This is a genomic window from Caulobacter sp. BK020, assembly GCF_004342605.1.
Lineage (GTDB): Bacteria > Pseudomonadota > Alphaproteobacteria > Caulobacterales > Caulobacteraceae > Caulobacter.
This window is the reverse complement of record NZ_SLZL01000023.1, coordinates 1-57,671: the sequence shown is the minus strand read 5'-3', so window position 1 is coordinate 57,671 and position 57,671 is coordinate 1. Positions and strand designations below refer to the sequence as shown.

The following is a 57,671-nucleotide window of genomic DNA, read 5'->3' as shown; positions in this document are numbered from 1 at the left end:
TCGACCTCGTAGTCGCCGACGGTCCAGGTGTAGGACACGTCGCCGCCATAGCTGAGCGGTGGGAAGCCGACCTTGGCCCCAGTGCGATCGATATAGACCGCCTTCCTGGCCGCGACGCTGGCCGGGATGTCGAGGTCGTTGGTGTACTTGTCGAACTTGCCGGTCTTGTAGCCCAGCGACTGGCCGATCCGCAGGGCCGGCGTCGGACGCCAGGTCAGCTCAAGTTCGCCACCATAGATGTGCGACTTCTGGGCGTTGACGATGGCCCCGATCGGGCCGTTGTTGATGTCGTAGATCGCCGACTGAACCTGCTGGTTCTTGTAGTCGTAATAGAAGACCGAGCCGTTCAGCTGGACGGTGTTGTCGGCGAAGGTCGACTTGAAGCCGGTCTCGTAGGCCCACAGGGTTTCAGGGCGGAAGCCGTCGACGGCGGAGGAGTCGCCGACATTGTAGGAGGTGAAGCCGCCCGACTTCGTGCCCTTGCTGGCGCTGGCGTAGATCAGCACGCCGTCGACCGGGCGATACTCGATCGCGAGCTTGCCGGTCAGGGTCTTGTTGTGCAGCGCCTTGTCCGCGGTCGGGCTGAAGTTGGTCGCTGGCGCGCCAGGAGCGAAGACGCCGGCGGTGACGAAGTCGTCCTGGTTACGCTTTTCGTTCTCGCCGCGCAGGCCGCCGATCAGCTTCACTTTGTCACTCAGTGCATATTCCAGCTGGCCGAACAGCGAGGCCGAGCGGACCTTCTGGCTGTAGGTCGTGCGGGTGTCGAACAGCAGCGACTGGTAGAAGTCGGAATAGAAGGCCTCGTCGATCGTTTCACGCGAATAGTAGCCGCCGACCAGCCATTGCAGCGGGCCTTCCGTCTTCGACGAGGCGCGAAGTTCCTGCGAGAACACCTTGGCGTCGGTGTCGAAATAGGTCCCGGCGTAAGCATAGGCCGAAGCGTCCCAGTCGTTGTACTCCTTGCGGTGCAGTGTCTCGTAGGACGTGATCGAAACGAGGTCGACGCTGTCGGTCTCGGTATGGGCGCGCAGCGAGACGCCGCCGCTCTTGGTGTCGTGGAACGGCTTGGCGTTGGTGGCGATGCCGGTCAGGCTGGCGAAGGCGGCCGAGCCGCCCCAGCCGGTGTTCTTGCGGCTGCCGTCGGCGGCGATGGTCGGCAGGCTGGCGTTGTAGCTCAGGGGATTGAACAGATAGAGGCCGGTCGGCTCGGACTTGTCGTAGCCGGCGTGGACGCTGAGCAGGATGTCGGTCTTGTCGGTCGGCGTCCAGGCCAGCTGTCCGCGCACCGAGGCGGTGTCCTTGTCGCCCAGCTTCTCGCCGGTCGTGCGGTTCTTCTGCCAGGCGCCGCCCTGGTCCGTGACGAAGGCCAGACGGCCGCTCAGGGTGTCGCTGATTGGGCCCGAGACGAAGCCCTCGGCCTTGAATTCCCCGTTGTTGTCATATTCGGCGGTGATCCCCGCCGACGGGGTGCTGGTCGGACGATGGGTGACGAAGTTGATCGCGCCGCCGGTGGTGTTGCGGCCGTAGAGCGTGCCTTGCGGGCCGCGCAGCACTTCCACGCGGGCGATATCGAACAGCAGGCCTTGGGTCTGGGCCTGAATCGGATAGGCCACCTCATCGACGCTGACGCCCACGGTCGAGGAGTTGTTCGAGGCGTAGTCGTCGAAACCGACGCCGCGCAGGCGGAAGCTGGGCTGGCCGCTGCCGAACTGCGGCGTGATCTCCAGGCTGGGCGTAGCGTACTGCAGTTGGTTGACCGTGGCCACGCCGCGTGCGGCCAGCTGGTCGCCCGAGATCACCGACAAGGCCACGCCCACGTCCTGAGCCGACTGCTCGCGACGCTGAGCGGTGACGATCACCTGCTCCACGGCGGTGTCCCCGGGCGCTTCCGGCGCTGCGCCGGCGAAGGCTGCGCCGGCGAAGGCCGCGCCGATTGCGCCGGCGGCCGTTCCGATGAGAAGACGCTTGATCACGACAAATCCCCGCTTGTCGGCGTCGCGCGTCCTGCCGCGAAACGCCGGTTTCGTTCGCGGCATAATTCCTATTGAAGTGGTGGAGATTGAAACCGAGATTTCCTCCGACGAGGCCAAGCTTCTCTAATCAGTGTTCACGCAGGCGGAAAAACTGGTCGGAGGGGCAGTTCTATCCGCACCGGGCAGGGATTGCGCGCCCGCGGCTGGGCGGTGCGGTTCGGGCCGCAGCGCCCCGACACCTCATGCGTCCGCCCGGATCGCTTTGATATCGGCCTTGGCCGCCCAGGCCAGGACGTCTTCTCGTTTCAGGGCCGCGGCCATCAGGTCGGGAAACTGATCGGGGGTGCAGGCGAAGACCGGTATGCCCAGCGCCGCTACCCGGCCCGAGAGGCGCGGATCGTAGGCCGGACGACCCTCGTCGCTGAGCGCCAGCAGGGTGACGACATTGACGCCCGAGCCGACCAGCCGCGCCAATCGGGCGACCAGAGCCGCGCTGTCGCCGCCCTCGTAGAGGTCGGTGATCAGGATCAGGTGCGACTTGGCGGGGGTTTCGATTTGGCCTTCGCAGTAGGCGACGGCCTGGTTGATGTCGGTGCCGCCGCCAAGCTGGACGCCGAACAGGACCTCCACCGGATCGGCCAGGTCGTCCGTCAGGTCCAGGATGGCGGTGTCGAAGCAGACCAGCTTGGTCTTTACCGTCGGCAGCGAGGCCATCACCGCGGCGAAGATCGAGGCGTAGACCACCGACGGCGCCATCGAGCCGGACTGGTCGACGCAGAGCACGACCTCGTCCAGGTCCGCCAGCCGGCGCTGGCGGCGCATGAAGCCGACCAGCCGCTCGGGCACCACGGTGCGGTGCTCGGCCTGATAGTGGCGCAGATTGGCCTGGATGGTGCGCGGCCAATCGATGTCGGAAAAACGGGGACGGCCGGTGCGACGGCGGCGGTCGACCGCGCCGCGCACGGCCTCGGCGGTCTTCTTCTCCAGCCGCTCCATCAACGCGGCGACCACCTTGGCGATCACCTCGCGAGCAATCGCCTTGGTCTTGGCCGGCATGACGTTGCGCAGGCTGATCAACGTGGCGACGAGGTTCACGTCGGCCTCGATCGCCCCCAGCAACTCCGGCTCAAGCAACATCTGCTGCAGGCCAAGGCGATCCATGGCGTCCTTCTGCAACACCTGGACGACAGGCGTTGGGAAGAACTGGCGGATGTCGCCCAGCCAGCGGGCGACGCTCGGCGCCGATCGCCCCAGGCCGCCGCGTCCCTTGCCCCCCGCGCCGTCAGGACCGTCGCCTTCTCCGTAGAGCATGGTCAGGGCGCCGGAGAGCCGCTGGTCGTCGCTGGACGACAGGGCCTCGTCTTCACCGCCGACGGCCAGCCGCCAGCGCCGTTCGCGTTCCTCGTTCATGTGGCCGGCCTCGCGGTCAGGATGTCGGTCAAGCGCTGCAGATGGGCGGGCCAGACCGCCTCGGCGTCGGCGGCCAGGACGCGCCCCTGCAGACCTCCGCCGCCACGGCCGAATATGGCCTCGAGCAGCCGCCGCCGCTGCATGCGGTCCAGATTGCCCAACGCCCGACGAAATAGCGGCAGGAAGGCGGTGAAGTCGTCTTCCTCCAGCGCCAACATCCAGTGATCGACCGCCGCCCGCAGCCCCTCGTCGTAGATCAGTCGCTCGCCGGCGCTGTCGAAGAAACCCTCGAAGAACCCGGCGGCCTCCGCCAGGGTTCGGCCGGGCGATAGCATCCGGCCCAGCAAATCGGCAGCCGCCTCGGGCGCGATCTTGTCAGCCTCGTACAACAGCCGCGAGGCCACGCCGGCCAGCAGCGGCGTGGTCTGCTCGTCGTAAGCCACGGTCGACAGCGCCCCGCGCCAATCGGTCAACTCCGCCTCGGCCAGCACCGCCGCCGCGTCGGCCGCCAGCACGGCCGAGCGCAGGGCCTTGGCCGCCTCGGCGTCCAGCCCCCGGGCCGCGTAGGGCAGGGCGAGCGCCCCCTGGGATAGAATGCGGCCAAACAGGGTTTCCAGCTGAACGGCGTCGGTGCGCCGAGCCTGGCCGTAACGGACGATGTCGCCCAGCGGCGCCAGCGACGACAACAGCTCGCCGCAGTCGCTGGTCAGGGCCACCCGATGCTCGATCCGCTCAACCCCGTTATGGGCGGCGTCCGGCAACTGAGCCGTCAGGGCCGACAGGGTCAGGCTGCAGAGCGTCGGCAGATCCGTCGCCTCGGCGAAGCGCGCGGTCAGGCGGCCGGCCGCGGCCCGAGCCAGGGTCGGGCCATAGACCAGGTTCTCGACCAGGCGGACGGCGAACTCGGGCTCCCAGCGCAGTTGCCAGCGCTCGCGGAAGGTGCCCCGGCTGCGGCCGGCGTCGACCTGGCGTCCCCACGGAACGTCCAGGATCGACAGGCGGTGCAGCAGGGTGGAGCGATCCAGCCCGCTCTCGCTGCGCAGGTCGATGGCCAGTTCCCGTTCCAGCGCCTCGGGCTTGAGCCGGGTGCGCCGCTGTTCGCGCTGGAGGTCTTCGATCAACGGAGCCAGTGGCGCGTCCGGAGAAATCTCGCCGACGGCGTCACCCAGCAGCAGCTTGGCGGCGATCGTCTCCCAGACCAGCCGCTCGCCATCGCAGAGGCAGGCGATCGCAGCCTCGCGCAGTTCCTCGAAGCCGGGATGCGGCCGGTCGCGCATCGACGCCAGGGCGACAGCCAAGCGCTGCGCCTCGATCAAGGAGGCGGTCGAGGCGATGTGGCCGGCCTCGCGCAGCGCCCGGGCGATGCGGCCCAGCCAGCGAATGCTGACCTCCTGGCGCGGCGTCTCCCACAGATGGCCGCACCAGCCGGGCGCGGCGACCCCGGCGGCATAGCCGCTCTGGAACGCGAGCCGCGGCGAGGTCCAGGGCGCCCAGGTGGCGCTGATCTTCTGCCTGGGCGCGCCCTTGACCAGATCACGATCCTGCGACAGCGGAATCTTGGCTTTCAACGCGGGCTCGTGCCAGGCGCCGCAGACGACGGCCACCGCGCCTTCCGAATCCCTGGCCGCCTTGGCGATCTCAAGCCGCATGTGCGCCTCTCGCAGGGCTTCGCGTCCCATGGCGGCCGGCGCGGCGGAGCGCAGGGCCGCCATGGCGTCAGCGACGGCGGCGAAGACGGCCTCCGACGCCGGGCTCTCCTCGATGACGTCCCGCCACCAGCTTTCCCCGTCCTGGTAGCCGCCGGCTTCGGCCAGCAGTCCGATCGGGTCGCGTTCCAGGCGCGCCGCGATCTCGTCCAGCGGCGGAGGCGCGTTCGCCCCTTCGGTAGATTCGGTCTCCGGCGCGGAAGCCGGTTCGGCGGGCGGGGCCAGGTTCCAGGCGGCGGGAACGTCGATGAACCGCACGATCGCGCCGTTGCGCACCGCCCAACAGGCGGCCTGGTACTCCGGCGAATAGACGGCGAACGGCCAGAACGAGGCCCGGGCCGGATCGTCCGAGGCGTAGACCAGCAGCGCCACCGGAGGAACCATGGCCGGGTCGGCCAGCATTGGCAGCAGGTCCGACGCGTCGGACGGACCTTCGATCAGGACGGTCGTCGGGCGCAACGCCTCTAGGGCGTCGACGAGCCGCCGCGCCGACCCCGGCCCATGGTGCCGGATTCCGAAATAGTGGACGTCAGCGGCCACGTGATCAGACCAGGTCGACCAACGCGCGATAATAGCCGGCGTAGTCCGGACGCTTCTTCAGGACCGCCTCGAGGTATTCCTCAAGCACGACCTTGTCCTGCACCGGGTCTTTGACGATGGCGCCAAGCAGGCTGGGCGCCAGGCCCTCCGCGCTCAACTTGCCATTGTCGAAATAGGCGGCCTGGCTCAGCCCGCCAACGGTGACCGCGATCGCCTCGGCGGTTGACAGCGAACCTGAGGGCGTCTTCAGCGTCACCTTGCCGTCGAGGGTCGAGCCGCCGCGCAGCTCGCGGAAGATCGAGACGACGCGGGCGACTTCCTCGGTCACGTTCTTGGGCGCCGGCAGGTCGAGGCTCTGGGCCATCTCGCCGACGCGACGCGTCACGATGGAGATCTCCTCCTCCATGTCGTCCGGCAGCGGCAGCACCACGACGTTGAATCGCCGTTTCAGCGCCGACGACAGCTCGTTGACCCCCTTGTCGCGGTTGTTGGCCGTCGCGATCAGGTTGAAGCCGCGCCGCGCGTAGACGGCCTCGTTCAGCTCCGGAATCGGCATCATCTTTTCGGATAGCACGGTGATCAGCGTGTCCTGCACGTCCGAACCCATCCGCGTCAGCTCCTCCAGGCGGCACAGCTTGCCGCTGTCCATCGCCCGGTAGAGCGGCGTTGGCACCAGGGCCTCGCGCGAAGGACCGTTGGCCAGCAGTTGGGCGTAGTTCCAGCCATAGCGGATCTGGTTCTCGTCGGTGCCGGCGGTGCACTGGATGACCAGGCTGGAATCGCCGCAGATCGCGGCCGCCAGGTGCTCCGACACCCACGACTTGGCCGTGCCCGGCACGCCGAGCAGCAGCAGGGCCCGGTCGGTGGCCAGGGTCGCCACCGCCGTTTCGATCAGGCGGCGGTCGCCGACGTACTTGGCGGTGATCGGCGTGCCGTCCGCCGCCTTTCCTCCCATCAGGTAGGTGACCACGGCCTTGGGCGACATCGCCCAGCCGCGCGGGGGCGGGGCGTCGTCCTTGCGCTTCAGGGCGTCGAGCTCGGCGGCGTAGATCGTCTCCGCCGGCAATCGCAGAATATCGGTCAAGTCGGACGCTCCGGTTCGAGGGCGATGTTGAGATGCAGGTGGTCCAGCTGGGGATCGGCGGCTGAAAGTCCGCTGGCGACGCAGGCGTCGATGATTGCCTTGGCTGCGTTCGGGTCGACCAGCAGGCCGAGGTTCGCCAGGCCGACGGCCAGGATCGGCGATTGGGCGCGGCTTTCCGCCGATAGGCTCTCGGCCAGGAGCGCGAGCAGCGCCTTGTAGGCCGGGGACTGGACCACGGACTTGATACCCGCGACGCCCAGCATGTCGCCGGCCACGGCGAGACTGCCTTGGAAGGTCGCGGCGTCCTCTCGCGCAAGAACCATCTGCAAGGCGGCGCGCCGCTCGTCCGGCGAGGCCCGCCTGACCAGGATGGCGACCAGTTCGACCGATACGCCGGCGTCGCCCCGAACCAGGTCGAACAGCGTGCGCCAAGCACCCGGCGAAGCGGTGGCCTCGACCATGGCCATGAACCCGCTCATGACCCGAGGCTCGCCGACGGGGATGGTCTCCAGCAAGGTCTCCTCGTCCACGCCCAACGCCTTGGCCAGGTCAGCCAGGGTGACGGTTTCAAGCAGGGCGTATCGGCGGGCCTCCTGCGTGAGGTTCTTGAGGGGCTTCAGCTTCAGCTGGTTGCGGCGCTTGATCAGGCCGACTCGCGCTAGCTCCACCATGCTGGCCAGTTCCTGGGCGGACGCAACGTCGGCGTCGCCCCGCCCCAGTCGCGCCAGCAACCGCCGCACCAGCGCCCGGACACGGTCCGATCGATCGGCCGCGAAGCCCTCGAGCACCGGTGCGTCGTCCGGCGACAGCCCTTGCTCGAGGAGTTCCAGCAACTTCAGGCGGCGCTCGGCGGGCTCGTCGCCGGCCTTGGCGGCGACAAGCGTCCGCGCGGCGGCCGGATCGCTACGGCGAAGGGCGAGTAGGACCGCCCGTCGCTCGGCCCAGGGCCAATGATCCCAGTTTTCGGCGGTCAGCGCGTCCGAGGATGGTCTCGCGGTCTCCGAGGCCGCCCAGGCCATCCAGGGGCCATAGATGGCCGGCGCCCAGTCGTCCGTCGGGCGTGGCAGCCAATCGGCCGGATGCATCACGTAGCCGCGAGCGGCCAGGAACTGGACCAGCGACCTGATCCCGCCCTCTTCGGTCCGGCGCGCGGCGAGAAGTCGCCGGATGCGGGCGCGGGCCGTCTCAGGGGGCGTCGGCGCCGACAAGACCGGCAACAGCGCGCGGGTCGTCAGCGGCGGCGCGGCGGGCGGGAACAGCACCTGTAACGCCTGGCCGGCCAGTGCGACCAAGGCCGCTTCGGCGCCCGCGCCCACCCCCACGGCGTCGCGCCAGGCGGGCGGCGCATGATCCACCGCGCCCCGACCCGCCATCCAGGCGCCCCGGATCCGCGCGAGATGGTCCTCGAGTTCAAGCATCGAAGCCGACACGCCCCCAGTTCGTCCGTGCCGCCAACAGGGTCAGCCTCGCTCCGTTCCAGAGGCCTGCGGCGCCGTCCAGCCGTGCGCCCAGGGAGATGTCCGAGGTCGCGCCGTCGATGGGCAGCGCACCGGTTTCACCCCGCCACCAGGAGCGCCCCGCCGCGTCTTCGGCGATCCGTCCAGACGGCAAGGCCACCGGCGCGGCCAAGGTCCAGGGCGCAGCCAGCAGCACCTCGGCGTAGGGCGCCAGCGGATCTCCCGTTGCGGGATCGGGCCAGGCCTTGTCGCGCGTCTCCTGCGTATCGACCTCGGAACGCTCGATGATGAGCGCACGCAGCGGCGAACGCGCCGGGTAGAACACCAGCTCGGCCCGGAAACGGCCGCCGGCCGCGAACGCGCCGCTGCGTCGCCCGGCCGAAGCCGGGAAGTAGTCGAGCAACTGCGCGAAACGCGGCCCCTCGGCGTCGAGGTTCAGCAGCCAGGTCGAGACGCTGACCAGCCCGTCGCGACGGGTGGCGATCTGCTCTCCGAGCACTTCCCAGACCCCGGCGTGGCGCGGCGCGTCCGGGGCGGTCATCAGCTCCTCGCGGCTCTCGGTGGAAACCACCTCGCGCCGAAGTTCCGGATCAAGGGGCTCGGCGCGCCAGGCTCGCGCCAGCAAGGTCAGCTTGCCCAGTTCAATAATGGCCGCATCGATGCGCTCCTCCGTCGGCAGTTGCAGCAGGCGGGAGGGCGTCTCATCCAGCCGGCTGGCCAGGGCGCCGGCCTTGGCGTCGACAAGGCGGGCGGCGATCCGTCGGCAACGGTCGGCCGTCTCGGCCAGGAAGGCGCCCAACCCGGTGCGCAGTTGGTCGGAAATCCAGAGCTCCAGGTCGTCCAGCCCCGTCTCGACCTGTCGCCGGACGTCGCCGGCCCGCCTCTCGGCGGCGGCCTTGCGCTTGGCCTCGACGGCGGGATCCAGCGCCTCGACGACCACCTCCTCGGTGGCGGCGTCGAGGCTCTTGGAGCCGCCCTCCGGCTTGGCGGCCAAAGGCGCCGCGCCGCTGGACGACTTGCGCCGGCGCCCCATCCACTCGATGACCCAGTCGGGCGTCTCGGCGGGCGCGAAGCCGCCTGGTTCGTCGACGTGCAGCCACATCAGGGCGATGGCGTGCTTGCAGGGAAATTTGCGTGACGGGCAGGTGCACTTGCTGCCGATGTCGATGGTATCGGCCGCAACCCGATAGGGATTTGCTCCAGAGCCCTGGCATTCGCCCCAAATCAGGCCGCCAGAAACGCCTCGAGAAGACCATTTGGCCGGCTTCAGCAGCCCCGCGGCCGCTTTCAACGCGCTCTGGTCCGGCGCCATCGCCTCGATTTCGCTACGCGACAGCGCCACAACCACTCCCTCGACTCCGCCCGCACACTACTGAACGGCGCAGTAGGGGGACAAGCGCGATAACATGAGGATTTGCGCGTATCGCGATAGGCGCTGGAGAACCCAGAGGGGCGCCCGACCATTGACTGAGGCTTCCTTACCTTGAGAAATCGAGGCCATCTCGCCCTTGAGACGGCCTCTGAAGTCTTTCCGGGGACAACAGTGCGCTTTTAGGTCCGCCTGCTGAGCCGATCCCTGAGCCGATCCCAAGGTGCAGGATCGACGCTCATCCGGGCGTCCAACAGCTCACTCCGGCAACAGGGGGAGCGCGTGGCCAGCTAAGCCTCGGAAGCGAGAATATTGGCGAGGGCGGGGATCAGGGCGGCGGCGAGACCGAACGCGCTGGGATGTTCCTCTTTCAGCTTGGATCGCTGGAACAGCATCAGCTTGCGCCGGATGGCCGGTGACGTCAGCGGGATCAATCGGATCTTGTCAGTCTCATAGCCGCGCGCGTAGAGGCGGGGGATGACGCCCAGGGCCATGCCCGAGCCGACCAGCCCGAATAGCGACCCGACCTGATCGACCCGAAAACGCTGCGACGGCGAGAGATTGTTCTGGCGCATGGCCGCCGTACTCAACTCGCCGATGCTGCCGCCGGTGAAGTGGACGATCTCGTCGCCTTCCAGGGCGCTCCAGGGCAGTTCGGCGTGCGAGGCCAGGCGATGGCCCACCGGAGCGGCCAGCATCATCTCGTCCTCGGTGATCAGGCTGGCCTTGACGTCGTCCTCGATGCGGCCAAGGACGCCGACGACGATGTCCAGCCGCCCCGAGCGCAGGTCGGCCATCAGGCTGTCGTTCTTGCCGTCGCAGAGGTGAAAGCAAACGTCGGGGCGTTCCTGGCCCAGGCGTGCGATCGCCTCGGCCGCAGCGGGCACCACCGAAGGGATGACGCCGACCCGCACCACCGACTTGCCGCGCGTGGCCGCGTCGCTCATGTCGATGAAGGCGTTGTCGGCCGTGGTCAGCAGGCGGCGGGCATGGGGCAGAAAGGCCGCGCCAGCTTCGGTGAGGGCGACATGGTGGGTGCTACGATCGAACAGCCGCAGGCCCATATGCTCCTCGATCTGCCGGATCGCCGCGCTGAGCGCCGGTTGCGACACGGTCATGCGCTCGGCGGCGCGGCTGAAATTGGCCGATTCCGCCAGGGCCGTGAAGAACCTCAGCTGGCGGAGGGAAATGGCCTGGGTGCGGGCGGATGGGCGGGGGCGCGTGGCGGTCGAGAAGGTCTGCACGGGAGCTTCCAGAAAGACTGGATCGCGCGCTCTCAACGGCTATAAGCGCGATCTATAGCGAGATAATTACAAAGAATTTCCCTTTCTAAGAGGGCTCGCTAGCGTGCCTTCATCGCGCTTCCGCCCAACAGTATAAATAAAGTGCAGGGAGGGTCGAAGTTTCGCACAAAGCAGTGCGAATTTTGATCATCTCTACTTATTGGTGAACAACGATAAAGAGTGACGGCGGGGAGGGCTGTCGGCGAGGCGCGCCAACAAACCAAGGGGGTTCTTCGATGTCGTCCGTCGCCGGTTTCGCGCCTGATCCTGTTTTCGCCCGTCCTCGCTCCAAGGCCTCATGGCTGGGGATCGCCTCCATCGCGGTTCTGGCGGCCCTGGCCTGCGGCGGCGCGGCCGCCGCCCAGGAAGCGCCCGTCGACCAGGTCGAGGCGATCGTCGTCACCGGCTCGCGCATCAAGAGCCCCGACGCCACCAGCGTCAGCCCGGTCAGCACCGTTGGGGACAAGGAAATCTCGCGTCGCGGCGTCGTGCGGGTCGAGGATCTGATCAATACCCTGCCTCAGGCCTTCGCCGACCAGGGCAGCGGCAATCGCGGCGGCACCGTCGGCGCCAGCGGCACGGCGACCATCAACCTGCGCAACCTCGGCAACCAGCGGACTCTCGTGTTGATCGACGGCCGTCGCCTGATGCAGGGCGACCCGGCCCGCTCGGCGGCGCAGGCGGCGGACATCAACAACATCCCGGCGGCCCTGATCCAGCGCATCGACGTGGTCACGGGCGGCGCCTCCGCCGTCTACGGCTCAGACGCCCTGGCCGGGGTCGTCAACTTCATGCTCAAGCGCGACTTCGAAGGCGTGCAGCTGGATGTGCAGGGCGGCCTGTACATGCACAACAACCACAATTCGATCGCCTCGGTCGCGAAGGCGGCGGGCCAGGCGCCGGCGATCGGTCGCGAGCTGGACGGCGGTCAGCAGAGCTATTCGATCACCGCCGGCAAGAACTTCGCCGACGGCCGAGGCAACATCACCGGCTTCTTCAGCTACAAGAAGATCGACGGTGTCGGCACCAAGGATCGCGACTTCTCCACCTGCAACCTGTCGGCCACCGTAGCCGGCTATGCTTGCTCGCTGTCCAGCGCCACCTATCCGGTGCAGTTCCAGCTGACCAATCCGACCACGGGCGCGACCCGGGGCAGCTACGCCCTGGAAGGCAATACGCTGCGGACCTATCGCTCCACCGACGGCTTCAACAACGGCAAGACCTACGACCTCCAGTCGCCCGACAAGCGATACAACGCCGACCTGTTCGGCCGCTACCAGATCTCGGACAAGGCCGAGGCCTATGGCGAGCTGATGTACATGCACGACGAGGCCGACATCAAACTATCGCCCACCGCCGTGTTCACGGTCTCCGAGAAGATCAACTGCAACAACCCGCTGATGTCGGCCCAGGAAAAGAACCTGATCTGCACCTCGGTCGGCCTGACCGATGCGCAGAGCGCCAACGTCATCGTCTCGCAGCGCAACGCCCTGGGGGGCTCGCGCCACGACTCTACCGACCACATCTCGTATCGCGGCGTCGCGGGCCTGCGCGGCGACCTGAGTTCGCACTGGCGCTACGACGTCTATGCGCAATACGGCCGAACTGATTACAGCTCGCGGCTGACCGGCGACTATTCGCTGGCCAAGTTCGCCAAGGCCCTGCGCGCGGTGACCAACAGCAGCGGCCAGATCGTCTGCGAGTCGGCGGCCAACGGGACCGACCCGTCCTGCGTGCCCATCAACCTGTTCCAGGTCGACGGCATCACCCCCGCGGCGCTGAACTATGTCCAGAACATCGTCCGCCGGAGCGGCTACACCGAGGAGAGCATCCTCAGCGGCGCTCTGACCGGCGACCTTGGCCTGACCAGCCCGCTGGCCTCGTATCCGATCGGCGTGGCCATCGGCGCCGAATATCGCAAGGAGAAGATCAGCTTCCAGCCCGACAGCTATTACAGCAGCCGCGACGTGGCGGGGAATTCGGGCGGCGAATACCCGATCGCCGGCTCGTTCGACGTCAAGGAAGCCTACGGCGAAATCCGCGTGCCGCTGGTCGAGAACAAGCCGTTCTTCAAGAGCCTGTCGGTCGAGGGCGGCGTCCGCTACTCCGACTACAGCATCGCCGGCGACACCTGGGCCTACAAGGGCGGCGGCGAATGGACGCCGATCAGCGACATCCGCCTGCGCGCCAGCTACCAGCGCGCCGTGCGGGCGCCCAACCTGGTGGAGCTGTTCGGTCCCCAACGCGTGGTGACGGCGGCGATCAGCGACCCGTGTGAAGGGACGACACCGAAGGCGACGGCGGCCCAGTGCGCGCTGTCCGGCGTCACGGCGACCCAATACGGTTCGATCGCCCCGGCGGCCGGCCAGCAGTCCGGAGCCATGGTCGGCGGCAATCCGAACCTGGATCCCGAGACCTCGAACACCAAGTCGTTCGGCGTCCAGTTCATGCCGCGCTTCGTGCAAGGCCTGAGCGTCTCGATCGACTATTTCGACATCGACGTGAAGAAGCTGATCACCACGGTGCCGGCCAGCATCGAGCTGAACCAGTGCCTCAACGCCGGCATCGCCTGCGAGCTGATCAAGCGCAACGCCGCCACCGGCTCGCTGGTGACCAGCGGCTACGTGATCACCACCAGCGTCAACGCCGGCTATCTGAAAACCAAGGGCCTGGACTTCGCGGCCAGCTATTCGCATGACCTGCCCGCGCTGTTCGGCCGGGACATGGGCCGGTTGGGCTTGAACCTCGCGGGAACCCGGACCGATCGCTACGAGGTCCAGATCCTGCCGGGTCTGGCTCCGTATCGTTGCGACGGCTATTTCGGCGTCACCTGCGGCCAGCCGGTCCCCGAGTGGCGTCACCGCCTGGTCGCCGACTGGACTTCGCGCGGCGGCGTCAACCTGTCGGCCACCTGGCGCTATATCGGCGGGACCAAGAACGACAAGTCCAGCCGCTCGATCTACCTGACCGGGACCTACCAGCCCTATGATCTGAAGATGCCCAGCGTCAGCTATGTCGACTTCGCCGCCTCGGCCAACGTCACCGAGAAGGTCACCCTGCGCGTCGGGGTCAACAACGCCTTCGACAAGGATCCGCCGCTGACCGCCAGCACGGGCGGCCAGACCTCGAACGGCGCCTTCTTCGCGGGGATGTACGACTCGCTGGGGCGCTACATGTTCGTCGGCGCCACCGCGCGCTTCTGATCCAGACGAGGGAGGGGCGTAGGTCCTCCCGCGTCCAGGCCAAGGAATCCTTCCATGCTGCCCTGTCGCTTCCCCCCTTGTTTGCGCACCGCAGCCCTTGGCCTGGCGGCGCTGCTCGCGAGCCTGTCGCTCGCGGGCGGCGCATTCGCCCAGACGACCTCGCCGCCCCCAAAGGACGTCATCCCGAAGGGCAAGGTCGCAATCTTCTTCGACAACGACTTCCTGGGCCCCGGCCAGAGCAACATCCAGTCGCTGATCCCGCTGCTGCGCGACGACCGGGTCAAGCTGCTGGGGATCGGCGTCGTCACCGGCGACGCGTGGCTGAAGGAAGAGGCCGCCCACGCCCTGCGCTTCCTCGAGATCGCCAAGCGCCCCGGCGCGCCTGTCCATCTGGGCGCGCAGATGCCGCTGATCCGCACCCAGGCTGAGATGGCCAACTGGGAGGCGCGCTATGGCAAGGTGCCGTTCAAGGGCGCCTGGAGCACGCCCCGTCCGGGACGCACCTATCATCCGCAGGATCCCGACCTGATCCCGCCGATGCCGGAGGGCGCGCCAACCCTCGAGGCGTCCGACGAGGACGCCGTGCACGCCCTGATCCGCAACGTCCGCGCCCATCCGGGGGAGGTGACGGTGGTCAGCGCCGGCCCGCTGACCAATATCGCCCTGGCCCTGCGCATCGCGCCGGACATCGCGGGTCTGGCCAAGGAGATCGTCATCGAGCCTGGCAAGCTGGACACCGCCGTGGCGCGGGTCACCGGCAACACCGACTACGCCACCGACTTCAACTTCATCTTCGACCCCGAAGCCGCGCACATCGTGCTGACCGCCCCGTGGAGGAAGATCACGGTGATGGGCAATGTCACCGCCGCCGCCAGGGCGACGCAAGAGGTGGTCGATCGCATCGGCGCAGCCGGCACGCCGGTGGCGACCTACGTCAAGACCTACGCCCGTATCGGCCAGCCGCTGTGGGACGAGATCACCGTCTCCGTCGCCATCGACCGCTCGCTGGTCACGGAGGAGCTGGTGGCGCGCATGGACGTCGACACCTTCGCCGGGCCGTCGTACGGCCAGCCGGTGGTCTGGAAGGCGGACATGGCGCCCAACACCGGCGAGCGCGAGGTCCATATTGTGCGAGCGATCGATGTGCCCCGCTTTGTCGAAACCTTCGTCGCCCAGGCCTCCGAATGAGCCACGTCCACGCTATCCTCGACCGTCGCTTCGCCCTGACTGCGCGGGGGACCACGGCCGGCCGCGAGATGATGGCCGGCCTGACCAGCTTCCTGGCGGCGGCCTACCTGATCGTGGTCATCCCGTCGCTCCTGTCGACCGGCGGCATGGATCGCGGCGCCGCGACCACCGCCGCGATCCTGGTCATGGCTCTGGGCAGCATCGCCATGGGCCTCTACGCCAACCTGCCGTTCATCGTCGGGCCCGGCATCGGCGGCTCGGTGATCCTGGGTGTGACCCTAGCGCATAACGAGCACGTGCCGCTCGCCACCGGCCTGGCCATCGCCATGACGTCGGGCCTGCTGTTCATGGTCCTGACCCTGACCGGCGCGCGCGAGCTGGTGGTCAAGATGATCCCGCCGCAGATCAAGCTGGGGCTGGGGGCCTCGATTGGCCTGTTCATCGCCATGCTAGGCTGCCGCGACGCTGGCATGGTGGCGGTCAACGTCAAGACCATGGCCCTGAAGCTGGGCGACTTCTCCCAACCCGGCCCTGTGGTGGCTCTGATCGGCTTGGCCGTCGCCCTGGCCCTGCAGGCGCGCAAGATCCCTGGCGCGGTGTTGGCCGGCATCGCCGCCGCCGCCCTGGCGGGCGTTCCCCTTGGCCTGACCAAGCTGCCCGATGCGGTCTTCTCCGCACCGCACGTCCTGACGCCGGTGGCGCTGAAGGTCGACATGATGTCGGCCCTCACGATCGCCGCGCTGCCCTACGTCTTCGCCTTCTTCGCCGCCGAGTTCTTCTCGACCCTGGGCACCACCCTGGCCATCGGCGCCAAGGCGGGCCTAACGGACGGGGAGGGGAACCTGCCGGGCATCGAGCGGCCGTTCCTGGTCGACTCGTTCGCCGCGGCCCTGGGGCCGCTGATCGGCATCCCGGCCGGCACCGCCCTGGTGGAGTCGGCCGCCGGGGTCGAGGCAGGCGGCCGTACGGGCCTGACGCCCGTCACCGCCGCGGCGCTTTTCCTGGGCGCGCTGTGCCTGCTGCCGCTGGCCATGGCCATTCCGAAACAGGCCACGGCGCCGGCGCTGATCCTGATCGGCGTCTCGATGCTTGGCACCATCCGCCACCTGCGCAGCGAAGCCGTGACCGACCTGTTCCCAGCCATCGCCATGGTGCTGCTGACCTTAATCTCCAACAGCTTCGGCACGGGCATCGCCGGCGGCCTGCTGGTCCACGTGATCGTCCAGGTGCTGGCCGGCAAGGCGCGCGAGATCCCGATCGGACTTCTGATCCTGGCCGTTCCGCTCGGATACTACTTCTACACGGCCGCCACGCACTGATGACCGACATCGCCAAATCCATCGGAGCCGTTCCGGCGACCACGCTGGGGCGCCGGACGACCGACGCCCAACGCGCCGTGTTTCGCGCGATCCCCAAGGTCGAGCTGCATTGTCACCTGCTGGGCTCGGTGCGGCGCGAGACCTTCGCCGACCTCGTTCGCCGGCGTGGCGCGCCGATCAGCGAGGCCGAGATCGCCGTCTTTTACGAGCGGGGTTCCAAGCCGATCGGCGTGCTGCGCGTGCTGCGGGCGCTGGAGCGGTATCTGCTGCTTGAGCCCGACGATTTTCGCCGGATCGCCTACGAGTATCTAGAGGACGCGGCGGCCGAGGGCGTACGCCACGCCGAGTTCTTCTGGAACCCGACCGCCACCGTTCGCGATAGGGGCCTGACCTATCGTGAGGCGCAGGCCGGAATCCTGGCCGGTGTACGCGAGGCGCGGGCGGACCTTGGCGTCAGCGGCCTGTTGATCCCCAGCATCGACCGCGAGGCCGAGGCGTCCAGTGCGCTGGAGATGGTCGAACTGATGCTGGAGTGTCGCGATCCCGCCGTGCCGGGCATCGGCATCGACTATCGCGAGAACGACCGCCCGCCCGAGCTCTTCCACGAAGCCTACGCCCTGGCGCGGCGCCACGGCCTGAAGGCCACCGCCCACGCCGGCGAGTTCGGCATGCCCTGGACCAATGTCGAGACGGCTGTCGACCTGCTGAAGGTCGACCGCGTCGACCATGGCTACACCATAGTCGACAATCCGGATCTGGCGCAGCGCTATGCCGAGCGGGGCCTGGTGTTCACGATCGTGCCGACCAACTCCTACTATCTGCGCACGCTGGAACCCGAGCGGTGGGCCGTCGACCATCCGATCCGGCGGATGTCGCGCCTGGGTCTGAAGCTGCATCCCAATACCGATGATCCGACACTGCACAACGTCACGCCCGGCGGGGCCTGGGAGCTGATGCACAGCCATCTGGGCTACGACATGGCCGACCTGCGCGAGATGATGCTGAACGGCGTCGATGGCTCTTGGGCCGCTGATGACCAAAAGGCCGAGTGGCGCGCACGCTGGCCAGACGAATTCGACGCCCTGGTCGCCACCACGGCCTGGCCTGAACCGGCGGCCTTTCCCCGGTGAGGGCAGCTCTGGACGGCTCCGGCCTAGCGATCGGCGGAGCGCGGGGTCCGCGATGCAAGCGTCTTCAAGGTCCAGCTATCTTTAAGCCGCGCGTTCCCCAGGCCCACTGTTCGACGACAAGCTTGCCGCTGAGGGCGCTGCGTTGCCGGGGCGCAGAACCTAGGCGCTAGGGGCGCGGCTGTGCTTCGTGGCTCAGCGTCGGCCGGCGATCGACCGATATTTCTCGTGGGGCGTGTTGCCCGGGGAGGGAAGAGCTTCGAACCTTTCTCGTCGCCGGGGTTTGTCGCTGTCGAGGGCCCGTTGAAACAGAGTCGCGCTGAAATCGTCGCCTTCGTCGGCGGCCAGATCCTTCCGCACGAAGCCGACGTGCGCGCGTGGCTGCGCCGCTCCGGCAGCGCCGCGGCCGACATCGACGACGTGGTCCAGGAGACCTATTGCCGCCTGGCCGCTCTGGACAGCGTCGCCCACATCGCCAGCGGTCGCGCCTACTTCTTCCGGACCGCGCGCAACATCGCGATCGAGAAAATTCGCCGCGCGCGCATCATTCGCATCGACTGCGTCACGGAAATCGACGCCCTGAACGTCGTAGATGATGAGCCGTCTCCGGAACGCGTGGTCGCGGGCCGTCGCGAACTGGGCCGGATACGGCGGTTGATAGAGGAGCTACCCGAGCGATGTCGGCGGATCTTCACCCTTCGCCGGATCCACGGTCTTTCCCAGCGGGAGACCGCCCTGCGCCTGGGGGTGACGGAAAATGTCGTGGAGATGCAGTCGGCGCGGGGCTTGCGTTTAATCCTGCGGGCCTTATCGGAAACGGACGCACAAGATCATCCGGCAGGCGGCAAGGCTCATGAGCTCCACCCGGTCCGCAAGCGAGATTGACGACGAGGCGGCCGACTGGGCCGTCCGTGTCGATGCGCGTGGCCTGGACGTGGAGCGGGATCCCGAACTGCTGGCCTGGCTGGATGGCGACGCGCGCCGGGCCGGCGCGCTGCTGCGCGCCCAGGCGGCGATCAGTTTCCTGGATCGCGGTCGGGCCCTGGCTGGCGCGGCGCCATCGGTCGAGGCCGTCGCCGGTCGGCCGAACCGCCGCGCCCTGATCGCCGGGGCGGGGGGAATAGCCGCTGCGTTGATAGGCGGCGTCGGCCTGTGGGCCGCGCGGCCGCAACGGCTGGATACGCGCCTGGGCGAGATTCGGCGGGTGCCGCTGGCCGATGGGTCCCTGGTGGCCATCAACACCAAGACCGCGCTGGATGTGGCCATGAGGCCAAGGTCGCGCCGGATCGTGCTTCGCGAGGGCGAAGCCTGGTTCCAGGTCGCCAAGGACCCCGAGCGCCCGTTCATCGTGGCGGCCGGGACCGTGCGGGTTCGGGCCGTAGGCACCGCTTTCTCCGTACGACGCGGCGACGAGGCGGCCGCCGGCGTCGATGTGATGGTCACCGAGGGCGTGGTCGAGGCCTGGATCGAAGGCGACCCGGCCCCTCGCCGGCAGCTGTCGGCGGGCAGTCGCATCGTCCTGGCCAGCGCCGTGTCGCCGACCGTGGCGGAGTCGCCGTCCGAGATCGAGCGCAGCCTGGCCTGGCGCAACGGCGAGATCGCCCTGGATGGTGAAAATCTCGAACAGGCCGCGCGGCTGTTCAACCGCTACAACAACCGTCAAATCGTGATCGAGGATCCGGTCCTGGCGCGGGAACGCTTCGTTGGCCTGTTCCAGACCAACGAGCCAGAGAGTTTCGCCGCCGCGGTCGCGGCCACACTCGGCGCGGTCGTCAATGATGACGCGGGTTCCATCCGGATCAGTCGCGGCCGTACTTCCTGATCGTACTTCTGCTTTCTATATCACTGAATGGAATGTCGCCTATTCTATGTGGCGATATGAGTAAACCTGTGGATATCCGCAAGCATACTGACTCGGTGTAGACGAGTTCTGTTGTCCTACTCTCCCCCGATCTTTGCGGCGGAGCATCCATGAAAATTCAAGGCGGAGAAGGCGTCGGGAGCAAGACTTCCGCGCCGGGGGGCGGCGTTGTCGGCACGCATGCGAAACGGGCGCCCAGGGCCGAAGCTGGCGCGAAAGCGGGCGAGTTGGACCGTGATCGAACCAATCGCGTGAACGCCCACCGGAAATCTGCGTCCGATCCCTCGTCCTGTCAGGAGGCCGCGCATGGCGGACCTCGGAACGATGGGGGATTGTCGATGGGTGACTGGACGAACCGTTCCGCCAGGCGGCGGCTGCTCTGTGCGGCCTCGGCCATCTGGGCGCTGAGCGCCGGCGCCGCCCTGGCCCAGGCCATGCCGTTCCGGATCGACGCCCAACCGGCGGCGGCGGGCATCCGCCAGTTCGCGCGTCAGGCTGGCGTGCAGATCCTGGTCCAGTCCGAGGCCGCCGAAGGCAAGCGCACCGCGCCCGTGAAGGGCGCCTGGCCGGTCGACCGCGCGCTGGAGCAACTTCTGTCCGGCACCGGGCTGGCGGTGGTCTCCAACGACGGCAAGACGATCGTCCTGGCGCCGCCGCGCACCGGCCTGATCCGGACGGGCTGGTCGGGCGCCGCTGGCGCGGTTTCGCCGCCCGCCGCCGAACCCGTTCCCCCACCCAAGCCAGAAGAACCCAGCATCATCGAGGCGGTGATCGTCACCGGCACCCGCTCGACCTCCCGCACGGTGACCGAGAGCATGGCGCCGATCGACGTCATCTCGTCGGCAGAGCTGACCAAGAGCGGCAAGCAGTCGACGCGCGACCTGATCTCGACCCTGGTGCCGTCGGCCAACACCTCCAACAGCGGCGCGGGCGCCAGCTTCGCGATCAAGACGGTGTCCTTGCGCGGGCTGTCGGCCGACCAGACCCTGGTGCTGGTCAACGGCAAGCGCCGGCACAACACCGCCATCCTGTTCGTCAACGGCACCACCCAGAACGGCCAGTCGCCGCCGGACCTGGACCTGATCCCCTCGGCCGCGATCGAGCGAATCGAGGTGCTGCGCGACGGCGCCTCCGCCCAGTACGGTTCCGACGCCTTGGCCGGGGTGATCAACGTCATCCTGAAGAAGAGTCCCGAAGGCGGCTCGATGACGGCGCTTTACGGCAAGACGGCCGAGGGCGACGGCGAGACGGGCCAAGTCTCGGGCAATATCGGCCTGAAGCTGGGCGAGGCCGGCTATCTGAACCTGACCGCCGACGTGCGTCTCACCGACCCGACGGACCGGGGCGACAAGACGCTGAACACCACCCAGATGTACTTCCCCCTGAACGCCCTGGGCCGCCCCGTGCGCGTGGGGACGGCCGGCGCGACGCCGGATCCGCGCGAGGCCACCGCCAATCGCCACACCAGCCATCCCGGCTCGCCGCAGGTGCAACTGTTCTCGCTGGGCTACAGCGCCGGCTCGCCGATCAGCGACGACATCGACCTCTATTCGTTCGGCACCTTCTCCAGCCGTAACACCGCCGCTTGGTTGACCTTCCGCAACCCGAACGCCGCCAACAACATCACGGCCATCAATCCCGACGGCTATACGCCGCGCCTGTTCCTCAAGGACCGCGACTTCCAGGTCGCCCTTGGCGCAAAGGGGGCTGGCCTGCTGGGCTTCGACTGGGATCTGTCCACGACCTTCAGCCGCGACGACGTCGACTATTACGAGAACTCGCTGAACGCCTCGCTGGGCCCGGCCAGCCCGACCTATTTCTATATCGGCGCGCTGAAGTTTCAGGAGTGGACCAGCAACCTGGACCTGACGCGCGAGGTCGACACCGGCGTCTTCGCCCAGCCGCTGTTCGTGGCCCTGGGCGCCGAATATCGCGACGACAAGTTCGAGATCGTCGCGGGCGAGCCGGCCTCCTATGTCAATGGCGGCTATGTCGCGCCGGCCGGCAGCCCGCAGGCCGGCGTCGTCTTCGCGGGCGGCTCGCAAGGCGTGACGGGCTTCCCGCCATTTTCGGCCGGGTCGTTCTCGCGCGACAACATTTCGGCCTATCTGAACGTCGAGCAGAAGGTCACCGACAAGCTCGAGTTCGCCCTGGCAGGCCGTTTTGAGCACTATTCCGACTTCGGGAACGCCAAGACCTTCAAGCTGTCCAGCCGCTACGCGATCCTGCCCCGACTGGCGATCCGGGGGACGGCCAGCACGGGCTTCCGGGCCCCGTCGCTTCAGCAGCAGCACTACGCCTCGTCCAGCACCATCGGCGTGATCGTACCGCCGGCCACGACGACCCAACTCTATCCGGTGCAACTGCTGCCGCCGGACAATCCGGCCGCGATCGCCCTGGGCGCCAAGCCGCTGCGTCCGGAGAAGTCGGTCAACTATTCGGTCGGCCTAGTCGCCCAGCCGATCTCGCGAATGAACGTCACGCTGGATGTCTACCAGATCAAGATCGACAACCGAATCCTGCAGAGCGGCACGCTGGGCCCGAACGCGGCCGTCAGCAACGCCCTGGCCAGCCAAGGGCTGAACCCGCAGCAGGCGGCCTTCTACTACGGCAACTTCGCCGACACGAAGACGCGCGGCGTCGACTTCGTGGTCGACTACCGCACCGACTTCGGCGACCTCGGATCCGTACGCTGGACCTTCTCGGCCAACCACACCAAGAACGAATTCACCCGGGTGGTGCAGCCGCCGGCGGCCCTGGCGGCGGCCGGGATCGTCTACATCGATCGCGTCAAGATCGGCGACCTGACCGTCGGCACGCCCAAGGACAAGTACATCCTGGGCGCCGACTGGACGCTGGGAAAGTTCGACACCAACCTGCGCCTGACCCGCTATGGCGAGGTGATCCAGCGCACGCCCCTGGCGACCAACGACGAGACCGTCAGCCCCAAGCTGATCGTCGATCTCGACCTCAGCTACGCGGCGACCGACAACATCACGGTCAGCGTGGGCGCCAACAACCTGCTGGACGCCTATCCGGACAGCGTTCGCGCCGCCAATCGCGGCACGCCCGCCTTCGCCTACTACAATCAGTACTCTCCGTACGGGATCAGCGGCGGCTTCTACTACGCCCGCGTCGCCGCCCGGTTCTAGGCTTGCCGCCGGTCCGGGCGCAGGTCCGGGCCGGTCCTCTCGGAGTTCACGATGACCAAGAGTTCCAAGCGCGGCGTCAGCCGCCGCCGGCTTTTCTCGATCGGCGGCGGGGCGATCGCCGCTTCGGGCGTCGTGGCGCTGACGCCTCCGGGTGCGAAGGCGGCCGACCAGCCGCTGGTCGCCGACACGCGGAGCGTCACGGCCACAGAAGGCACCAACATCTGCGCCACCGTCTCGCCCGACGGCAAGACCGTGGCCTTCGACGTCTACGCCATGCTGTGGCTGGTCCCGATCGACGGCGGTCCGGCCAGGCGGCTGACCGACGAGATCTACGAGATCGCCCAGCCGGACTGGTCGCCGGACGGCAAGACGCTGGCCTTCCAGTCCTACCGCGACGGCAACTTCCACGTCTGGACCATCGGTGTGGACGGGGCGGGCCTGAAGCAACTGACCAAGGGCGTGTTCGACTGCCGTGAGCCGCGCTGGTCGCCGGACGGCAAGACGATCGCCTTCTCGTCGGACCGGGGCGGGCGCTACGGCGTCCACCTGCTGGACGTCGCCAGCGGTGCGATCACCGCCTTCAGCGCGGGGCCCGGCGACGAGTTCGAGCCATCGTGGGCGCCGGATGGCAAGAGCCTCGCCTTCACGGTCGACAAGGTCCGGATCGACATCCAGGCCCTGGACGGGGCGCGGCGGACGGTGGCCAAGGTCAAGGCCTCGGCCGACCGCTTCAACCCCGCCTCGGTCGCCAGCCCAGCCTTCACCCCGGACGGTCAGGACGTGGTCTTCACCGCCATCGAGAACGGCAAGGCCGAGCTGCGCAACGCCGCCGGCGTGGTGGTCGAGGGCGAGGATGTCTTCCCGTTCCGGACGTCGTGGCTGGGCTCGGATGAGTTCCTGTACACTGCTGACGGCCAGATCAAGCGCCGCGCAGCCGGCGGCCCAGCCAAGACCATCGCGTTCACCGCCACCGTCCCGGTGCTGACCCCACGCTACACCAAGAAGAGCCGAGACTTCCTGTCCGCCAAGACCCGGCCGGTGATTGGAATTGGCAGTCCGGCCCTGTCGCCCGACGGCCGCCAAGTGGTGTTCCGGGCGCTCAACGACCTCTACCTGCTCGATATCGGCGGCGGACCGGCCAAGGCGCTGACCCAGGACAGCTTCAGCAAGGTCGATCCAGCCTGGTCGCCGGACGGCGAGATCCTGGCCTATTCAACCGACAAGGGCGGTTCGTTGGACATCTGGCTGCGCGACATGACCACCGGCGCCAGTAAGCAACTGACGCACTTCGACGGGGCGGCGGTGTCCAGCGCCTGGTCGCGGGACGGCAAGTCGATCGCCTTTCTCAGCCAGAACGGCGGGCTGTTCGTCGCCGACGCCGCGACCGGCGAGACCCACCGCGTCTATGGCGACCTGTGGGAACCGGGCAAGCCGAGCTGGGGGCCGGGCGACAAGACCATCGCCTACGCCGCCTTCAAGCCCTACTCGGCCCGCTTCCGCGAGGGCCTGAGCGAGATCCTGACCATCGACGTGGCCAGCGGGAAGGGGACCTACGCCCCGATCGCGCCCGATCGCTCGCTGGGCACACGCGGTGACGACGGTCCCGTCTGGTCGCCGGATGGCAAGAGCCTGGCCTATGTCTTCGCCAGCCGCCTGCACGTCTCGCCCGTGGACGAGACCGGCAAGCTGCTGGGCCCGCCCAAGGCATTGAATGACGAGGTCACGGACGCGGTCAACTGGAGCGGCGACGGCAAGAGCTTGATCTATCTTTCCGCCGGCCAGCTGAAGCTGATCTCGACGACCGGCGGCGCGCCCAAGACCGTGCCGCACGGCCTCACCTGGGCCAATGTCCGGCCCAAGGGGCGGATGGTGGTCCGCGCCGCTCGCCTGTGGGACGGCAAGTCGCCGACGCTTCGTGAGAACGTCGACGTGCTGATCTCCGACGGTCGCATTGCCGGGCTCGCGCCCAAGGGCGAGGTGACGGCAGACGTGAAGATCGTCGACGCGCCGGCCGGCACGGTGATGCCGGGCCTGATCGACATGCACACCCATCGCCAGATGCAGGGCTACGGCTATGGCGACCGGGAAGGGCGGCTGTGGCTGTCTCTGGGGGTGACCACGACCCGCTCGCCGGGCGGCCCTGCCTATCACACCGTTGAGGATCAGGAGGCGATCGAGTCCGGAAAGCGGATCGGCCCGCGCTACTACGCCACCGGCGAGGCGATCGACGGGTCGCGGATCTTCTACAACTTCATGCGGCCGGTCACCGAGCCCGGCCAGATGGCGCTGGAGCTGAAGCGGGTCGAGGCGCTCTCATACGACCTGATCAAGACCTATGTCCGCCTGTCGGGCGAGCGCCAAAAGGAGGTCATCGCCTGGGCCCACGCCAAGGGTCTGCCGCTGACCTCGCACTATCACTATCCGGCCCTTGGGCTGGGCATGGACGGCATGGAGCATCTGGGCGCGACCAGCCGCACTGGCTATTCGCGCACCGTCAGCGCGCTGGGAAACATCTACCAGGACGTCAACGTCGCCTTCGTGGCCAGCAAGGCGGCGCGGACACCGACCCTATTCACCTCGACGGCGCTATTGGGCGACGACCGGTCGCTGGTCGACGATCCGCGCATCAAGGCGCTCTATCCGCCGTGGGAATATGCCCGGCTGCTGGAGCGCGCCAAGCAGATGGCGGCCATGGACCGCGCGCCGATCCTGGCCTCGCTGGCCCGCAATGTCGCCGAGGTGGCGCGCACTGTCCGGGCGGGCGGCCGCATCGTCACCGGCACGGACTCGCCGATCGACTTCAACGCCGTCAGCCTGCACATGAACCTGCGGGCCATGGTTCGCTACGGCATGACGCCGTACGAGGCGCTTGTCACCGCCACCAGCGCCTCGGGCGCGTACCTGGACGAACCGCTCGGGGCGATCGTCACCGGCCACTACGCCGACCTGATCGTCGTGGACGGCGACCCGTTGGCCCGGATCGAGGACGCGGCCAAGGTCGCCAAGGTGATCAAGCACGGCGAGGTCCACACGGTCGCCGACCTGATCGACCCGTTCGCAGACCATGCCCAGCACGCCGCCCTCGACCGCGGTCGGCGTTTCGTTTGCGAGGTCCCGGCCGAATATTGGTGGCACGAACCCGATTTCCTGGCCCAAGCTCGCGCTTCCTGCTGCGACGGCGCCTGCGGCTTCACGCCGACCTTCAGCCTTCAAGTCTAATATGGGGGAAGAGACGATGGGTATTTCACGACGGCGCTTTCTGACCTCCGTGGGCAAGGCCGGCGGCTACGGCGCCCTCTACACCACCATGATGGGCATGGGCCTGCTGGCTGCGCCTCGGGCCTATGCCGGTCCGCCGAAGCTGCCGGCGGGCGGCGGCGCGGGCAAGTCGGTGGCGATCCTGGGCGCGGGGATCGCCGGCCTGGTGTCTGCCTACGAGCTGCGCAAGGCGGGCTATGCGGTGACGGTGCTGGAGGCCCGCGACCGTCCGGGCGGCCGCGCCTGGTCCGTGAGGGGCGGATCGACGATCGTCCAGACCGGGCGACCCGACCAGACCGTCGACTGGGCGGAGGGCAGGAACGCCTATTTCAACGCCGGCCCCGCCCGTATCCCGCAGTGGCACCACGCGGTCCTTGGCTATTGCCAAGAGCTGAACGTGCCGCTGGAGGTGATGGTCAACGCCAATCGTTCGGCCAAGCTGGACTTCGCTGGCCAGGTGGTCACCGAGCGCCAGGCGGTCAACGACACGCGCGGCGCCTTTACTGAACTGCTGGCCAAGGCCGTCGACAAGGGCGCTCTGGATCAGGAATTGACGGGGATCGATAAGCAGAAGCTGCTGGGCTATCTCTCGGCCTATGGCGACCTCGGCAAGGGCAATGCCTATGGCGGCTCGACCCGCGCGGGCTTCAGCGCCTCGCCGGGCGGCTACGACCATCCACCCAAGGGCGGCGACCCGCTGCGCATGACCGACATGATGAAGGCGCGGTTCTGGGGCGCCAGCCTGATCTTCGAGGAGATCATCGACATGCAGGCCACCATGCTACAGCCGGTCGGCGGCATGGATCGGATTTCCTACGCGCTCTACGAACAGGTGAAGCCCGCCGTGCGGTTCGGGGCCGTGGTCAAGGCCCTGCGCAAGACCTCAAAAGGCGTGAAGATCGACTACACCGATGCGAGCGGCCCCAAGACCCTCGAAGCCGATTTCTGCGTCTGCACCATCCCGCTGCCGGTGCTGGCCAAGATCCCCTCTGACTTCGCGCCGCGCGTGAAGCAGGCGATCGCCGCGGCTGAATATCATCACGGCACCAAGGTGGCCTGGGAGAGCCGGCGGTTCTGGGAGCAGGACGACTTCCAGTACGGCGGCCTGGGCTGGACCGACGAAGCCAACGAACTGGTCTGGTATCCCAGCGGCGGCATCGGCGAGAAGACGGGGATCCTCGTCGGGGCCTATTCGATCGGCTTCTCGGGCCCCGACGCGCCGCCGAAATATGCCGCCCTGTCGTTCGAGGAGCGGTTCGCCATTTCGCGCCGGGTGATCGACAAGTTCCACCCCGGCCATGGCAAGGAACTGACCAAGCCCTTTACCGTGTCGTGGATGCAGACGCCCTACAGCGAGGGCGTCGCTGTCGGTTGGAAGGAGGAGCAGCGCGCCACTGACTATGCCGAGCTTTGCAAGCCAGACGGAGCCTTCTACTTCGCCGGCGAGCACATGAGCTATATCAACGCCTGGCAGGAGGGCGCGGCGCTGTCGGCGCACGAGGCGATCAAGCTGATCCAGGCGCGGGTCTCGGCGGCCTGACCTGAGTCACGTGCGTCAAGGGATTTGGGCTTGGGCGCAATCGCTCGGACAGGGGCGGGAGCGCCAGCCCGCACGGCCGGGCCTGCTTTTTGGCGCACCGCCAAACGGCGCCTGGCGCCTATTCGACGTCGCCGGACGCCGCGCGAGCAAGGGCGCCAACGTCTCGGCAAGCCCCAGGGCGGAGTTCATCCATCCCGGGGCCGCCACGTTTCGTCTCGCCCGTCGGGCGTTGGACGAGGATCAGAACTTGCGACTGAGGCTGAACCCCCACTCACGGGGACGGCCAAAGCTGGCCTCCTTCAGGCCAAAGCCGCTCGAGGCGTTGCCCGACACCATGTAGCGCTCGTCCGACAGGTTCGTGCCGAACAGCGCCGCCTGCCAGACCTTGTCGGGCGAGGCATAGGCGATCCGTGCGCCGAATAGGTCGTAGGCGGGCTGGGTCAGATCAGGATCGTTGGCCACGTCGTTGTAGACGGTGCTGTAGTGCGTCCAGTCCCCGCGGACGATCACGCGACCGCCGTTCGGCAGGTCGGCGCCGTACTCGATCCCGCCGTTCAGTGTCCACTTGGGCGCCTTGACGAAGTGAGTGGTCAGGGTGATCGGCAGCACCTGGCCCGCCGCGAGGCCCGTGCCGACCTCGGTATATTTGGCGTCCATGTAGCCGCCGCCGAAGTTGAAACTCCAGTGGGCGGTCGGCTTGGCCTGCAGCTCGACCTCGACGCCCTTGACCTCGCCCGCCGCGGCGTTGGCCACGAAGTTGCGCGGCGTCTGGTTCACCGTCACCTGGATGTCCTGGTAGTCGCTGAAATAGCCGGCGACGTTGAGGATCAGGCGGCGGTCCAGCCAGGCGGTCTTGGCGCCGGCCTCATAGGTCAGCAGGGTCTCGGGCTGGTATTCGGTCACCTCGCTGGCGTCGTTGAGCGGCCGGGCGTTGAAGCCGCCGCTCTTGAAGCCCTTGCCGACGGAAGCATAGAGCAGCACGTCGGGCGTGGCCTTGAACTCCAGGCCGATCTTGGGCGTGAACGAGTTCCAGGATCCGCTTGGCCTCACCTGAGCGATGACGCCGCCGTCGCGGATGCGGCGGTGGTCCAGCACGTAGTCCTTCTCGTCGCGATTGTAGCGGGCGCCCACCGTGGCGCTGAGGCGGTCGGTCAGGCTCAGGCTGCCCTGGGCGAACAGCGCGTAGGTGGTGCTGGTCACCTTGGTGTAGACCGCCGCCGACGGGCTGTAGGGCGGCGGCGACGCTCCGGGCGCCAAGCCGAGCGCCAGCTTGGCGTAGCCGGAATCGGTGCCGCGCTCGCGGAAGACGTAGGCTCCTGTCACCCAGGTCAGGCGGTCGCCAAAGGACAGGCCGCTCAGCTGGAATTCCTGGCTGTATTGCGCTTGGACGTCGTGATTGAAGGTCTCGCGGAAGGTGAAGGGGGTGTTGTCGCCGTCGCGGGCGAAGGTCGCCTTCAGGCCACGCACGGCGCTTATGCTCTTGAAGCTGACGCCGCCGAGATCCCAGTCGATCGTCGCCGACGTTCCCCAGAGATCCAGGTCATTGATATTGGGACCCGTGCCGTAGGTCGTGAACGGACTGTCGGTCAGGAACGAGGTGTTCAGGGTCTTGGCTCCGTTCGGCGCGGTGATCCCCAGACCGGGCGCGACATAGGTGTTGAAGTTGGCCATGAACGGCCCGACTGCGAAGCCGGGGACGGCGCCGATCACCAGCAGCTTCTGCGGCGCGGAGTGTTCCCGCGCCCGCGTGTAGTCGGCCGACAGGCTGACGGTCACCGCGTCAGAGGCTTCCCATCGCAGCTGGGCGCGGGCGGCGGTGGCGTTGCGGTCGCCCAGGTCGTCGCCGGTCAGCAGGCGCTTGCCATAGCCGTCGCGGGTCAGTCGGGCCGCCGACAGCCGAACCGCGACCTTCTCGCTCAGCGGGATATCCACGTGACCCTTGACATCCAGCCGGTCGTAGCTGCCCGTGACGCCCTCGATCTTGCCGCCGAACTCGTCCTTGGGCTGGTCGGTGGTGATGATGACCGCGCCGCCGATGGTGTTCTTGCCGAACAGCGTGCCCTGCGGCCCACGCAGCACCTCGATGCGGCTGACGTCGAAGGCGTCCAGCGTGCCGCCGATCGAGCGGGCGTAGTAGACGCCGTCCACATAAACCCCCACGCCAGGGTCGCTAAAGATGGCGAAGTCGTTCTGGCCTACGCCCCGGATGAAGACGGTGGCGTTGTAGTTGCCGCCGCTCAGCGCCGCGGCGCCGTCGAAGCGGATGCTGGGGGCGAACTTGGCGATTTGGTCGACGCTCTCGACGCCCCGACTTTCCAGCGCCTCGCCGGCGAGGGCGGTGACGGCGACGGGGGTGTCCTGCAGCCGTTCCTCGCGGCGGCGGGCGGTGACGACCACTTCCTCAATCTGGACGGCCGGCGTTTCAGCGTTCTGGGCGAAGGCGGGCGACGCGACCGCTTGGACCCCGGCGGCGGCGCAGATCAGCAGACCACCGGCGCACAGGCGGCCGGAAGCATTCTTATTCCTGGGCATCTGTTTCCTCCTCATACGTCGATTTTTCCCGACGGATCCCGAGGTGTCCGCCGGCACGCGCATTTTGTTATGAGTGCTAACTATCTCAGATCATGATTGTATGCCTGATGCAATGGGCGACGAGCAGGCACGCGTCCATTCGAAGAACGTTGTTGCGCGACGGCCACTGGCGACAGCTGAGGTCACGCCGCGAATCCACGCGACGTGGTACGAGAATGGAAAAGACGGGAAAGAGCCGATGATCGAGGCGAGGGAGCGCAAGGACTCCATCAGCGAAGAGGTTTCGCTTGGCGGCCTGGAAACCACGGTCGGATTCCTGCTGCGCTTGGCTCAGGTGGCGGTGTTCAAGGATTTACTGGCCGCGCTGAAGCCGTTCGACCTGCGCGTCACCGATCTTTCCGTCCTGCTGGTCATCGAAGCCACGCCCGGCCTGCAGCAACGGGTCATCGGCGAGGTGCTGCGTGTCCAGCGTTCCAACCTGGTGACGATCATCGACCAGCTTGAGGCCCGCGGGCTGGTGCGGCGGGGGCCTGTTCCAGGAGATCGCCGCGCCTACGCCCTGTCGCTGACGGTCGCGGGGGAGGCGCTGCTTCAAAAGGCCAAGGCCGCGCACGCCCAGCATGACCGCAAGGTCCTCGACGCCCTCGGCAAGGTCGACAAGGCGCAGATGCTGGCGGCTCTGGAGCGGATCGCCGCCCTTTGATCTCGCGCCGAGAGCAGTGTGAACCGGGGCGTCAGTCCTCGGAACGCGGGCGTGTCGCCAGCCAGAGGCTGACCAGACCGCCCACGGCGATGACCGGCAACAGCGCCAGCAGCACCTGGTTGGAGGATCCGCCGGCGCCGATGAGGGTGGCGGCCAGCAACGGGCCGGCCGCCGAGCCGAGCCGTCCCATGACCACGCCCGCGCCCACGCCCGTGCCGCGCAGGCGGGCGGGATAGAAGCCCGGCGCCAGGCCGTAGACCACCGACTGAACGCCCGACACGGTGGCGCCCAGCGCCGCGCCGACCACGAGGAACACCGCCAGCGAGGCCGGCGCGCCGGCCGCCGTCATCACGGCCGCCGCGGATGCGCCGAACGCGCCCAGGATCGTCAAAGTGCGCCAACGGCGGTGATCCATCAGCCAGCCGGTGAGGATGCTGCCAGCCGCGCCGGCCAGATTGAAGGCCATCTGTATGAGGCCGGCGTCGGAACGGCTCAGGCCTCGGCCGATCATCAGCGACGGCAGCCAGCTGAGCAGCAGGTACATGATCAGCAGGGCCAGGAAGAACGCGATCCATAGCAGCAGGGTGGTCAGGCCTCGGCTGTCGCCGGTAAGGGCTTCGACGAAACCCGACTTCTGGCCGCCGATCGTGGCGGCCTGGACCCTGGGGGGATTGGGCAGCAGGGCCAGGGCCAGCAGGAGGGCCAGCAGCGGTCCGACGCCGCCGACGAAGAAGATCATCCGCCAGTCCGAGGGATGGGCCCCGGCCAGGCTCACGAGGCTGGCCACGGCGCCGCCGCAAGGCATGCCCGCATAGAGGAAACCGACGGCGCGCCCGCGCAGCCTGGGCGAAACGCTCTCGGCCACGATGGCGATCAGGTTGGGCAGGGCGCCGCCCAGGCCCACTCCGGTCAGAAAACGGGCCAGCAGCAGGCTTTTCAGGTCATGAGCCAGGCCCGTGGCGATCGACAGCACGCCGAACGCCGCCACCGACACCAGCAGCGTGGCCTTGCGACCGAAGCGGTCGGACAGCCGTCCGCCGATCGCGGCGCCGGCCATCAGGCCGAAGGTGCTGATGCTGAAGAACCAGCCGAGGTCCTCGGGCTTCAGGCCAAGATCCGGCGCCAGGCGTGGCGCGGCGACGCCGGCGGCCTGGAGATCGAACCCCTCGAACAGCGCGAGAAGGCAGCAGACCGCGACGGCGACGAGGCCGCTCTTGATCCGGGACGCGGGGTGTTCGGTCATCGGGTCTCCTGGTGCTTCCTCGACGTCGAACTCTTCGGTTCGATCGGGTTGATGTCGGTTCCGATCAGCCGAGTTCGGCCATCACGTCGGCGGCCTCGGTGAAGGCGGTGTTGGCGGCGGGGACGCCGGCGTAGACGGCGATCTGCATCAGCACCTCCTTGAGTTCGTCCTGGGTGAAGCCGCCCTGTTCCAGCCCGGCGCGGACGTGCAGGCGGAACTCCTCCCATCGCGCCAGGCTGGCGCAGATCGCCAGCACCAGCAGGCGGCGGGTGCGATGGTCCAGCCCGGGGCGGCCCCAGATCTCGTTCCAGGCATAGCGGGTGATCATCGCCTGGTAGTCGGCGGTGAAGGTCGTGCGCTTGGCCAGCGACTTGTCGACCCAGGCGTCGCCCAGCACCTTGCGGCGGGTGACCAGACCGGCCTCGAACAGGACGTCCTTGGCGTCCCGGACGGCGGTCCCGTGCAGAACCTCCGCCAGGAATCCGCGCACGGCGCCGGCAAACGCGGCGGGGGCCTCCAGGCTGGGCAGGTGGGCGCCCTCGACCACGGCGCGACGGGCGTCGGGAACGGCCGCGACGATCCGCTCGCCGTGGCCCTCGAACGGCGTCGCCACGTCCTTGGCGCCGGTCAGCACCAGGGTCGGCGCGGTGATGGCTGGCAGGACCTCCAGCAGGGCCATGTCGCGGATCGCCGCGCCGCAGCCACAATAACCATCGGGATTCTGGGCCAACATGCCGGCGCGGACGGTCTCGATCACCTCAGGGCGCAGGGCGCGGAAATCGTCGGAGAAGAAGCGGCCCATCACCGCCTCGACGATGGCGGAGAGGCCCTTGGCGCGGATCAGGGCCAGGCGCTGGTCCCAGGTCGAGGGATCCATGGCTGGCGAGGTGCAGGCCAGGACCAGGGCCTGGACCCGTTCCGGCGCCCTGGGAGCCAGAGCCATGGCGATCATCCCGCCCAGCGAGGTGCCGCAAATCGTCGCCTTGGCCGCGCCCGCCGCGTCCATCACCGCCAGCACGTCGTCGGCCAGCAGGTCGAGGCTGTAGTCGCCGGCCGGCGCGTCCGAGGCGCCGTGGCCGCGCGTGTCGATGCGCAGGACGCGGAAGTCGGGCGTCAGCAGCGGCACGACCGGGTCGTATAGCGACAGGTCGCAGCCGATCGAATTCAGCAGCACCAGCACGGGCTTGTCGGCCGCGCCGTCGGCCCGCCAATAGATCCGGGCGCCTTGCGAAACGGCGAATGGCATCAGCGGTCCTTTCGGTAGGCTGCGAGGGCGCGCGTGACCAGGCGCTCGGATTCGCCGGTGTCGGTTCCGACCCGCGCGGCCGCGAGGTTGGCGGCCATGCGATCCGTATCGACCTCGAGCCCCTCGACCACCACGGCCATGGCCGTCAGAACTCCGTGGGCCAGTTCGAACAGCTCGGCCAGCACCGACCCTTCGGCCTGCCAGCCGCCTAGCCCGCGCTCGTGCTGCTGGGGCAGGGCCGACACGATGGTCGCGGCCAGGTGCGGTGCGCGGACCGACGCCGACAGCGCCACCTGGCAGCCGGTGGGGTTGCGCTTGTAGGCCATGGCCGAGGAGCCGCCGCGTCCGGGGACCTTGGGCTCGAAGGCCTCGGCGACCTCGCTCTGGGCCAGCAGGGCGACGTCGCCGGCGATCTTGCCCACCGCCCCGGTCAGGATGGCGAGGCTGGAGGCCAGGCCCGCCAGGCCTTCGCGGCGCGCGTGCCACGGGGTCTCAGGCGCGGGCAGGCCAAGCAGGGCGGCCAGACGTTCGGTGACTTCATCGGCCCGTTCCTCCAGACCAACCAGCGAGCCTGTCGCGCCCCCCAACTGCAACTGGATGGCGGCGGTCTCGCGCTCGAAGCGGACCAGAGCGCCGGCGACGCCTTGCAGCCAGTTGGCGACCTTGAGCCCGAAGGTGATGGGCTGGGCGGCCTGCAGCAGGGTCCGTCCCAGCATGGGCGTGGCCGCGTGCCGCTCCGCCAGGACCGCCAAAGCGTCGGCGAGGCGTCGGGCGTCTCGGACCACCAAGGCCGCGCCAGCCTTGGCCTGCAACATCAGCGCGGTGTCGGCCAGATCCTGGCTGGTCGCGCCCTTGTGGACCAGCTTGGCGACCTCGGGATCGGCGATGCGCTCGCGAAGCAGGGCAACCAGTGGGATCGCCAGGGTCCCGGCGTGGGCCGCGGCTTCGGCCAGGGCCTCGACGTCGGGAAGCTCGGCGCAGGCGGCCGCGATCGCCTCGGCGGCAGCGGCCGGGATCAGGCCCACGTCCGCCTGGGCCCTGGCCAGCATGGCCTCGAAGGCCAGGGCCGCGCGCAGCAGGGCCTCGTCGCCAAACGTGGTCAGCATTTCGGGCGTCGAGGCCGGACGGTCGCGCAGCAGGCAGCTCAAGGCGGGCGATTCCCTTCCAGCTCAGATGTCGAAGAAGACGGTTTCGCGGTCGCCTTGCAAGACGATGTCGAAGCGCCAGACCTGGCCGACCTTACGGGCGATCAGAGTTTCGCGGCGCTCGGCCGGAACCAGGGTCAGGATCGGGTCGGCGGCGTTGGCGGCCTCGTCCTCGAAATAGAGCCGCGTCGCCAGCCGCTTGATCATGCCGCGCCCGAAGACGCCGACGGCGATGTGCGGCGCCTGGCGGCCGTCGATGCGGCCGGGGCGGATGGTGACGAAGCGATAGACGCCGTCCTCGGCGGTCGAGGCGCGGCCCCAGCCGATGAAGCCGGTATTGCTGGACCCGTCGGCATAGCGGCCGGCGGCGTCGGCCTGCCAGATCTCGAGCATGGCGTCGGGCACCGCCTTGCCGTCGGCGTCCAGCACGACGCCCTCGATGACGATCGGCTCGCCCGCCACCTCTCCCTTGGCGCTGGGGGAGGCCAGGACGTAGTGTTCGGCCGGAAACAGCTCGGGCCGAGCGCCGATGTCGCTGTCGCCGATCAGGTCGGCGCAGCCCTTCCAGGGCAGGCCGTAGTGGAAGAACGGGCCGACGGTCTGGGAGGGCGTCTGGCCGAACAGGGCCGGATCCTGGTTGTCGAGGCGCGGGGCCGGATTGACCTGGTCAGTCATGATGGTCGTCCTCGAACGGGGTTTGATCCCGGCCCCGCAGCACCACGTCGAACAGGTAGCCCAGCGCCCAGTTGGGCCGGGTGGTCTCGATGTCGAACCGCGAGACCAGGCGCTGGCGATAGGGCAGGGGCACGGCGTTGGCGATCGGATCGATCTCGATCAGCGGATCGTCGGGGAAGTACATCTGGGTCACCAGTCGCGTGGCGAAGGCCGGGCCCAGCAACGACAGGTGGATATGCGCCGGCCGCCAGGCGTTGTGGTGGTTGCCCCACGGATAGGCCCCCGGCCGGACACTGACGAACTGGTAGCGGCCGTCGTCGTCCGTGATCACCCGGCCCGCGCCGGTGAAATTGGGGTCCAGCGGAGCGTCCCACTGGTCTTTCTTGTGAATGTAGCGGCCGGCGGCGTTGGCCTGCCAGATCTCCATCACGGTGTTGGGCACGGGGCGGCCGTCCTCGTCGAGCACGCGGCCCGAGACGATGATCCGCTGGCCTTGGGGCATGTCCTTGTGCTGGGTCGTCAGGTCGGCCATCGCCCCGCCCATCAGTCTCGACCAGGCGTTGGCCGGGCCGGTCGTTTCGGTCAGGGTGTGCGGGATCCTGACCAGGGGTTGGCGGGGCGAGCGCGGCACGGTCGAGGCGTAGGGCGGATGCAGCGACGGCGGCTGGCCCGCGTCCTCGCGCTTGAAGCTCGGGTTCATCGGATGCTCCTAGACGCGCTCGAAGGCCAGGGCCGCGCCCTGACCGACGCCGATGCAGAGGGTGGCGAGGCCACGCTTACCGCCGGTCGCCTCCAGCTGGCGCAGGGCGGTCAGCACCAGCCGCGCGCCGGACGCGCCGAGCGGGTGGCCCAGGGCGATGGCCCCGCCGTTGGCGTTCACATGCGTCCCGTCGTCGGGCAGGCCCAACTGGCGCAGCACCGCCAGGCCCTGGGCGGCGAAGGCCTCGTTCAGCTCGACGGCGTCGAAGTCGCCGATCGAGAGGCCCGTCTTGGCCAGCAGCTTGCGGACGGCCGGGACCGGACCGATCCCCATCACGCGCGGCGGGACGCCGGCGGTGGCGTAGCCGGTGATGCGGACGCGCGGCGTCAGGCCGTGGCGCTTCACGGCGTCCTCGGACGCGATGACCAGCGCCACCGCGCCGTCATTGACGCCCGAGGCGTTGCCGGCCGTGACCGTGCCGCCTTCGCGGACCACGGGCTTCAGCTTGGCCAAGGCCTCAAGGGTGGTCTCGCGCGGATGCTCGTCGCGGTCGACAATGGTCGGACCGGCCTTGCCGGAGATCTCGACCGGGGTGATCTCGCCGGCCAGGAAGCCGCTGGCTTGAGCTGCGGCCGCCCGCTGCTGGCTGCGTAGCGCGAAGGCGTCCTGATCCTCGCGGCTGACGCCATGCTCCGCCACGACGTTCTCGGCGGTCTCGGGCATGGAGTCGACGCCATAGGCCTTGCGCATGGCCGGATTGATGAAGCGCCAGCCGATGGTGGTGTCGAAGATCTCGGCGCTGCGTGAGAAGGCGCTGTCGGCCTTGCCCATCACGAACGGGGCGCGGCTCATGCTCTCGACACCGCCAGCGATCAGGAGATCGTTGTGGCCCGACAGGATGGCGCGGGCGGCGTAGCCGACGGCTTCCAGGCCCGAGGCGCAGAGCCGATTGACAGTCACGCCCGAGACCTCGACGGGATAGCCCGCCAGCAGCAGAGCCATGCGGGCGACGTTGCGATTGTCCTCGCCCGCCTGGTTGGCGCAGCCCAGCACCACCTCGTCGACGGCCGACAGATCCAGGCCGGCGTTGCGCGCGGCCAGGGCCTTCAGCGGGATGGCTGCCAAGTCGTCGGCGCGGACCTTCGACAGCGCGCCGCCGTAACGGCCGATCGGGGTGCGGATGCCGTCACAGATGTAGGCGGTGGTCATGCGAAGGCTCCCAGTTCGAAGTCAGCCTCGGTCTTTGCCTTGACCTCATCCAGCGTGACGCCCGGCGCCAGTTCCAGCAAGGTCAGGCCGCCTCCCTCTTTTCCGTTCTTTGACCGGTCGAGGTCGAAGACGCAGAGGTCGGTGATCACCATGTCGACGCAGGCCGCGCCGGTCAGGGGCAGGGCGCAGCGCTTGAGCACCTTGCTCTGGCCGGCCTTGTTGGCGTGGTCCATGACCACGATCACCCGCTTGACGCCGGCCACCAGGTCCATGGCTCCGCCCATGCCCTTCACCATCTTGCCCGGGATCGTCCAGTTGGCGATGTCGCCGTTCTGGGCCACCTCCATCGCGCCCAGCACCGTCAGGTCGATGTGTCCGCCGCGGATCATGGCGAAGCTCTGGGCGCTGTCGAAGAAGCTGGAGGTCGGCAGTTTGGTGATGGTCTGCTTGCCGGCGTTGATCAGGTCCGGGTCGGCCTCGCCCTCGTAGGGGAAGGGACCCATGCCCAGCATGCCATTCTCGCTCTGCAAGGTGACGTGCACGCCTTCGGGAATGTGATTGGCCACCAGGGTCGGGATGCCGATGCCCAGGTTCACGTAGAAGCCGTCCTGCAGCTCACGGGCGGCGCGGGCCGCCATCTCGTCGCGGGTCCAGGCCATCAGGCGGTCTCCCCGGTGGTTTCGCGAGGACGGGTGGTCAGCTTCTCGATCCGCTTCTCGTTGATGGTCGAACGGATGATCCGGTCGACATAGATGCCCGGCGTGTGGATGGCGTTGGCGTCCAGTTCGCCCGCCTCGACGATCTCCTCGACCTCGACAATGGTGACCTTGCCGGCCGTGGCCATCACCGGATTGAAGTTTCGGGCCGTCATCCGGAACATCAGATTGCCCTCGGGATCGGCCTTCCAGGCCTTGATGATGGCGAGGTCGGCGCGCAGCCAGGTCTCGCGGACATAGGTCTCGCCCTCGAAGTCCTCGACCGGCTTGCCCTCGGCCACCACCGTGCCGACGCCAGTCTTGGTATAGAAGGCCGGGATGCCCGCGCCGCCGGCCCGGATACGCTCGGCCAGGGTGCCCTGCGGGTTCAGTTCCAGCTCCAGTTCGCCCGACAGATAGAGCTGCTCGAACAGCTTGTTCTCGCCGACATAGCTGGAGATCATCTTTCGGATCTGGCCGTTGTTGAGCAGCATCCACAGGCCGAAGCCGTCGGCCCCGCAGTTGTTGCTGATCACGGTCAGGTTCTTGACGCCCGTGTCCTTCAACGCCGGGATCAGGGTCTCGGGATTGCCCGATAGACCAAAGCCGCCCGACATCAGGGTCATGCCATCAAAGGTCACGCCCTCCAGGGCGGCCGCGGCGCTGTCGTAGATCTTGTTCTTCATGGAACGCTCCAGAGCCTTCTAGACCAGGGGAAGGCCGACGTAATTCTCGGCCAGCGTCACCTGGGCGGCGCGCGAGCCCTTGATATAGGCCAGTTCCGCGACCTGCATCTTGCGGTCGAAGCCATCGCGGTCGGGGAAGCGGTGGGTCAGGCTGGTGAACCACCAGGAGAACCGCTCGGCCTTCCACACCCGGGCCAGGGCGCGGGCGGAATAGCTGTCGATCCCGGCCTTGGAGCGCTCATGGTAGTGCTCGACCAGAGCGTCGGACAGCATGATCACGTCGGAGACCGCGAGGTTCATGCCCTTGGCCCCAGTGGGCGGCACGATGTGGGCGGCGTCACCGGCCAGGAACAGGCGACCGTGTCGCATTGGCTCGGAGACGAAGCTGCGAAGCGGTGCGATCGACTTCTCGAATGAGGGTGCGCGAACGATGCGGGCGGCGGCCGCGGGACCCAGGCGGATCGAGACCTCATCCCAGAACCGCTCGTCGGACCACTCCTCCAGGCGATCGTCCAGCGGGCATTGCACGTAGTAGCGGCTGCGCGTCGGTGAGCGCATCGAGGCCAGGGCGAAACCGCGTTCGTGGTTGGAGTAGATCAGCTCGTGATCGCAGGGCGGGGCTTCGGTCAGTATGCCCAGCCAGCCGAAGGGATAGACCCGCTCGAAGGTCCTGAGTACGTTCTCCGGGATCGCCGCGCGGCTGACCCCGTGATAGCCGTCGCAGCCGGCGATGAAGTCGCAGTCCAGCCGATGTTCGGCGCCGTCCTGGCGCCAGGTGACATGGGGGTGGTCGCCATCGACGTCGTGTAGCTGGACGTCCTCGGCGTCGAACACGATCCGCAGGTCGCGTTGCTCGGCGGCGTCGAACAGGTCCTTCATCACCTCCTGCTGGCCATAGACCATCACGGTCGAGCCGCCGGTCAGGTCGGCCATGTCGATGCGGAACATCTCGCCGTCGCTGGCCAGGTTGGTCCCGGCGTGGACCAGACCCTCGCGCCGCATCCGATCGCCGACGCCCAGGCGCTCCATCAGGTCGACGGTGACCTGCTCCAGCACGCCGGCGCGGACGCGGCCCTCGACATAGGGGCGATCCTTGCGCTCCAGGATTACCGCGTCGATCCCGGCCTGCCTTAGCAGATGGCCGAGGAACAGCCCGGCCGGGCCAGCGCCGATGATGGCGATCTGGGTTCGCACGATGGAGCTCTCCGCCCTGACGCCGCTTCCCGCGACTTGCATCAAACCTGACCCTGACGGTCCGCTTTTAGGATGGACAGAGCATCACAAAAGTTGGACTTTTCGAACGGGTCAGATCTCGGGCTGGCCAGGGCGTGGAGGTCCGGGCTTGTCGAAAACGCACGCAGTTCCAAGCTTCTTCCTGTTCGGTGAGCCTTTGCGAACCGTTGAGGGCAAGTTCATCCACCTGGAAGAGTTGGACGATCGCACCAGGCCCAACGACTGGAACATCCGCGCCCACGCCCACGCGGACCTCAACCATGTGTTCCACATCGCGGCCGGGGGCGGGGTCATGCATGTGGATGACGAGGCGATCGCCTTCGGCGCCCCATGCCTGCTGCTGGTTCCATCCGGAAGGGTCCACGGCTTCGCCTACCAGGTCGAGACGGCGGGCTCGGTGCTGACCATCGCCGACAGCTATCTGCGCGACCTGACCGCACGAGAGCCGGCCTTCGCCGATCTGTTCCGGGCCCCGCGTCAGCTGCCGCTGGATGCGCGGTCGGGGATCGCGTCCTCGCTGGGCGAGCTGTCGCGCGAGCTGGTGTGGACCGCGCCCGCCGGCGGGGCGGCGGTCGAGGGACATCTGCTGACCATCCTCGTCGAGGCCGTGCGGCGGCTGGTCCGCGACGAGGCCGCCGCGCCGGCTGTCCAGGGCGGGCACGTCACCCTGGTCGCCCGGTTCCGCGAACTGGTCGAGGCGCACTATCGCGAGGGCCTGCCGATGGAAACCTATGCCGAACGACTGGGCGTCACGCTGGCGCGCCTCCGCGCCGCCTGCCTGCGGGCGGCGGGCGCCTCGCCGCTGCGGCTGGTGCGGGATCGGCTGCTGCTGGAGGCTAAGCGTGCGCTGCTGTACTCGAACATGACCGTCGCCGAGGTCGCCTATCATCTAGGCTTCGAGGACCCTGCCTACTTCTCGCGTTTTTTCGCTAAGGCTGAAGGCGTTTCGCCCAAGCGTTATCGGGTCGAGCGATCAACGCACGCGTCTTCGATCGTCTAGCGACAGTCCGCATCCAAGTTAGTGACTTGCACACATTGTTTGCTCAGCGTACAAAATGGCGAGCGTACAAATAAGCGGCGCCGCCAAGCGCCTTCGCGCCAAGGGAAGGAACGACCATGAGCTCGACCCAGGCCGTCTTCGAGCGCCGTGACCCCGTCACGGGCGCGGTCGCCACCACCTCCATCGCCATGACCACCGATCAGGCGCGCGCCGCCGTCGACGCCGCCCAGGCCGCGCTGCCGGCCTGGAGCGCCTTGGGGCCGAACGCCCGCCGCGCCCTGCTGTCCAAGGCGGCCGAGGCGCTGGAAGCGCGCGCTGACGACTTCGTCGCCGCGATGATGGGCGAGATCGGCGCCACCGAGGGCTGGGCCCGCTTCAACCTGATGCTGGCCGCCTCGATGATCCGCGAGGCCGCGTCCCTGACCACCCAGATCAACGGCGAGGTGATCCCGTCGGACAAGCCGGGCTGCCTGGCCATGGCCGTGCGCGAGCCGGTCGGGGTCATCCTGGGCATCGCCCCCTGGAACGCGCCGATCATCCTGGGGGTGAGGGCGGTCGCCACGCCGCTGGCCTGTGGCAACACCGTGGTGCTGAAGGCCTCCGAGAGCTGCCCGCGCACTCATGCCCTGATCGCCGAGGCTTTCGCGGCCGCGGGCCTGCCCGAGGGCGCTCTGTCGATCGTCACCAACGCGCCTCAGGACGCGGCCGAGGTGGTCGGCGCCCTGATCGACCATCCAGCGGTGCGGCGAATCAACTTCACCGGCTCGACCGCCGTGGGCAAGATCATCGCCAAGCGCGCGGCCGAACACCTGAAGCCGGTGCTGCTGGAGCTGGGCGGCAAGGCGCCGTTGATCGTGCTGGAGGACGCCGACCTGGATGAGGCGGTCAAGGCCGCCGCCTTCGGAGCCTTCATGAACCAGGGTCAGATCTGCATGTCGACCGAGCGGATCATCGTCGTCGACGCGATTGCCGACGCCTTCGTCGCGAAGTTCGCCGCCAAGGCCTCCAGCCTCGCGGTCGGCGATCCGCGCGAGGGCAAGACGCCGCTGGGCGCGGTGGTCGATCTGAAGACCGTGTCCCACGTCCAGCGCCTGGTCGACGACGCCGTGAGCGCCGGGGCCGTCCAGGTCAGCGGCGGCCCAGCCAAGGGTGTGCTGATGCCCGCCACGGTCGTCGACAAGGTGACGCCCACAATGCGCCTGTTCCGTGAGGAGAGCTTCGGCCCGGTGGTCGGCGTGATCCGCGCCCGCGATGAGGAGCACGCCATCGCCCTGGCCAACGACACCGAGTACGGCCTGTCGGCCTCGGTCTTCACCCGCGACATCGCTCGCGGCCTGAAGGTGGCGCGACGGATCCAGTCGGGCATCTGCCACGTCAACGGCCCGACCGTGCACGACGAGGCCCAGATGCCGTTCGGCGGCGTCAAGGCCTCGGGCTACGGCCGCTTCGGCGGCAAGGCCGGCATCGACGCCTTCACCGAGTTGCGCTGGATCACGGTCGAGACCCAACCCGGCCATTTCCCGATCTGACGCCATTTCGGCGCCTCCCCGCGCCCCTTTCGATTTCCAAGGATCCATGATGACCGACACCAACGACACCGCGACTTTCCGAGTCGAGAACCGCATCGCCTGGGTGAAGTTCAACCGTCCCGACAAGCGCAACTGCATGAACCCCACCCTGAACCGCCGCATGATGGAGGTGCTGGACGAACTAGAGTTTCGCGACGATGTCGGGGTGCTCGTCCTGACCGGCGAAGGCTCGGCCTGGTCGGCGGGCATGGACCTGAAGGAGTACTTCCGCGAGACCGAGGCCAAGGGCCTGGGCGCCACGCGTCAGGCCCAGCGCGAGTCCTACGGCTGGTGGCGGCGCCTGCGCTGGTACCAGAAGCCGACCATCGCCATGGTCAACGGCTGGTGCTTCGGTGGCGGCTATGGGCCGCTCTACTCGTGCGACCTGGCGATCGCCGCCGACGAGGCCCAGTTCGCCCTGTCCGAGATCAACTGGGGCATCCTGCCGGGCGGCGGCGCCACCAAGGTGGTGGTCGACCTGATGCCGCTGCGCGACGCCATGTACCACGCCATGACCGGCGAGCTGATCGACGGCCAGAAGGCCGCCGAGTGGCGACTGGTCAACGAGAGCGTGCCGCTGGAACGCCTGGAGGCGCGGGTGCGCGAGCTGGCCGAGGTGCTGCTGAAGAAGAACCCCGTGGCGCTGAAGGCGACCAAGGACGCGGTCCGCCGGGTCAAGGAAATGACCTACGACAACGCCGAGGACTACCTGGTCCGGGCCCAGGAGGCGGCCAATTCCTACGACAACGATGGTCGCAAGGAGGGCATCAAGCAGTTCATCGACGACAAGACCTACAAGCCCGGCCTGGGCGCCTACGATCTGGCCAAGCAGAGCTGAGACGAGGCGGGGGAGGAGGCCACGACGGGAGGGACGAGCAGATGACCCCAATGGACCATGTCGCCCTCCAGGCGCGCCTCCAGCCGCAAGGGATGGCGGCCGTCGAACTGGCCGGCGGCCGTCGCTGGACCCATGCCGAGCTTGACCTCGGCGTCGCCCGCGCGGCGAGTGTGCTGCGGCGGCGCGGGGTAGGCGAGGGCGACCGCTTGGCGGTGCTGGCCAAGAACCGGGTCCTGCTGGCCATCCTACACCTGGCCTGCGCCCGGCTGGGCGCGATGTTCGTCCCGTTGAACTGGCGGCTTAGCGCCAGCGAGACCGCCACCCTGGTCGAGGACGCCGAGCCGGCCCTCATCGTCGGCGATACTCAACTCGGCGCCGTGGGTCTGGAGGGCCTCGATCTCGACATCCTGCAGGCCGAGATCGACGAGGCCGATCCCGACACGGCGACCCGGGCCGACCGCGAACGCCCGTCGCTGATCCTCTACACCTCGGGCACGTCGGGCCGTCCGAAGGGCGTGCTGCTGTCTGAGCGCAATCTGGACCAGACGGCGATCAATTTCGGCCGTCTGGGCAAGGTCACCCACCAGAGCGTCTTCCTGGTCGACGCGCCGATGTTCCACATTATCGGCCTGGTGACCTCGGTCCGTCCGGCCCTGATGCATGGCGGGACCATCCTGGTGTCCGACGGCTTCGAGCCTGGCCGCACGCTAAGCCGCCTGAGCGATCCGGCGTTGGGCGTCACCCACTATTTCTGCGTGCCCCAGATGGCCGCGATGCTGCACCGCCATCCGGACTTTGACGCCTCGGCGCTGCGGCGGCTGACGGCCATCTTCACCGGCGGCGCGCCTCATCCGGCGGCGGACATCCGCACCTGGCTGTCCGACGGGATCCCGGTGGTCGACGGCTACGGCATGAGCGAGGCCGGAACCGTGTTCGGCATGCCGGCCGACCTGGCGCTGATCGACGCCCGGGCCGGCTCGGCGGGGCTGGCCATGTCCTCGGTCGCGACCCGGATCGTCGATGAGCACGACAATGACTGCCAGCCCGGCGTGCCCGGCGAGCTGCTGCTGAAGGGCGACAACGTCTTCCGGGGCTATTGGCGGCGACCGGACGAGACCGCCCGCGCCTTCACCGCCGACGGCTGGTTCCGCACTGGCGACATCGCCCGCGCTGACGCCGAGGGCTATCACTGGCTGGTCGACCGCAAGAAGGACATGTTCATCTCGGGCGGCGAGAACATCTATCCGGCCGAGATCGAAGCGGCTCTGGCCGACCATCCCGCCATCGCCGAGTGCGCCGTCGTCGGCGTGCCCGATCCGCGCTGGGGCGAGATCGGCCATCTGGTCGTGACCTGCCGCGACGGCGCCGAGCTGGATCTGACCCTGATCCTGAACCATCTCGAAAATCGGCTGGCGCGGTATAAGCTGCCCAAGGCCCTGACCCTGGTCGCCGCGCTGCCGCGCACGGCCTCGGGCAAGATCCAGAAGACGGTCCTGCGTGAGCGGTTGCTCGGCCAGGATCCAAGAACCTGAACGCCGGCGGTCTCTGGGGGGAGCGACCGGCGAGCCTGAGGGAGGATGAGATGGCGTCGAGTCTCGACGAACAGGGCGGCGCGACCCGGACCGGGATTGGGCTCGAGGCCTGGAATGCGGTGGTCGCATCGACCTTCGACAACCTTGTGGTCGACGCCGACCGGGAAGGGTTCGAGGGCCGCATGGACGTGCGCGACCTGGGCGGCATGGATTTGTCCTGCGTCGCCTCCAGCGCCGCGGTGGTGCGGCGGGGCCGATCGGCTATAGCCCAGCGGCCCTATTTCAAGCTGCACGTCCAGGACGTCGGCCGGAGCCAGAACCTGCAGGACGGGCGCGAGGCGGTGCTGGACGAGGGCGACCTGATGCTGTGCGACCCGGCGCGGCCCTACACGATCCGGTTCGACGACCCCAACCGCATGCTGGTGCTCAGGATCCCTTCCGAGCGACTGGCTGACCGGATGGGCGACCCCGAGGCCCTGTGCGGCCGCCGGCTGGCCGGAGACGGCCTGGCCGGCGCCCTGCTGACCTCGTTCATTCGCACGCTGTGGACCAACGCCGGCCAGGGCGCCGCGCCCGTCGGCGAGGCGGTGCAGGAGGCGGCCCTGTCTCTGCTGAGCGCGGTCGCCCGGGAAAACGAGGGGGAGGCTAGGGCTGTCCGCGACCTCGACGCCGGCCAGGGCGCGGGCGCGCGGATCAAGCGCTTCATCGACGAGAACCTCTGCGACCCGGATCTCAGCGTGGGGCGCGTCGCGAGCGCGCTGGGCGTCTCGCCGCGCTATGTCCAGATGGTGTTTGCCGGCATGGCCACCACGCCGTTGGCCTATATCCGGCGTAGACGGCTGGAGCGGGCGGCGCGAACCCTGCGGGAGGATGGGCAGGCCTGCAACATCACGGACCTGTCTTTCGGCCTGGGCTTCAACGACCTTTCGCATTTCAGCCGCGCTTTCAAGGCCTTCTATGGCGTCGGGCCGCGCGAGTTCCGGGCCAGTTGAACCCCTTGCGACGCGAACGTCCGCGAAAACCACATCGGGCTTCGCATCCGTGAAAGTCGCCTTCGCGCCTGGCCAAGTTTGACGGCGCCGCCCGTGCTCCTCTGTCGACAACGACATAAAAGGGAGGTTCGGGCCATGGGGCGTAAGCTCTGGTTACAACAGGTGTTCGGGGCGGTGTCCCTGCTAGCCCTGGCGGCGGCCGGCGCCGCGCATGGCCAGGCCGTCGTGGAGGAGGTGGTCGTCACCGCCCAGAAGCGGGCTGAGAACGTCCAGGATGTGCCGATCGCCATCTCGGCCTTCACGGAAAACGCGCTGCAGGAGCGGGCCGTGGGCAACGTCGCCCAGCTCTCCAATCTGGCGCCCAACGTCACCCTGGACGGCGGCACGCCGTTCTCGGGTTCGCCCTCGGTGCTGTCGGCCTATGTGCGCGGCATCGGCTCGGACGACTTCGCCTTCAACATCGACCCCGGAGTCGGCATCTATGTCGATGGCGTCTATCTGGCCCGCACCGTCGGCGCCAACCAGGACCTGCTGGACGTCGAGCGCATCGAAATCCTGAAAGGTCCGCAAGGCACGCTGTTTGGCCGCAACACCATCGGCGGCGCCATCTCGATCGTGACCCGCGAGCCGGGGGACGAGTTCAAGTTCAAGGGCGACGTCACCGTCGGCAGCTTCAACCTGATGCAGGCTCGCGGCAGCGCCGATCTGCCGCTGGCCGAGGGGCTGTCCTCGTCGATCACCTTCGGGATCAAGAGCCGCGAGGGCTATGTCGAACGCATCCCCTATCCGGACGCACGCGCCCGCAACACGACCTCCTATACGGCGTTTCCGTCGTCCGACTTCAACACGGCGTCAAGGGAAGGCGGCGAGAACAGCTGGAACCTGCGTGGAAAGCTGAAGTGGAAGGGTGAGTCCACCAAGGTCGTGCTGGCGGCCGACTACACCCACGAGGATGGCGACGGCCTGGCCAATACCCTGATCGGCACGACCGTTACGGTTCCGGGCAATTTCGCCGGCACGACCAACCTGCCGGGCACGGCCTTCGATCCGACGGGGACCACGGGCTTCCTGTTTGGCGGTCTCTACAACTTCTGCATCGGCGCGACCCCGACCCAGATCGCCGCCCGCAACGCCCAGGCCCTCTGCGGCGTGCGCGGCACGCAGTACAGCCCCAACCTTCATGTCGCTTCGCTGGCCAGCGTCAATGTCGACGCCGACCCGAACAACGACCGGCTGCCCTACGACAGCCGCTTCGTCAGCAAGGACATCGACAAGAGCTACGCCACCGGCAACAGCTTCTCGAACCTGGTCAACTGGGGCACGGGCCTGACGGTCGAGCACAGCCTGACCGACGATGTGACCCTGAAGTCGATCACCGCCTACCGCAAGTTGCTGTGGAAGAGTGGCACCGACGCCGACGGCTCGCCGCTGAACATCGGCCAGCTCAGCTTCGACATGAAGCAGTGGCAGTTCAGCCAGGAACTGCAACTGCTGGGCTCGGCCTTCGACAAGAAGCTGAACTACGTGCTGGGTGGTTACTACTTCAAGGAAAAGGGCTCTCTGCACGACTACGTCACGTTCGACGAGGGCATCCTGCAGGTCGACGGTCCTAACCAGCTGGAGACCAAGAATTACGCCGCGTTCGGCCAGATCGACTGGCGGCCGATCGACCTGATCGGGGTCACGCTGGGCGGCCGCTACACCAAGGAAAAGAAGCTGTTCGAGGGCGGGCAGCAGGATCTGAACGGCTTCAACTACAAGCTCTTCGGTTGCTCGGACGCCAATGGCAATATCACGCCGAACGGGCCGTTCCCCCTGGCGCCGGTCTCATGCCAGACGGGTCTGAGCTATCCGGACCCCAGCAATCCAGTGCGGGTCTACGCGCCGGGCGTCAACGAGCAGACGTTCAGCAATTTCTCGCCCAAGGTCGGGGTGCAGCTACACCCGGGCGATGACCTGATGGCCTATGTCAGTTGGTCCAAGGGTTACAAGACCGGCGGCTGGACGACCCGCCTGACCAATCCCCAGCTGCTGGCCCAGCCGTTCGGCGAGGAGACCGCCACCACCTGGGAGGCCGGCTTCAAGTCCAAGCTGCTGGACCGCCGCCTGCAGCTGAACGGCTCGGTGTTCCAGACCCAGTACGACGGCATCCAGCTGAACTTCCAGCAGGGCACTTCGCCGACCATTCGCAACGCCGGCGACGCCAAGATCAAGGGCGTGGAGGTCGAAGCGGTCGCCGTGCCCATGGACGGGCTCACCGTAAACGCCTCGGTGGGCTATCTGCACGCCCGCTACACCGACGTTCTGGCCGGCGTGCTGGCGGTCAGCGGGCCGAACCCCTTCCAGGCGGGCACCTTCGTCGGCGCCCCGCTTCCCAAGACGCCCAAGTGGAAGATCAACGTCAGCCCGCGCTACGAATTCAAGCTGGCCAACGGCGGGTCGATCACGGCCATCGGCGACTGGACCTACACTTCCGCCATCTGGAACAACGCCCAGCGCACCTATCTGCTGAAGCGTCCGGCCGTGCAGGTGGTGAACGCCAGCCTCGCCTACGCCGACCCTGGCGGCGCCTGGACCTTCACGGTGGGCGGCACGAATCTGACCGACAAGCGCTACCTGACCACGGGCAACGAGAACATCGCCGCCGGCGCCATCTTCGGCACCTACAGCCGGCCGCGCGAAGCCTATGTCCGCCTCGGCGTGACGTTCTGATGAAGGCGGGGCGAACGCGTCCGCCGTTCGCCCCTTTTCGCCCTTCGGGGCTCGATGGATTGGGAGCGCAAGACGCCATGAACGACATGAGTCATCGACCCGGCGTGTTGGTCGACGCGCCCTTGCTTTCGGCCGACCAATGGAACGAGCGACTGTTCTCCGACGGCTGGCGGACAGCGCAAGGCGGCGTGATCGAGGTGCAGGAGCCGGCCACCGAGACGGTGCTGACCCGCGTGGGCAGGGCCGATCGCTCTGACGTCGCCCGCGCCGCTGCGTCGGCCAAGGCGGCTCAGTCCGCCTGGGCGGCTATGACCGTCGACGCACGCCAGAAAGTGCTGCTACGGGCCGCCGACCTGTTGGAAGAGCACGCCGCCGATCTCGCGCAGTGGATCATGCGCGAGAGCGGTTCGGTCGGCGGAAAGGCCGCCGTTGAGCTGGAACATGCCGCGGGCTTCGTGCGGCAAGCCGGCGTGATGGCGACCGAGGCCGCCGGGCTGGTCTTGCCGGCCTCCTCGGGCAAGACCAGCATCGCGCGTCGCGTGCCGCTGGGCGTGGTCGCCGTGATCTCGCCGTTCAACTTCCCGCTGGTCCTGTCGATCCGCGCGGTCGCGCCCGCCTTGGCGACCGGCAATGCGGTGGTGCTCAAGCCCGACCCGCGCACGCCGATCAGCGGCGGCTTTCTGATCGCCCGGGTCTTCGAGGCGGCCGGCCTGCCGGAGGGCCTGCTGCACGTCCTGCCCGGCGACGCCGAGGCCGGCGACGCCCTGTGCCGGGATCCGAACATCGCCATGATCGCCTTCACCGGCTCTACAGCCGCGGGCCGCAAGGTCGGCGAGGTGGCGGGCGGACACCTGAAGAAGGTCGCGCTGGAACTGGGCGGCAAAAACCCCCTGATCATCCTCGACGACGCCGATCCGGACGTCGCCGCGTCCAACGCCGCCTGGGCCGCGTGGCTGCACCAGGGCCAGATTTGCATGACCGCCGGCCGGCTGCTGGTCCAGCGCGGGATCCACGACGCGGTGGTCGAGCGCCTGGCGGCCAAGGCCGCGCACCTGCCGGTCGGGGATCCGATGCGCGGCGACGTGGCGCTGGGTCCGCTGATCAGCCGAAGCCAGCTGGAGCGGGTCCACGCCATCGTCTCCGATACGGTGGCGGCCGGCGCCAGGCTGGTCGCTGGCGGGACGCATGACGGCCTGTTCTACGCGCCGACGGTGCTGGACGGGGTGAAGCCGGGGATGCGGGCGTTCGAGGAGGAGATCTTCGGTCCCGTGGCGGCGATCACCGTCTTCGACGAGCTGGACGAGGCCACGCGTCTCGCCAACCACGGTCCCTACGGCCTGGCGGCGGGGATCATCACCGGTTCGGTGGGGCGCGGCATGGGCTTGGGGAGCGCGCTGGAGGTGGGACACCTGCATATCAACGAGCAGACGGTCGAGGCGGGGCCGCACGCGCCGTTCGGCGGCCTGAAGGCGTCCGGTAATGGAACCCGCATCAGCGGCCCCGCCAACCTGGACGAGTTCACCACCTGGCGGTGGGAGACGGTCAAGGCCGTGGCCACGCCCTATCCGTTCTAGACCAGCGGCTTTGGAGGAGTTCGTCCGCATGCAGATCACCGCCGCCGTCACGCGCAGCCCGGCCGGACCGCTGAGCCTGGAGTCGCTCCAGATCGAGGAACCTCGCGCGGGCGAGGTCCTGGTCCGGGTCGTCGCCACCGGCGTCTGCCACAGCGACATGGTGATGCGCGACCAGCATCTGCCGACGCCGCAGCCGGTGGTCCTGGGCCACGAGGGGGCGGGCGTGGTTGAGCGGGTCGGGCCGGGCGTGACCAAGGTGGCGGCCGGGGACCACGTGGTCATGACCTTCAACTCCTGCGGCCGATGCGCGTCGTGCGCCGACCACGCGCCGACCTATTGCCACGAGTTTTTCCCGCGCAACTTCATGGGCGCGCGCGAGGACGGATCGTCGGGGCTGTCGCGCGACGGCGAGACCATCCACGCCAACATCTTCGGCCAGTCGTCGTTCGCCACCTACGCCCTGTGCCACGAGCGCAACGCGGTGAAGATCGACAAGGCCGCGCCGCTGGAGATCCTGGGCCCGCTCGGTTGCGGGGTGATGACCGGCGCCGGGGCGGTGATGAACGCTCTGAAGGTTCCTGCCGGTCGTTCGCTGGTGGTGTTCGGCGCCGGCGCGGTGGGGCTGTCGGCGGTGCTGGCGGCCAAGGCGATCGGCGCGGGGCCGGTCATCGCCGTCGACATCAATCCCGAGCGCCTGGACCTGGCCCTGGAGCTCGGCGCCGACCATGTCCTGAACGGGGCCGAGGGCGGCGTGGTCGAGAAGATCCAGGCGATCACCGGGACCGGCGTGCACTTCTCGATCGACACCACGGCCAATCTGAAGGTCATGCGCCAGGCGGTGGACTGCCTGGGACCGCGCGGCGTCTGCGGCCTGGTCGGCGCATCCAGGATGGGCGACGAGCTGCCGCTGGACGCCGTGTCGGTGATGAGCGGCGGCAAGGTGGTGCGCGGCGTGGTCGAGGGCGACGCCGATCCCGACGTGTTCATCCCCGAGCTGATCGCCCTGCACCAGGCCGGCCGGTTCCCGTTCGACCGGCTGATCCGGTTCTATCCGCTGTCGGCGATCAACCAGGCCGTCGCGGACGGCGAGGCGGGGCGGGTGATCAAGCCCGTGGTGCGGATGGTCTGATCCTTTCGGCAGGCCTTCGCATCTCTTGGCCCGGCGCGGACTCCGCGCCGGGCCTCTTTTAGCTCAGAGATCCAGCACCAGGCGCGGCGTGCGGGCCCGCGAGCAGCAAGGCGTGAACTGTTCGTTCGCGGTCCTCTCGTCATCAGTCTGGAAGAGGTCGCGATGGTCGGGCTCACCCTCGATCACGCGGGTCAGGCACGTGCCGCAGACGCCTTGCTCGCACGAGACCGGCACGAAGACGCCCGCGGTCTCCAGGGCTTGAGCGGCTGTCTGGTCGGCCGCCACCGGCACCACCTGTCCGCTGCTGGCGATGACCAGCTCGAAGGGCCGGTTCGCGCCCTCAGGCGGAGGCGCGGCGGCGAAGTGCTCCTTGCGGATCTGGTCGGGGGGCCAGCCGCGCGCCAGGGCTCCGTCGATGACGTAGGCCATGAACCCGCCGGGCCCGCAGACATAGAGGCGGCGGCCGGGAGCGGGATCGGCCAGGGCGCTGTCGAGATCCAGCCGGGTTTCCGGCTCGGCGTCGAACGACAGATGCACCGCGTCGGCGAAGGGCGCCGCGGCCAGCTCGTCCAGAAAGGCTGCTCGCGAGCGGTCGCGGGCGCAGTAGTGGAAGGCGAACGAATGCTCCACGGCGTGCAGCCGACGGGCCATGGCCAGGATCGGCGTCACGCCGACCCCGCCGGCGAACAGCAGGTGCTCTTCGGCGGCCTCGTCCAACGCGAACAGGTTGCGCGGCGCGCTGATCTTGAGCGTCGCGCCTTCGGTCAGCGCCTCGTGGACGAAGGTCGAGCCGCCGCGCGAGGCCGGTTCGCGCAGCACGGCGATCCGGTAGTGGCCACGATCGGCTGGGTCGTTGCATAGCGAATATTGCCGCGTCAGCCCGTTGCCGAGGAACAGATCGACGTGGGCGCCGGCCTCGAACGCTGGCAAGTCGCGGCCTTCGGCGCAGACCAGTTCGAGCCGCACGATGTCCTCGGCGGCCCGGGCGCGGGACGCCACCCGAACCTTGATCATCCGGCGATCGCCGCCTGCGCGCCCGCCTCGGCGGCGATGGCCTTGTCGATGGCCATGCGCGAGCGCACGCCGCCGGCGTCGATGTTCAGCTTCAGCAGCTTGCGGTCGGGATAGGCGAGCAGGTTCTTCTGCTGCCGCTCCAGCATCTCCAGGTCCTCGGAGAAGATCTTGCCCTGGCCCTCGCGGATGGTGTCGGTCAGGGCCGCGTCGGCGACCGCGAAGCTGCGGGCCATGCCCCAGAAGTAATGGTGCGAGGTCTCGGTTTCGGGGGTGATGAAGTCGACGACGACGCTGGAGACCTTCTTGTCGGCCGGCGCGTCATAGCCGCCGTGGCCAGCCAGGGCTACGCCGACTTCGATCATCACATGGCTGGGCAGGGAGAAGCGGCAGATCTGCCAGCGATCGACCAGGGCGTCCTCGGGCAGGCCCGCGCCCCGCAGCGCCATGCGCCAGAAGGGTGGGGCGTGAATGCCCTCCATGAACCGGCTGGTGATCACCTCGTCGCCGTCGAGGCGGGTGGTGACCGGCGCCTCGTCGATCTCCTTCTGGCCGATGCTGGTGGCGTGGACATAGGTCTCGTGCGTCAGGTCCATCAGGTTGTCGACCATCAGCCGATAGTCGCAGGCGATGTGATAGAGGCCGCCGCCATAGGCCCAGTCGGGGCTGTCGGCCCAGAACAGCGGATGCAGCTTGGCGGAATCGGCCTGGGCGGGGTCGCCGGGCCAGACCCAGACGAAGCCGTGACGCTCCAGCACCGGGAACGCGCGGATGGCGGGGAAGGCGGCGACGCGCTGGCCCGGCATCGACGTGGCGCGGCCTTCGCAGCCCATGGTCAGGCCGTGATAGCCGCAGACCAGCTCGCCGTCGCGGACGAAGCCCAGCGACAGGGGCGCGCCCCGGTGCGGGCAGAAATCCTCCAGGGCGACCGGGCGGCCGTCCTTGCCGCGGTGGAAGACCATGGCCTGGCCGCAGATGCGCCGGCCCAGCGGCCTGTCGGCGATCTCGTCGGGCGTACAGGCGACGTACCAGGCGTCAAGCGGCCAGGGCGCGGCCTTGGCCACGGTTTCGGTACCCATCGTCGTTTCCTCGCGTCCTGGTCTGGCGACCTATTGGATCCAATCTTGATCGCAATTGCAGCGACGTCAAGATTGGATCCAATCGAAAGCTTGTGGGCGTCTCGGGGCGTCGGCTAGAGTCGAGGCCATGGACACGCCGAGCATGAAGCCGGGCCAGCGCGTGATGATGGCCCTCCGCAAGATGATCGCCTCGGGCGAGATCAAGAGCGGCGAACGGATCGCCGAGATCCCGACGGCGGCGGCGCTGGGCGTCTCGCGCATGCCCGTGCGAACGGCGCTGCGCAGCCTGGAGCAGGAAGGATTGGTGGTGCGGCTGGGCGCGCGGGGCTATGCGGCGCGGGGCGTATCCAGCGACCAGATCCGCGACGCCATCGAGGTGCGGGGGGTCCTTGAAGGCTTCGCGGCGCGATGCCTGGCCGAGCGGGGCATGAGTTCCGAGACCCATGCACGACTGGCCGGCCTGATCGCGGAGGGCGAGACGCTGTTCACGACGGGACGGTTGGCCGCCGAGGACGTGGATCGCTACGCCGCCTACAATCAGGCCTTCCACGACACGCTGGTGAGCGCCGCGGGCAACGGCGCGGTCGAGGGCGCGCTGGCGCGCAACAGCTTCGAGCCCTTCGCGGGGGCCGGCGCCCTGGCGCTGGACCTGACGGATCTCGCGGCTGAATACGAGCACCTGCTGGCCGCCCACCGCCAGCATCAGTCGGTGCTGGACGCCGTCGCGCGGGGCGACGCCGACGAGGCCGAACGGATCATGCGTGACCACGCCCTGGCGGCGATCCGCAACGCCAAGGTCTTCGAGGCGGCGGCCAGCGCGGGTTCGCCGCTGGGCGCCGCGTGGACCATTCGCGCCGACTGACGCGGCGGTACTGCGCAAAGGCTGCTGGAGGTCCCGCGAGAAGCGCTTTAGATGCAATCAGGATACAGTTTGCTTGGCGTGCCAATCGGGGTTTGTCGACCATGGAAGAGACCGCCGCCTTCGGTGTGCTGGGACAACGGCTGGGCTTGCAGCTGCACTCGACGGATGTGCGAATCATGGCCGGACTGACGGCCCGCCTGACGCCCCTGAACGTGACCCCGGCGCGCGCTACGGCGGTCGTCTACATCGCCCTGAACGCCGGCTGTGATCAGGTCACCCTGGGGCGCGCCCTGGGCATCAACCGGGCCAGCACGATGAAGGCCGTCGACGAGTTGGAGGCGCTTGGCGCGATCGAGCGCCGACCGGGCCGTGACCGCCGCACCAACGCCCTGCACTTGACGGCCGCCGGCGAGACCCTGCGAAAAAGGATCGAGGAGGCCACGCTCGCGCACGATCGAGAAGCCTTCGCGGCTTTGACGGAGGTCGAACGCGCCGAGTTCAGCCGGCTGCTCGCCAAGCTCCGTCGCGAGGGAACGGACGGCTCGACTCCGGACAAAAATGACGGGCGATAGACAGCCGTACGCATAGGCGTTGCGCTGGTCGGCGGCGGTGGAAACGGCGCCCGAGTTCGCGCCTGTCAAAGTCGTCTTCGCGCCTGGACAAGCCCCACCTGGGCGCTCGTGCTCAAGTCCCCTTCACGTCGTCCAGCGAGTTCGCGCGGCGTCGGCCGATTTGATTGGGGGCTCGCATGATTGACCGGATGGCGGTCGTCGGTGGCGTCAAGATTCGCTATGTCGATACGGGAGGCGAGGGCGTCCCGCTCTTCTTCTGCTCCGGCATTGGCGGCTCGCTGGAGCTTTGGTCAAGGCAGTTGGAGGCGCTGGCGGGAAGCCATCGACTGGTCGCCTGGGACTATCCCGGTCATGGCCTGTCGGACATGGGGCGCCAGCTCTATGATCCGGACAGCTATGCGGCCTTCGCCCTGGCCCTGCTGGAGGTGCTCGGCTTGGAACGAGTGATCGCCGTCGGCAACTCGCTGGGCGGGACGATCGCCTTGCGCCTGTCGGGCCTGGCACCCGGTCGCATCGCGGGCCTGGTATTGGTCGCGCCGGCCATGCTGGGCCCGGAGGTCTTCCTGCCGTTCCGAATAATGTCCTTGCCGCTGCTCGGTGAGCTGATGACCAAGCCGAGCAAGACGTCGGTGGAGCACCAGTTGTCGGCGTTGTTCCATGATCCGACCGTGGTGACGGAGGATCTTCGCGCGGTCGTCTGGCGCAATGTTCACAAGCCGGGGGCGGCCAAGGCGCTATTGGCGACGTTGCGCCGGACCATGTCCTTGGCGGGCGTCCACGAAACCGTCTGGCGAAAGAGCCTGGAGCTCTTGGAGGCGGCGACCTGCCCGGTCCTGCTGGTTCATGGCAAGCAGGATGTCGTGCTGCCGTTTCAACGGTCCGAGCAATCGCCCCTGCCGGTGATGGGGCAGTTGGTGCTGGTCGATGCTTGCGGTCATACACCGCAATTCGAACGCGCCGAATACTTCAATGATCTTCTGGCGACATTTGCACGTCGGGTCGGCAGGCATTAAAGCCGCCGAATGCTTCGCGGTGAAGGGCGTTCAATGCGTCGGAAAATGCTTTAGGCGTCCAGGCGGGCAGGGTTTTCGGAAATCGGCTGAAGCGGCGCTTCGATGCGGCACACGAGCCCGCTCGGGCCGAAGTCCAGCGCCACCGCGCCCCCCAGGTCCTTCTCGACGCTGACCTTGATCAGGCGCGAACCGAAGCCGACCTTGGTCGGGGGCAGGACGGCGGGCCCGCCGGTCTCGCGCCATTCCAGGACCAGCATTGGCGCCGGACGCTCGACGTCGAAAGTCGCCCATCGCACCTCCAGGCGGCCCGTGGGGGTCGAGAGCGCGCCGTACTTGGCCGCGTTGGTGGCCAGTTCATGAAGGACCATTCCCAGCGCCAGGGCGTGGCGCGCCGGCAGCCGGAGCGAAGGGCCGACCAGCGTAACCTGTTCGGCCGGGTAGGGGGCCATCTCTTGCGCCAGCAGGTCGCCGATCGCCGCCGCCTCCCAACTGGCTTGCGTCAAGACGTTATGGGTGGCCGACAGCGCCATCAGGCGATCTTCGAACGCTTTCCGAAAATCGCTCAGCGAGGCGGCGCCCCGGGCGGTTTGGCTGGCGATCGACTGGATGGTCGCGAGGGTGTTCTTGACCCGGTGATTGAGCTCGTTGGTCAGGAGGCGATGACGTTGCTCGCTGGCGGTGACGGCGGCGAAGGCCTCGTGTCGGTCGGTGACGTCCAGCACCACCCCGATCATCCGAACCGCCCGGCCGCGCTGATCGTAGATCACCTTTCCACGAACATTGACCCATCGGTCCTGGGCGATCAGCCGGTATTCGTGATCGTAGTCGTCGCCGGTGCGCTGGGCGCTTTCGACGGCGCGATCCCGTCGGGTTCGGTCCTCCGGCGACAGGGCTCCAAGCCAGTGCTCCAGCGTCAGGTCCTCGTCGCCACGCAGATCGAACAGCGCCTTGACCTGGCTGGAGGCCTGCAACGACTGACTGCGCAGGTCATATTCCCAATAGCCGACGCCGCCCGCGTCCAAGGCCTGCAGGATGTTGCCGCGTTGGTCGTAGAGCGAGGCCATGATGGCCAGAAACAGGATGAGCAGGGTGCCGGCCGCTACGCCGACGCCGAGCAGGAACGGCGGAACGCCCATCGGCGCGATGAAGGCCGCGCCAGGGATCGGCGTCAGTTCGAGCGCGGCCATGGCGGTGTAGTGCATGCCGGCGACAGCCACGCCCAGCAGGCTGGCGGCCAGCAGGCGAGAGATCGCCGTCCTGGGCTGGCGCGCGACAAAGAGGCCGGTCGTGGACGCGAGAATGGCGATCGCCAGGGACAAGGCGACAAGGCCCGGGCGATAGTCCAGGGTCATGGCGGTCCGCAGGGCGGCCATGCCGACATAGTGCATCGCGCAGATGCCCAGCCCCATCGCCGCTCCGGCCAGCGTCACATCACCCGATCTTGAGCCGGGCCGGGTTGCGGCGACGAAGGCGCCCCAGGTGGAGCCGATCGCGAGGACGAGTGAAAGTGCGGTCAGCCCCGGCGCGTAGACGACCGGCGCGCCAGGGTCGAAGCCCAGCATGGCGATGAAGTGCATGGACCAGATCGACAAACCCATGGCGATCGCCGCCGTGCTGGTCCAGGTCAGCCTGGCTCGCCCCAGATGCGTTTGGACCCGACTGGCCAGGTCGAGCGCCACCCAGGAGCCGAACACCGCCACGAGCAGGGAAAGGCAGACAAGGGTCCAGTCGTGATGATGGTGGTGCAGAATGGCGAGACTCTCGGCGAGGCGTCCTTCTGACGGCTAGAGGGCGGCAGGGCGGCGCTCCTGGCAAGTCTGAATTTAGTACACGCCCAGCCAGAGCACCGATTTCGGCGAACCCTTCTATACTATAGTGACGCGCGCCTGGGCGTTTGGACCTCGGACGACCGCCGTGGAAAACGCTTTATACGTTCCTTGGGATCACGACCGATGGTGCGGCGCTCTTTATGATTGCTGTTCTTGAGGGCAGGCGCGCCGCCCGTCGACACCGCAACGCACTCCTGCGGGAGCACGACAGCGGCATGCTCGTCGAAATCTGGTGCGGTCCCAGGCTGAACACAAAGCCGCCTCGTTCCGCGGCCTGGACGAGATCGCAACGATCCGGTGATGGCGCGAAATTCGCCGATGAGTAGTCAGGTGACGCCCTGGATTTCGCGAGAGATCGCGGCGGCGGCGGCCTGGACCTCGGCGATGGTTTCCTCGACTGGACGTATGCCCCGCTTGTAGATG

The 57,671-nt window shown here is 68.2% G+C and carries 41 protein-coding genes (1 of these 41 running past the window's edge); 21 read left to right on the top strand and 20 right to left on the bottom strand.

The window, feature by feature from the left end:
* The 7 genes from EV278_RS21155 to EV278_RS21125 all read right to left on the bottom strand — a co-directional run.
* Window positions 1-1,973 carry the 5' portion of a TonB-dependent receptor gene (locus EV278_RS21155; protein ID WP_243692291.1) on the bottom strand. The gene continues 259 nt to the left of window position 1, outside the view, so 1,973 of the gene's 2,232 nt are visible here — the first part of the coding sequence; the start codon lies at window positions 1,971-1,973; its stop codon lies beyond the left edge, outside the window.
* 240 nt (window positions 1,974-2,213) lie between these two features.
* Window positions 2,214-3,383: a VWA domain-containing protein gene (locus tag EV278_RS21150; protein WP_132095758.1), complete on the bottom strand. Its 1,170-nt coding sequence runs from the start codon at window positions 3,381-3,383 to the stop codon at window positions 2,214-2,216.
* Window positions 3,380-5,629: a DUF5682 family protein gene (locus tag EV278_RS24115; protein WP_165916730.1), complete on the bottom strand. Its 2,250-nt coding sequence runs from the start codon at window positions 5,627-5,629 to the stop codon at window positions 3,380-3,382. Before EV278_RS24115 ends, EV278_RS21150 begins: the two co-directional genes overlap by 4 nt.
* Before the next feature lie 4 nt (window positions 5,630-5,633).
* Window positions 5,634-6,713: an AAA family ATPase gene (locus EV278_RS21140; RefSeq protein ID WP_132095756.1), complete on the bottom strand. Its 1,080-nt coding sequence runs from the start codon at window positions 6,711-6,713 to the stop codon at window positions 5,634-5,636.
* A complete protein-coding gene (locus EV278_RS21135) occupies window positions 6,710-8,131 on the bottom strand; it encodes a DUF5691 domain-containing protein (RefSeq protein ID WP_132095754.1) in 1,422 nt (473 codons plus the stop codon). Before EV278_RS21135 ends, EV278_RS21140 begins: the two co-directional genes overlap by 4 nt.
* A complete protein-coding gene (locus EV278_RS21130) occupies window positions 8,124-9,272 on the bottom strand; it encodes a hypothetical protein (protein ID WP_243692290.1) in 1,149 nt (382 codons plus the stop codon). Before EV278_RS21130 ends, EV278_RS21135 begins: the two co-directional genes overlap by 8 nt.
* A 557-nt stretch (window positions 9,273-9,829) precedes the next feature.
* Window positions 9,830-10,783 carry a LysR family transcriptional regulator gene (locus EV278_RS21125; RefSeq protein WP_165916729.1) on the bottom strand — a complete coding sequence of 318 codons (954 nt, stop codon included), beginning with the start codon at window positions 10,781-10,783 and terminating at the stop codon, window positions 9,830-9,832.
* Between the two features lie 275 nt (window positions 10,784-11,058).
* Between EV278_RS21125 and EV278_RS21120 the strand changes: the two genes are divergently transcribed.
* The 9 genes from EV278_RS21120 to EV278_RS21080 all read left to right on the top strand — a co-directional run bounded on the left by EV278_RS21120 (window position 11,059) and on the right by EV278_RS21080 (window position 27,470).
* On the top strand, window positions 11,059-14,025 hold the full coding sequence (locus EV278_RS21120) for a TonB-dependent receptor (protein ID WP_132095750.1): 2,967 nt from the start codon (window positions 11,059-11,061) through the stop codon (window positions 14,023-14,025).
* Between the two features lie 54 nt (window positions 14,026-14,079).
* Window positions 14,080-15,213: a nucleoside hydrolase gene (locus EV278_RS21115; protein WP_132095748.1), complete on the top strand. Its 1,134-nt coding sequence runs from the start codon at window positions 14,080-14,082 to the stop codon at window positions 15,211-15,213.
* Window positions 15,210-16,532 carry an NCS2 family permease gene (locus EV278_RS21110; RefSeq protein WP_132095746.1) on the top strand — a complete coding sequence of 441 codons (1,323 nt, stop codon included), beginning with the start codon at window positions 15,210-15,212 and terminating at the stop codon, window positions 16,530-16,532. The genes EV278_RS21115 and EV278_RS21110 overlap by 4 nt, the downstream gene beginning before the upstream one ends.
* Complete coding sequence (add, locus tag EV278_RS21105; RefSeq protein WP_132095744.1) at window positions 16,532-17,662, top strand: adenosine deaminase; 1,131 nt, start codon at window positions 16,532-16,534, stop codon at window positions 17,660-17,662. Before EV278_RS21110 ends, add begins: the two co-directional genes overlap by 1 nt.
* Window positions 17,663-17,962: 300 nt before the next feature.
* The gene (locus tag EV278_RS21100; protein WP_132095742.1) at window positions 17,963-18,544 is read left to right on the top strand and encodes an RNA polymerase sigma factor; all 582 of its coding nucleotides are present in this window, start codon (window positions 17,963-17,965) and stop codon (window positions 18,542-18,544) included.
* Window positions 18,513-19,481: a FecR domain-containing protein gene (locus EV278_RS21095; RefSeq protein ID WP_132095740.1), complete on the top strand. Its 969-nt coding sequence runs from the start codon at window positions 18,513-18,515 to the stop codon at window positions 19,479-19,481. The genes EV278_RS21100 and EV278_RS21095 overlap by 32 nt, the downstream gene beginning before the upstream one ends.
* Window positions 19,482-19,858: 377 nt before the next feature.
* On the top strand, window positions 19,859-22,672 hold the full coding sequence (locus tag EV278_RS21090) for a TonB-dependent receptor (RefSeq protein WP_132095738.1): 2,814 nt from the start codon (window positions 19,859-19,861) through the stop codon (window positions 22,670-22,672).
* A 51-nt stretch (window positions 22,673-22,723) separates the two neighbouring features.
* A complete protein-coding gene (locus tag EV278_RS21085; RefSeq protein WP_132095737.1) occupies window positions 22,724-25,891 on the top strand; it encodes an amidohydrolase family protein in 3,168 nt (1,055 codons plus the stop codon).
* 16 nt (window positions 25,892-25,907) lie between these two features.
* Window positions 25,908-27,470, top strand: coding sequence for an FAD-dependent oxidoreductase (locus EV278_RS21080; protein WP_132095735.1), 1,563 nt, complete (start codon window positions 25,908-25,910; stop codon window positions 27,468-27,470).
* Window positions 27,471-27,710: 240 nt separating this feature from the next.
* Here the strand turns inward: EV278_RS21080 and EV278_RS21075 are convergent, their stop codons facing one another.
* On the bottom strand, window positions 27,711-30,002 hold the full coding sequence (locus EV278_RS21075; RefSeq protein WP_132095733.1) for a TonB-dependent receptor: 2,292 nt from the start codon (window positions 30,000-30,002) through the stop codon (window positions 27,711-27,713).
* A 112-nt stretch (window positions 30,003-30,114) separates the two neighbouring features.
* Here EV278_RS21075 and EV278_RS21070 point away from each other — a divergent pair, with 112 nt between their 5' ends.
* Complete coding sequence (locus EV278_RS21070) at window positions 30,115-30,705, top strand: MarR family transcriptional regulator (RefSeq protein WP_243692289.1); 591 nt, start codon at window positions 30,115-30,117, stop codon at window positions 30,703-30,705.
* 31 nt (window positions 30,706-30,736) lie between these two features.
* Here EV278_RS21070 and mhpT read toward each other — a convergent pair whose 3' ends face one another.
* From mhpT to pobA, 9 genes are all read right to left on the bottom strand, one after another.
* The gene (gene mhpT / locus EV278_RS21065; protein ID WP_132095731.1) at window positions 30,737-31,948 is read right to left on the bottom strand and encodes a 3-(3-hydroxy-phenyl)propionate transporter MhpT; all 1,212 of its coding nucleotides are present in this window, start codon (window positions 31,946-31,948) and stop codon (window positions 30,737-30,739) included.
* Between the two features lie 64 nt (window positions 31,949-32,012).
* On the bottom strand, window positions 32,013-33,194 hold the full coding sequence (gene pcaD / locus EV278_RS21060; RefSeq protein WP_132095729.1) for a 3-oxoadipate enol-lactonase: 1,182 nt from the start codon (window positions 33,192-33,194) through the stop codon (window positions 32,013-32,015).
* Window positions 33,194-34,342 carry a 3-carboxy-cis,cis-muconate cycloisomerase gene (gene pcaB / locus EV278_RS21055; protein ID WP_132095727.1) on the bottom strand — a complete coding sequence of 383 codons (1,149 nt, stop codon included), beginning with the start codon at window positions 34,340-34,342 and terminating at the stop codon, window positions 33,194-33,196. Before pcaB ends, pcaD begins: the two co-directional genes overlap by 1 nt.
* Window positions 34,343-34,363: 21 nt before the next feature.
* Window positions 34,364-35,014, bottom strand: a complete 651-nt coding sequence (gene pcaG, locus EV278_RS21050) for a protocatechuate 3,4-dioxygenase subunit alpha (protein ID WP_132095725.1) — start codon at window positions 35,012-35,014, stop codon at window positions 34,364-34,366.
* Window positions 35,007-35,714: a protocatechuate 3,4-dioxygenase subunit beta gene (gene pcaH / locus EV278_RS21045; protein WP_132095723.1), complete on the bottom strand. Its 708-nt coding sequence runs from the start codon at window positions 35,712-35,714 to the stop codon at window positions 35,007-35,009. The genes pcaG and pcaH overlap by 8 nt, the downstream gene beginning before the upstream one ends.
* A 9-nt stretch (window positions 35,715-35,723) precedes the next feature.
* Window positions 35,724-36,923: a 3-oxoadipyl-CoA thiolase gene (gene pcaF / locus EV278_RS21040; protein WP_132095721.1), complete on the bottom strand. Its 1,200-nt coding sequence runs from the start codon at window positions 36,921-36,923 to the stop codon at window positions 35,724-35,726.
* Window positions 36,920-37,582 carry a CoA transferase subunit B gene (locus tag EV278_RS21035; RefSeq protein WP_132095719.1) on the bottom strand — a complete coding sequence of 221 codons (663 nt, stop codon included), beginning with the start codon at window positions 37,580-37,582 and terminating at the stop codon, window positions 36,920-36,922. Before EV278_RS21035 ends, pcaF begins: the two co-directional genes overlap by 4 nt.
* Window positions 37,582-38,316 (bottom strand): CoA transferase subunit A, encoded by a 735-nt coding sequence (locus EV278_RS21030; RefSeq protein ID WP_165916731.1) that lies wholly within the window; start codon window positions 38,314-38,316, stop codon window positions 37,582-37,584. The genes EV278_RS21035 and EV278_RS21030 overlap by 1 nt, the downstream gene beginning before the upstream one ends.
* Window positions 38,317-38,322: 6 nt before the next feature.
* The gene (pobA, locus tag EV278_RS21025; RefSeq protein ID WP_132095715.1) at window positions 38,323-39,498 is read right to left on the bottom strand and encodes a 4-hydroxybenzoate 3-monooxygenase; all 1,176 of its coding nucleotides are present in this window, start codon (window positions 39,496-39,498) and stop codon (window positions 38,323-38,325) included.
* Between the two features lie 148 nt (window positions 39,499-39,646).
* Here pobA and EV278_RS21020 point away from each other — a divergent pair, with 148 nt between their 5' ends.
* From EV278_RS21020 to EV278_RS20985, 8 genes are all read left to right on the top strand, one after another.
* Window positions 39,647-40,537 carry a helix-turn-helix domain-containing protein gene (locus tag EV278_RS21020; RefSeq protein ID WP_132095713.1) on the top strand — a complete coding sequence of 297 codons (891 nt, stop codon included), beginning with the start codon at window positions 39,647-39,649 and terminating at the stop codon, window positions 40,535-40,537.
* A 116-nt stretch (window positions 40,538-40,653) separates the two neighbouring features.
* Window positions 40,654-42,066: an aldehyde dehydrogenase gene (locus EV278_RS21015; RefSeq protein ID WP_132095711.1), complete on the top strand. Its 1,413-nt coding sequence runs from the start codon at window positions 40,654-40,656 to the stop codon at window positions 42,064-42,066.
* A 49-nt stretch (window positions 42,067-42,115) separates the two neighbouring features.
* Window positions 42,116-42,943 carry a p-hydroxycinnamoyl CoA hydratase/lyase gene (locus EV278_RS21010; protein WP_132095709.1) on the top strand — a complete coding sequence of 276 codons (828 nt, stop codon included), beginning with the start codon at window positions 42,116-42,118 and terminating at the stop codon, window positions 42,941-42,943.
* A 41-nt stretch (window positions 42,944-42,984) separates the two neighbouring features.
* A complete protein-coding gene (locus tag EV278_RS21005) occupies window positions 42,985-44,475 on the top strand; it encodes an AMP-binding protein (protein WP_132095707.1) in 1,491 nt (496 codons plus the stop codon).
* Between the two features lie 50 nt (window positions 44,476-44,525).
* The gene (locus EV278_RS21000; protein WP_132095705.1) at window positions 44,526-45,467 is read left to right on the top strand and encodes a helix-turn-helix domain-containing protein; all 942 of its coding nucleotides are present in this window, start codon (window positions 44,526-44,528) and stop codon (window positions 45,465-45,467) included.
* Window positions 45,468-45,602: 135 nt separating this feature from the next.
* Window positions 45,603-48,179: a TonB-dependent receptor gene (locus tag EV278_RS20995; RefSeq protein WP_132095703.1), complete on the top strand. Its 2,577-nt coding sequence runs from the start codon at window positions 45,603-45,605 to the stop codon at window positions 48,177-48,179.
* A gap of 86 nt (window positions 48,180-48,265) precedes the next feature.
* Window positions 48,266-49,753, top strand: a complete 1,488-nt coding sequence (locus EV278_RS20990; protein ID WP_132095772.1) for a benzaldehyde dehydrogenase — start codon at window positions 48,266-48,268, stop codon at window positions 49,751-49,753.
* A 28-nt stretch (window positions 49,754-49,781) separates the two neighbouring features.
* Complete coding sequence (locus EV278_RS20985; RefSeq protein ID WP_132095701.1) at window positions 49,782-50,882, top strand: NAD(P)-dependent alcohol dehydrogenase; 1,101 nt, start codon at window positions 49,782-49,784, stop codon at window positions 50,880-50,882.
* 63 nt (window positions 50,883-50,945) lie between these two features.
* On the opposite strand, the gene EV278_RS20980 is transcribed toward EV278_RS20985, so the two are convergent.
* Complete coding sequence (locus EV278_RS20980; protein WP_132095699.1) at window positions 50,946-51,896, bottom strand: PDR/VanB family oxidoreductase; 951 nt, start codon at window positions 51,894-51,896, stop codon at window positions 50,946-50,948.
* The gene (locus EV278_RS20975; protein WP_132095697.1) at window positions 51,893-52,972 is read right to left on the bottom strand and encodes an aromatic ring-hydroxylating dioxygenase subunit alpha; all 1,080 of its coding nucleotides are present in this window, start codon (window positions 52,970-52,972) and stop codon (window positions 51,893-51,895) included. Before EV278_RS20975 ends, EV278_RS20980 begins: the two co-directional genes overlap by 4 nt.
* A 127-nt stretch (window positions 52,973-53,099) precedes the next feature.
* Between EV278_RS20975 and EV278_RS20970 the strand changes: the two genes are divergently transcribed.
* The 3 genes from EV278_RS20970 (at window position 53,100) to EV278_RS20960 (ending at window position 55,419) form a co-directional block, all read left to right on the top strand.
* A complete protein-coding gene (locus EV278_RS20970; RefSeq protein WP_132095695.1) occupies window positions 53,100-53,834 on the top strand; it encodes a GntR family transcriptional regulator in 735 nt (244 codons plus the stop codon).
* 92 nt (window positions 53,835-53,926) lie between these two features.
* Window positions 53,927-54,406: a MarR family winged helix-turn-helix transcriptional regulator gene (locus EV278_RS20965; protein ID WP_132095693.1), complete on the top strand. Its 480-nt coding sequence runs from the start codon at window positions 53,927-53,929 to the stop codon at window positions 54,404-54,406.
* Window positions 54,407-54,582: 176 nt separating this feature from the next.
* Window positions 54,583-55,419, top strand: a complete 837-nt coding sequence (locus EV278_RS20960; protein WP_132095691.1) for an alpha/beta fold hydrolase — start codon at window positions 54,583-54,585, stop codon at window positions 55,417-55,419.
* A 50-nt stretch (window positions 55,420-55,469) separates the two neighbouring features.
* Here the strand turns inward: EV278_RS20960 and EV278_RS20955 are convergent, their stop codons facing one another.
* A complete protein-coding gene (locus EV278_RS20955; RefSeq protein ID WP_347812834.1) occupies window positions 55,470-57,167 on the bottom strand; it encodes an MHYT domain-containing protein in 1,698 nt (565 codons plus the stop codon).
* Window positions 57,168-57,671 lie beyond the last annotated feature (504 nt).

What these genes read in the sequence shown, in the direction of transcription:
- EV278_RS21150 (WP_132095758.1), bottom strand. Translation starts at nt 3,383, where the DNA reads ATGAACGAGGAACGCGAACGGCGCTGGCGGCTGGCCGTCGGCGGTGAA.
- EV278_RS21135 (WP_132095754.1), bottom strand. Translation starts at nt 8,131, where the DNA reads ATGCTTGAACTCGAGGACCATCTCGCGCGGATCCGGGGCGCCTGGATG.
- EV278_RS21130 (WP_243692290.1), bottom strand. Translation starts at nt 9,272, where the DNA reads ATGTGGCTGCACGTCGACGAACCAGGCGGCTTCGCGCCCGCCGAGACG.
- EV278_RS21120 (WP_132095750.1), top strand. Translation starts at nt 11,059, where the DNA reads ATGTCGTCCGTCGCCGGTTTCGCGCCTGATCCTGTTTTCGCCCGTCCT.
- EV278_RS21115 (WP_132095748.1), top strand. Translation starts at nt 14,080, where the DNA reads ATGCTGCCCTGTCGCTTCCCCCCTTGTTTGCGCACCGCAGCCCTTGGC.
- EV278_RS21110 (WP_132095746.1), top strand. Translation starts at nt 15,210, where the DNA reads ATGAGCCACGTCCACGCTATCCTCGACCGTCGCTTCGCCCTGACTGCG.
- add (WP_132095744.1), top strand. Translation starts at nt 16,532, where the DNA reads ATGACCGACATCGCCAAATCCATCGGAGCCGTTCCGGCGACCACGCTG.
- EV278_RS21095 (WP_132095740.1), top strand. Translation starts at nt 18,513, where the DNA reads ATGAGCTCCACCCGGTCCGCAAGCGAGATTGACGACGAGGCGGCCGAC.
- EV278_RS21090 (WP_132095738.1), top strand. Translation starts at nt 19,859, where the DNA reads ATGGGTGACTGGACGAACCGTTCCGCCAGGCGGCGGCTGCTCTGTGCG.
- EV278_RS21085 (WP_132095737.1), top strand. Translation starts at nt 22,724, where the DNA reads ATGACCAAGAGTTCCAAGCGCGGCGTCAGCCGCCGCCGGCTTTTCTCG.
- EV278_RS21080 (WP_132095735.1), top strand. Translation starts at nt 25,908, where the DNA reads ATGGGTATTTCACGACGGCGCTTTCTGACCTCCGTGGGCAAGGCCGGC.
- EV278_RS21075 (WP_132095733.1), bottom strand. Translation starts at nt 30,002, where the DNA reads ATGCCCAGGAATAAGAATGCTTCCGGCCGCCTGTGCGCCGGTGGTCTG.
- EV278_RS21070 (WP_243692289.1), top strand. Translation starts at nt 30,115, where the DNA reads ATGGGCGACGAGCAGGCACGCGTCCATTCGAAGAACGTTGTTGCGCGA.
- mhpT (WP_132095731.1), bottom strand. Translation starts at nt 31,948, where the DNA reads ATGACCGAACACCCCGCGTCCCGGATCAAGAGCGGCCTCGTCGCCGTC.
- pcaD (WP_132095729.1), bottom strand. Translation starts at nt 33,194, where the DNA reads ATGCCATTCGCCGTTTCGCAAGGCGCCCGGATCTATTGGCGGGCCGAC.
- pcaG (WP_132095725.1), bottom strand. Translation starts at nt 35,014, where the DNA reads ATGACTGACCAGGTCAATCCGGCCCCGCGCCTCGACAACCAGGATCCG.
- pcaH (WP_132095723.1), bottom strand. Translation starts at nt 35,714, where the DNA reads ATGAACCCGAGCTTCAAGCGCGAGGACGCGGGCCAGCCGCCGTCGCTG.
- pcaF (WP_132095721.1), bottom strand. Translation starts at nt 36,923, where the DNA reads ATGACCACCGCCTACATCTGTGACGGCATCCGCACCCCGATCGGCCGT.
- EV278_RS21035 (WP_132095719.1), bottom strand. Translation starts at nt 37,582, where the DNA reads ATGGCCTGGACCCGCGACGAGATGGCGGCCCGCGCCGCCCGTGAGCTG.
- EV278_RS21015 (WP_132095711.1), top strand. Translation starts at nt 40,654, where the DNA reads ATGAGCTCGACCCAGGCCGTCTTCGAGCGCCGTGACCCCGTCACGGGC.
- EV278_RS21010 (WP_132095709.1), top strand. Translation starts at nt 42,116, where the DNA reads ATGACCGACACCAACGACACCGCGACTTTCCGAGTCGAGAACCGCATC.
- EV278_RS21005 (WP_132095707.1), top strand. Translation starts at nt 42,985, where the DNA reads ATGACCCCAATGGACCATGTCGCCCTCCAGGCGCGCCTCCAGCCGCAA.
- EV278_RS21000 (WP_132095705.1), top strand. Translation starts at nt 44,526, where the DNA reads ATGGCGTCGAGTCTCGACGAACAGGGCGGCGCGACCCGGACCGGGATT.
- EV278_RS20995 (WP_132095703.1), top strand. Translation starts at nt 45,603, where the DNA reads ATGGGGCGTAAGCTCTGGTTACAACAGGTGTTCGGGGCGGTGTCCCTG.
- EV278_RS20990 (WP_132095772.1), top strand. Translation starts at nt 48,266, where the DNA reads ATGAGTCATCGACCCGGCGTGTTGGTCGACGCGCCCTTGCTTTCGGCC.
- EV278_RS20985 (WP_132095701.1), top strand. Translation starts at nt 49,782, where the DNA reads ATGCAGATCACCGCCGCCGTCACGCGCAGCCCGGCCGGACCGCTGAGC.
- EV278_RS20980 (WP_132095699.1), bottom strand. Translation starts at nt 51,896, where the DNA reads ATGATCAAGGTTCGGGTGGCGTCCCGCGCCCGGGCCGCCGAGGACATC.
- EV278_RS20975 (WP_132095697.1), bottom strand. Translation starts at nt 52,972, where the DNA reads ATGGGTACCGAAACCGTGGCCAAGGCCGCGCCCTGGCCGCTTGACGCC.
- EV278_RS20970 (WP_132095695.1), top strand. Translation starts at nt 53,100, where the DNA reads ATGGACACGCCGAGCATGAAGCCGGGCCAGCGCGTGATGATGGCCCTC.
- EV278_RS20960 (WP_132095691.1), top strand. Translation starts at nt 54,583, where the DNA reads ATGATTGACCGGATGGCGGTCGTCGGTGGCGTCAAGATTCGCTATGTC.